At 65.7% G+C, this 48,483-nt stretch carries 44 protein-coding genes and 2 tRNA genes; 20 read left to right on the top strand and 26 right to left on the bottom strand.

What is annotated here, in order from left to right; all coding sequences use genetic code 11:
* Window positions 1-101: 101 nt before the first annotated feature.
* Both PVZ72_RS20465 and PVZ72_RS20460 read right to left on the bottom strand, forming a co-directional pair.
* Window positions 102-177, bottom strand: a tRNA-Gly gene (locus PVZ72_RS20465).
* A 6-nt stretch (window positions 178-183) separates the two neighbouring features.
* A tRNA-Glu gene (locus PVZ72_RS20460) sits at window positions 184-259 on the bottom strand.
* 171 nt (window positions 260-430) lie between these two features.
* On the opposite strand from PVZ72_RS20460, the gene PVZ72_RS20455 reads away from it, so the two are divergent.
* On the top strand, window positions 431-1,198 hold the full coding sequence (locus PVZ72_RS20455) for a hypothetical protein (RefSeq protein ID WP_273862878.1): 768 nt from the start codon (window positions 431-433) through the stop codon (window positions 1,196-1,198).
* Window positions 1,199-1,223: 25 nt separating this feature from the next.
* On the opposite strand, the gene PVZ72_RS20450 is transcribed toward PVZ72_RS20455, so the two are convergent.
* The 4 genes from PVZ72_RS20450 to msrB form a co-directional block, all read right to left on the bottom strand.
* On the bottom strand, window positions 1,224-1,712 hold the full coding sequence (locus tag PVZ72_RS20450) for a GAF domain-containing protein (RefSeq protein WP_273862877.1): 489 nt from the start codon (window positions 1,710-1,712) through the stop codon (window positions 1,224-1,226).
* Window positions 1,709-2,596, bottom strand: coding sequence for an ATP-binding protein (locus PVZ72_RS20445; protein WP_273862876.1), 888 nt, complete (start codon window positions 2,594-2,596; stop codon window positions 1,709-1,711). Before PVZ72_RS20445 ends, PVZ72_RS20450 begins: the two co-directional genes overlap by 4 nt.
* 105 nt (window positions 2,597-2,701) lie before the next feature.
* Window positions 2,702-3,187: a glutathione peroxidase gene (locus tag PVZ72_RS20440; protein WP_208690860.1), complete on the bottom strand. Its 486-nt coding sequence runs from the start codon at window positions 3,185-3,187 to the stop codon at window positions 2,702-2,704.
* Window positions 3,184-3,585: a peptide-methionine (R)-S-oxide reductase MsrB gene (msrB, locus tag PVZ72_RS20435; RefSeq protein ID WP_133859295.1), complete on the bottom strand. Its 402-nt coding sequence runs from the start codon at window positions 3,583-3,585 to the stop codon at window positions 3,184-3,186. Before msrB ends, PVZ72_RS20440 begins: the two co-directional genes overlap by 4 nt.
* 155 nt (window positions 3,586-3,740) lie before the next feature.
* Here msrB and PVZ72_RS20430 point away from each other — a divergent pair, with 155 nt between their 5' ends.
* Window positions 3,741-4,952 (top strand): pyridoxal phosphate-dependent aminotransferase, encoded by a 1,212-nt coding sequence (locus tag PVZ72_RS20430; protein WP_133859296.1) that lies wholly within the window; start codon window positions 3,741-3,743, stop codon window positions 4,950-4,952.
* A gap of 193 nt (window positions 4,953-5,145) precedes the next feature.
* Window positions 5,146-6,024 (top strand): protease HtpX, encoded by an 879-nt coding sequence (htpX, locus tag PVZ72_RS20425; protein WP_007162229.1) that lies wholly within the window; start codon window positions 5,146-5,148, stop codon window positions 6,022-6,024.
* Window positions 6,025-6,063: 39 nt separating this feature from the next.
* Here htpX and PVZ72_RS20420 read toward each other — a convergent pair whose 3' ends face one another.
* Both PVZ72_RS20420 and PVZ72_RS20415 read right to left on the bottom strand, forming a co-directional pair.
* Window positions 6,064-7,239: a vWA domain-containing protein gene (locus PVZ72_RS20420; protein ID WP_273862875.1), complete on the bottom strand. Its 1,176-nt coding sequence runs from the start codon at window positions 7,237-7,239 to the stop codon at window positions 6,064-6,066.
* 8 nt (window positions 7,240-7,247) lie between these two features.
* Window positions 7,248-8,081, bottom strand: coding sequence for an AAA family ATPase (locus PVZ72_RS20415; RefSeq protein WP_273862874.1), 834 nt, complete (start codon window positions 8,079-8,081; stop codon window positions 7,248-7,250).
* A 110-nt stretch (window positions 8,082-8,191) separates the two neighbouring features.
* Between PVZ72_RS20415 and cysK the strand changes: the two genes are divergently transcribed.
* Window positions 8,192-9,166, top strand: a complete 975-nt coding sequence (cysK, locus tag PVZ72_RS20410; protein WP_273862873.1) for a cysteine synthase A — start codon at window positions 8,192-8,194, stop codon at window positions 9,164-9,166.
* Between the two features lie 100 nt (window positions 9,167-9,266).
* Here cysK and PVZ72_RS20405 read toward each other — a convergent pair whose 3' ends face one another.
* The 5 genes from PVZ72_RS20405 to tig form a co-directional block, all read right to left on the bottom strand.
* The gene (locus PVZ72_RS20405; RefSeq protein ID WP_273862872.1) at window positions 9,267-11,123 is read right to left on the bottom strand and encodes a SurA N-terminal domain-containing protein; all 1,857 of its coding nucleotides are present in this window, start codon (window positions 11,121-11,123) and stop codon (window positions 9,267-9,269) included.
* A 174-nt stretch (window positions 11,124-11,297) separates the two neighbouring features.
* The gene (gene lon, locus PVZ72_RS20400; RefSeq protein ID WP_273862871.1) at window positions 11,298-13,694 is read right to left on the bottom strand and encodes an endopeptidase La; all 2,397 of its coding nucleotides are present in this window, start codon (window positions 13,692-13,694) and stop codon (window positions 11,298-11,300) included.
* Between the two features lie 126 nt (window positions 13,695-13,820).
* Entirely contained in the window at window positions 13,821-15,101 is a 1,281-nt protein-coding gene (gene clpX / locus PVZ72_RS20395) for an ATP-dependent Clp protease ATP-binding subunit ClpX (RefSeq protein WP_133859302.1), read from the bottom strand.
* Window positions 15,102-15,210: 109 nt separating this feature from the next.
* Complete coding sequence (gene clpP / locus PVZ72_RS20390; RefSeq protein WP_007162222.1) at window positions 15,211-15,852, bottom strand: ATP-dependent Clp endopeptidase proteolytic subunit ClpP; 642 nt, start codon at window positions 15,850-15,852, stop codon at window positions 15,211-15,213.
* 90 nt (window positions 15,853-15,942) lie between these two features.
* Complete coding sequence (gene tig / locus PVZ72_RS20385; protein ID WP_187979074.1) at window positions 15,943-17,253, bottom strand: trigger factor; 1,311 nt, start codon at window positions 17,251-17,253, stop codon at window positions 15,943-15,945.
* A 281-nt stretch (window positions 17,254-17,534) separates the two neighbouring features.
* Between tig and PVZ72_RS20380 the strand changes: the two genes are divergently transcribed.
* Window positions 17,535-18,842 carry an Nramp family divalent metal transporter gene (locus PVZ72_RS20380; RefSeq protein WP_273862870.1) on the top strand — a complete coding sequence of 436 codons (1,308 nt, stop codon included), beginning with the start codon at window positions 17,535-17,537 and terminating at the stop codon, window positions 18,840-18,842.
* A 53-nt stretch (window positions 18,843-18,895) separates the two neighbouring features.
* Window positions 18,896-19,846: a 2-hydroxyacid dehydrogenase gene (locus PVZ72_RS20375; protein ID WP_273862869.1), complete on the top strand. Its 951-nt coding sequence runs from the start codon at window positions 18,896-18,898 to the stop codon at window positions 19,844-19,846.
* A 25-nt stretch (window positions 19,847-19,871) separates the two neighbouring features.
* On the opposite strand, the gene PVZ72_RS20370 is transcribed toward PVZ72_RS20375, so the two are convergent.
* Complete coding sequence (locus PVZ72_RS20370) at window positions 19,872-20,318, bottom strand: hypothetical protein (RefSeq protein ID WP_208694852.1); 447 nt, start codon at window positions 20,316-20,318, stop codon at window positions 19,872-19,874.
* A gap of 98 nt (window positions 20,319-20,416) precedes the next feature.
* Window positions 20,417-21,373, bottom strand: coding sequence for a LysR family transcriptional regulator (locus tag PVZ72_RS20365; protein ID WP_208694851.1), 957 nt, complete (start codon window positions 21,371-21,373; stop codon window positions 20,417-20,419).
* Window positions 21,374-21,581: 208 nt separating this feature from the next.
* Between PVZ72_RS20365 and PVZ72_RS20360 the strand changes: the two genes are divergently transcribed.
* The 7 genes from PVZ72_RS20360 (at window position 21,582) to PVZ72_RS20330 (ending at window position 29,587) form a co-directional block, all read left to right on the top strand.
* The gene (locus tag PVZ72_RS20360) at window positions 21,582-23,315 is read left to right on the top strand and encodes an AMP-binding protein (RefSeq protein ID WP_273862868.1); all 1,734 of its coding nucleotides are present in this window, start codon (window positions 21,582-21,584) and stop codon (window positions 23,313-23,315) included.
* Complete coding sequence (locus PVZ72_RS20355; protein WP_133859308.1) at window positions 23,312-24,826, top strand: CoA-acylating methylmalonate-semialdehyde dehydrogenase; 1,515 nt, start codon at window positions 23,312-23,314, stop codon at window positions 24,824-24,826. The genes PVZ72_RS20360 and PVZ72_RS20355 overlap by 4 nt, the downstream gene beginning before the upstream one ends.
* 13 nt (window positions 24,827-24,839) lie before the next feature.
* Window positions 24,840-25,736 carry a 3-hydroxyisobutyrate dehydrogenase gene (gene mmsB / locus PVZ72_RS20350; RefSeq protein WP_273862867.1) on the top strand — a complete coding sequence of 299 codons (897 nt, stop codon included), beginning with the start codon at window positions 24,840-24,842 and terminating at the stop codon, window positions 25,734-25,736.
* Window positions 25,733-26,785 (top strand): enoyl-CoA hydratase/isomerase family protein, encoded by a 1,053-nt coding sequence (locus PVZ72_RS20345; RefSeq protein WP_273862866.1) that lies wholly within the window; start codon window positions 25,733-25,735, stop codon window positions 26,783-26,785. Before mmsB ends, PVZ72_RS20345 begins: the two co-directional genes overlap by 4 nt.
* 11 nt (window positions 26,786-26,796) lie before the next feature.
* Window positions 26,797-27,948, top strand: a complete 1,152-nt coding sequence (locus PVZ72_RS20340) for an acyl-CoA dehydrogenase family protein (protein WP_187979066.1) — start codon at window positions 26,797-26,799, stop codon at window positions 27,946-27,948.
* 138 nt (window positions 27,949-28,086) lie between these two features.
* Window positions 28,087-28,887 carry a universal stress protein gene (locus tag PVZ72_RS20335; protein WP_158891073.1) on the top strand — a complete coding sequence of 267 codons (801 nt, stop codon included), beginning with the start codon at window positions 28,087-28,089 and terminating at the stop codon, window positions 28,885-28,887.
* Window positions 28,888-29,035: 148 nt separating this feature from the next.
* A complete protein-coding gene (locus tag PVZ72_RS20330; protein ID WP_187979065.1) occupies window positions 29,036-29,587 on the top strand; it encodes an ATP-dependent Clp protease proteolytic subunit in 552 nt (183 codons plus the stop codon).
* 62 nt (window positions 29,588-29,649) lie between these two features.
* Here the strand turns inward: PVZ72_RS20330 and PVZ72_RS20325 are convergent, their stop codons facing one another.
* Window positions 29,650-31,410 (bottom strand): glycoside hydrolase family 5 protein, encoded by a 1,761-nt coding sequence (locus PVZ72_RS20325; protein ID WP_273862865.1) that lies wholly within the window; start codon window positions 31,408-31,410, stop codon window positions 29,650-29,652.
* Window positions 31,411-31,808: 398 nt separating this feature from the next.
* Here PVZ72_RS20325 and PVZ72_RS20320 point away from each other — a divergent pair, with 398 nt between their 5' ends.
* Both PVZ72_RS20320 and PVZ72_RS20315 read left to right on the top strand, forming a co-directional pair.
* The gene (locus tag PVZ72_RS20320) at window positions 31,809-32,216 is read left to right on the top strand and encodes a response regulator (RefSeq protein WP_158891078.1); all 408 of its coding nucleotides are present in this window, start codon (window positions 31,809-31,811) and stop codon (window positions 32,214-32,216) included.
* Window positions 32,217-32,281: 65 nt separating this feature from the next.
* Window positions 32,282-32,494 carry a hypothetical protein gene (locus PVZ72_RS20315; protein WP_273862864.1) on the top strand — a complete coding sequence of 71 codons (213 nt, stop codon included), beginning with the start codon at window positions 32,282-32,284 and terminating at the stop codon, window positions 32,492-32,494.
* Between the two features lie 15 nt (window positions 32,495-32,509).
* Here PVZ72_RS20315 and PVZ72_RS20310 read toward each other — a convergent pair whose 3' ends face one another.
* The gene (locus PVZ72_RS20310; protein WP_027597697.1) at window positions 32,510-32,971 is read right to left on the bottom strand and encodes an Lrp/AsnC family transcriptional regulator; all 462 of its coding nucleotides are present in this window, start codon (window positions 32,969-32,971) and stop codon (window positions 32,510-32,512) included.
* A gap of 223 nt (window positions 32,972-33,194) precedes the next feature.
* On the opposite strand from PVZ72_RS20310, the gene PVZ72_RS20305 reads away from it, so the two are divergent.
* Genes PVZ72_RS20305 through PVZ72_RS20285 form a run of 5 tightly spaced genes read left to right on the top strand, consistent with a single transcriptional unit; the run spans window position 33,195 to window position 39,179 of the window.
* On the top strand, window positions 33,195-34,427 hold the full coding sequence (locus PVZ72_RS20305; RefSeq protein ID WP_273862863.1) for a thiamine pyrophosphate-dependent enzyme: 1,233 nt from the start codon (window positions 33,195-33,197) through the stop codon (window positions 34,425-34,427).
* 4 nt (window positions 34,428-34,431) lie between these two features.
* Window positions 34,432-35,490, top strand: coding sequence for an alpha-ketoacid dehydrogenase subunit beta (locus tag PVZ72_RS20300; RefSeq protein WP_187979061.1), 1,059 nt, complete (start codon window positions 34,432-34,434; stop codon window positions 35,488-35,490).
* Window position 35,491: 1 nt separating this feature from the next.
* A complete protein-coding gene (locus tag PVZ72_RS20295) occupies window positions 35,492-36,778 on the top strand; it encodes a dihydrolipoamide acetyltransferase family protein (protein WP_273862862.1) in 1,287 nt (428 codons plus the stop codon).
* A 2-nt stretch (window positions 36,779-36,780) separates the two neighbouring features.
* The gene (lpdA, locus tag PVZ72_RS20290; protein ID WP_273862861.1) at window positions 36,781-38,163 is read left to right on the top strand and encodes a dihydrolipoyl dehydrogenase; all 1,383 of its coding nucleotides are present in this window, start codon (window positions 36,781-36,783) and stop codon (window positions 38,161-38,163) included.
* Window positions 38,160-39,179, top strand: a complete 1,020-nt coding sequence (locus tag PVZ72_RS20285) for an AraC family transcriptional regulator (protein WP_273862860.1) — start codon at window positions 38,160-38,162, stop codon at window positions 39,177-39,179. Before lpdA ends, PVZ72_RS20285 begins: the two co-directional genes overlap by 4 nt.
* On the opposite strand, the gene PVZ72_RS20280 is transcribed toward PVZ72_RS20285, so the two are convergent.
* The 9 genes from PVZ72_RS20280 to tyrS all read right to left on the bottom strand — a co-directional run bounded on the left by PVZ72_RS20280 (window position 39,176) and on the right by tyrS (window position 48,142).
* Window positions 39,176-39,577 (bottom strand): ester cyclase, encoded by a 402-nt coding sequence (locus PVZ72_RS20280; RefSeq protein WP_187979057.1) that lies wholly within the window; start codon window positions 39,575-39,577, stop codon window positions 39,176-39,178. The genes PVZ72_RS20285 and PVZ72_RS20280 overlap by 4 nt on opposite strands.
* Window positions 39,578-39,638: 61 nt before the next feature.
* Complete coding sequence (locus PVZ72_RS20275) at window positions 39,639-40,892, bottom strand: metal-dependent hydrolase family protein (RefSeq protein ID WP_273862859.1); 1,254 nt, start codon at window positions 40,890-40,892, stop codon at window positions 39,639-39,641.
* Entirely contained in the window at window positions 40,889-42,196 is a 1,308-nt protein-coding gene (locus tag PVZ72_RS20270) for an MFS transporter (protein ID WP_273862858.1), read from the bottom strand. The genes PVZ72_RS20275 and PVZ72_RS20270 overlap by 4 nt, the downstream gene beginning before the upstream one ends.
* 183 nt (window positions 42,197-42,379) lie before the next feature.
* Window positions 42,380-43,282 carry a LysR substrate-binding domain-containing protein gene (locus tag PVZ72_RS20265; RefSeq protein WP_273862857.1) on the bottom strand — a complete coding sequence of 301 codons (903 nt, stop codon included), beginning with the start codon at window positions 43,280-43,282 and terminating at the stop codon, window positions 42,380-42,382.
* A 66-nt stretch (window positions 43,283-43,348) separates the two neighbouring features.
* The gene (locus tag PVZ72_RS20260; protein WP_273862856.1) at window positions 43,349-44,134 is read right to left on the bottom strand and encodes an enoyl-CoA hydratase; all 786 of its coding nucleotides are present in this window, start codon (window positions 44,132-44,134) and stop codon (window positions 43,349-43,351) included.
* Window positions 44,135-44,148: 14 nt separating this feature from the next.
* Window positions 44,149-45,333, bottom strand: coding sequence for an acetyl-CoA C-acyltransferase (locus PVZ72_RS20255; RefSeq protein WP_273862855.1), 1,185 nt, complete (start codon window positions 45,331-45,333; stop codon window positions 44,149-44,151).
* Window positions 45,334-45,343: 10 nt separating this feature from the next.
* Entirely contained in the window at window positions 45,344-46,111 is a 768-nt protein-coding gene (locus tag PVZ72_RS20250) for an SDR family NAD(P)-dependent oxidoreductase (RefSeq protein ID WP_273862854.1), read from the bottom strand.
* A gap of 98 nt (window positions 46,112-46,209) precedes the next feature.
* A complete protein-coding gene (locus PVZ72_RS20245; RefSeq protein WP_187979050.1) occupies window positions 46,210-46,887 on the bottom strand; it encodes an SDR family oxidoreductase in 678 nt (225 codons plus the stop codon).
* A gap of 10 nt (window positions 46,888-46,897) precedes the next feature.
* Window positions 46,898-48,142, bottom strand: a complete 1,245-nt coding sequence (tyrS, locus tag PVZ72_RS20240) for a tyrosine--tRNA ligase (RefSeq protein WP_273862853.1) — start codon at window positions 48,140-48,142, stop codon at window positions 46,898-46,900.
* Between the last annotated feature and the right edge of the window lie 341 nt (window positions 48,143-48,483).

The following is a 48,483-nucleotide window of genomic DNA, read 5'->3' as shown; positions in this document are numbered from 1 at the left end:
GAAAGGGCGGTGTCCTAGGCCACTAGACGAAGGGGACGAAACCTCTTTCCGCAAGGCCTTTCACCTTGCATCCGCCTGCCCGAGGGCAACCGGATTGTATTTGGAGCGGGAAACGAGACTCGAACTCGCGACCCCGACCTTGGCAAGGTCGTGCTCTACCAACTGAGCTATTCCCGCAATTTTTGGCGTCCCCTAGGGGACTCGAACCCCTGTTACCGCCGTGAAAGGGCGGTGTCCTAGGCCACTAGACGAAGGGGACCAGGTAGAATCCCTCAGGACCCTGACCTACCACTCGGCTGACGCTTGCCGCCGTTGGGAGTGCGCGCATTCTAGGGAGCCTTACCCTGGGCGTCAATAGCTGATTAAATACTTTTCAAATCAACGACTTCGCTCGCACGACAAAAGGCGGGCAAGCACCATGGAGAAGGTCATGTCCTCAACGATGATTGCAGCGGTAGTGGGGCTTGGCATCCTCGTGTTGATCATGATCGCCTTCGTCAACCAGAAGCTCGAAGCGGGACGCCTGGAAAAGCAGCGCCTGGTCGCCGATCTCACCGACCGCATCAAGCGCTGCGCCCAGCTGGGCGGCAGCCTGCCCGGCCAGCTGATGACCCCGGCGCTCAAGCAGCTGTTTCACCGCATCGAGCTGGGGCTGATCGCCCGCCTCGCCGCCCTGCAGACGCCTTCCGCCAGCCTCACCGCACGCAAGACCGAACTGGAAGAAGCCCTGGCCAAGGGCGACGACATCGAAGTCGCTAACGCTGCCCGGCCGGTGCATACCGAGGCGCGGGTCAAGGAAGTCCGCGGTTATCTGGAAATGCTCCATGCGCTCGTCGCCCATGCCAGCCAGATCGGCATTCTCGACGGCCAGGAAGCGCAGCGCTGGGTCGGCGAGATGCGCTATCTGCTCACGGCGACCTATGTGGAATTCTTCCGCTATCAGGCCGAACAGCAGATCAAGAGCGAGCACTACATCCAGGCGCGGCAGTCATACGAGCGGGCGATCATGCAGATTCGCAAGCAGCAGCAACCCGAGCGCTACAGCGAATTGCTGGCCCATCTGGAAGAGCAGATCACCCAGGTGAAACGCCAGCAGAGCGAAATGGTCGAGCAGGCCAGCAGCAGCTCCAACGAGCTGTCGGACAGCGTGGACACGCTCAAGGACGACAGTTGGCGCAAGAAGAACGACTACGAGTGAGGGCTTCCCTGCCCTCCTCCGGCGATCAGCAGTCGGTCGCGACCAGAAAGGCCGCTACCAGCGCTTCGATACCGGCCTGATCCGCTGCGCTGAAGCGCCCCGGATGCGGACTGTCCAGATCCAGTACGCCGATCAGGCGACCGCCATGGACCAGCGGCACCACCAGCTCGCTGCGCGAAGCGGCGTCACAGGCGATATGTCCGGGAAAGGCATGGACATCCTCGACGCGCTGGGTACGCCGCTCGCGGGCGGCGGCCCCGCACACGCCCTTGCTGAAGGGAATGCGCATGCAGGCCACCTTGCCCTGGAAAGGCCCGAGCAGCAGCTGGTCCTCACCCTCGACGAAATAGAAGCCGGCCCAGTTCAGGTCCGGCACCTCCTGATAGATGAAGGCCGACAGCTGGGCGGCATTGGCCACCAGATTGCGCTCACCGGCCAGCAGGGCTTCCACCTGGGCGGCCAGCATGGCGTAGCCTTCGAGTCCCGCCCCTACGCCCGTCAGTTCTACGGTCATGCTTTCTCCAACAGTTTGAGCCCGACCCATTGCCGGGCGAATTGATAGGCACAGCGGCCATTGCGGTTGCCGCGACCGGAAGCCCAGCGGATGGCCTCGCGATCGGCTTCTTCGGACCACTCCAGTTGCAGGCCGGACTTGCCGGCCAGGGTCGCGCACCAGTGGCGCACCACGGCGAGATAGTGCTCCTGGGTGAAGGGATAGAAGGACAGCCACAGACCGAAGCGATCCGACAGCGCGATCTTGTCTTCGGCCGCCTCGCTCGGATGCAATTCGCCGTCGACGTGCTCCCAGTTGGCATTGTCGCTCTGTCGTTCGGCCACCAGATGACGCCGGTTGGAGGTGGCATAGAGCACCACGTTGTCCGGCGCCTGCTCCAAGGAGCCATCCAGCACGCTCTTGAGCACCCGGTAGTCGTCGCTGCCGGAATCGAAGGAAAGGTCGTCACAGAACACCACGAAGCGCTGCGGCTGACCGGCGAGCTGCTCCACGGCGCGGGGCAGATCGGCGAGATCGTCACGCTCGATTTCGATCAGCCGCAGACCCTCACCGGCATATTCCGCCAGCAACGCCCGGATCAGCGACGACTTGCCGGTGCCCCGCGCGCCCCACAGCAAACTGTGGTTGGCTGGCAGTCCAGCCACGAATTGCCGGGTGTTGCGGGCGAGCTGGTCGCGCTGGCGATCGATACCCAGCAGATCGGCCAGGCGCAGTTCCAGATTGACCTCGAGCGGCTGCAGATAGCCGCCATGGCCCTCCCGGCGCCAGCGCGCGGCATAGCAGCGCTGCCAGTCCAGCGGTTCGCGACGATGGGGCAACAGGGGTTCGAGACGCTCCAGCACCTGCCGCGCATGGAGCAGAAAGTCTTCTAGGGAGGCATTCACAGGGATGATCCTTGACGACAAGAAGAGAAGCGGGCCAGCCGCCAGCCAGGCTGCGCATTATCGTATGACCTTTATCTTCCAGACAAAGGCCGGACGAACCAGGTGCTAGGACGCCAGCGCCTGGCGGACATGCTTTTCCAGCTGCGACGGCCGGGTGATGGGCGCGAAGCGCTGCACGCGCCCCTGCGCCGGCGTGACCAGGAACTTGGTGAAATTCCAGCGGATCGCGCCGCCCAGGAGGCCCGGAGCCGCCTGTTTGAGGGCGACGAACAGCGGATGGGCGCCGTCGCCGTTGACGTCGAGCTTGGCCATTACTGGAAAGCTGACGTTGAAGCGGGTCAGGCAGAAGGTCTGGATCTCGGCATTGCTGCCGGGCTCCTGGCCGCCAAACTGGTTGCAGGGAAAGACGATCACCCGCAGCCCTTGGGCCAGATAGCGCTGCTGCAACAGCTCGAGGCCGTCGTACTGGCGGGTGAAGCCGCAACGACTGGCGGTATTGACCACCAGATAGGCCCGCGCCGGCCAGTCGGCCAGGCAGGCCCGCTGGCCGTCAGCCGTTTCGAACGGCAGGCTGAGGAGGTCCTTGATCACGCGGAGGCCCTGGGTTGCAGCTGCAAGGCCACCGAATTGATGCAATAGCGCAGGCCGGTCGGTGGCGGACCGTCGGGAAAGACGTGTCCCAGGTGCGCATCGCAACGGGCGCAGAGCACCTCGACGCGGTGCATGCCGTGACTGAAGTCCTCCTTTTCCCTTACCGCCTCGGCAGCGATGGGCGCGTAATAGCTGGGCCAGCCGCAGCCGGAATCGAACTTGGTGCTGGAGTCGAACAGTGCCAGCTCGCAGCAGGCGCAGTGATAGACGCCGGGCGTCTTGGTGTTGCAGTAGGCGCCGGTGTAGGGTCTTTCGGTCGCGGCCAGGCGACAGACGCGAAACTGATCGTCGGTCAGGCGCTCACGCCAGTCTTCCGGGCTACGCTGTACTTTTTCCATGATGACCTCGCTGGATGCCGGCGCATCTTTTGTAACAGGCGATGCAGCCGTATGATTCCCGTTCAGTCTGGCATCCGCCCCCGGATGCTGCCAAGCGCCGGTCGGCGTCCGTTCCCGCCGAGTCTTTCTCGCCCTTTTCCAGGATTCATTTCCCCATGCAGGTCTCCAAGTCGAACAAGCTCGCCAATGTCTGCTACGACATCCGCGGCCCGGTCCTCAAGCATGCCAAGCGCCTCGAAGAGGAAGGCCACCGCATCCTGAAGCTCAACATCGGCAACCCGGCACCCTTCGGCTTCGAGGCGCCCGAGGAGATCCTGCAGGACGTCATCCGCAATCTGCCGACCGCCCAGGGCTACAGCGACTCCAAGGGTCTGTTCAGCGCGCGCAAGGCGGTGATGCAGTACTGCCAGCAGAAGCGCATTGAGGGTGTCGGCATCGAGGACATCTACCTCGGCAATGGCGTCTCCGAGCTGATCGTCATGGCCATGCAGGCGCTGCTCAACAACAACGACGAGGTGCTGATCCCGGCGCCGGACTACCCGCTATGGACCGCCGCGGTCAGCCTGGCCGGCGGCAAGCCGGTGCACTACCTGTGCGACGAGCAGGCGGGCTGGTTCCCCGACCTGGCGGACATGGAAGCCAAGATCACCAGCAACACCAAGGCGCTGGTGCTGATCAATCCGAACAACCCCACCGGCGCGGTCTACTCCAAGGAGGTGCTGGAAGGCATCGTCGAACTGGCACGGCGGCACAACCTGGTGCTGTTCTCCGACGAGATCTACGACAAGATCCTCTACGACGAAGCCCAGCACATCTCCACCGCCTCCCTGGCACCGGACGTCCTGTGCCTGACCTTCAACGGGCTGTCCAAGTCCTATCGCGTCGCCGGTTTCCGCTCGGGCTGGCTGATCGTCTCGGGCCCCAAGCATCGCGCCCACAGCTATATCGAAGGCCTCGACATCCTCGCCAACATGCGCCTGTGCGCCAACGTGCCGGCGCAGCATGCGATCCAGACCGCGCTGGGCGGCTACCAGAGCATCAACGACCTGGTGCTGCCGCACGGACGCCTACTGGAACAGCGCAATCGCACCTGGGAGCTGCTCAACGACATTCCCGGGGTCAGCTGCGTGAAGCCGATGGGCGCGCTCTACGCCTTCCCGCGCATCGACCCCAAGGTCTGTCCCATCCACAACGACGAGAAATTCGTCCTCGACCTGCTGCTTTCGGAAAAGCTGCTGGTGGTCCAGGGCACGGCCTTCAACTGGCCCTGGCCCGACCACTTCCGCGTCGTCACCCTGCCCCGCGTCGATGACCTGGAGCAGGCCATCGGCCGCATCGGCAACTTCCTCGGTGGCTACTCCCAGTAGCGGTAAAGCATTTCCGGGTCTTTCATCGGTTGGCGCCACCCGCGGCGTCAACCAGCGCCGGCCCTTGCGTGACCGCCATCGCCTGAACGGCCAGACCATCGACGACACAGTTTGCAATAGAGGAAACGTTGAATGGATCGGGGCCGAACCTTATATAGCCGGCAGATAAACCTGTGAGGAGCTGTACCCCACCATGATGCGCATTCTGTTATTTCTGGCTACCAACCTGGCGGTGCTGATCGTTGCCAGCATCACCTTGAAGGTGCTTGGCGTGGATCGCTACACCGGTCAGAACTATGGCAGTCTGCTGGTGTTCTGTGCCGTGTTCGGTTTCGCCGGCTCGCTGGTCTCGCTGTTCATCTCCAAGTGGATGGCGAAGATGAGCACCCGCACCGAGGTCATCAGCCAGCCGCGGACCCGCCATGAGCAGTGGCTGCTGCAGACCGTCGAGGAGCTGGCCCGCGAAGCCGGCATCAAGACCCCCGAGGTCGGCATCTTCCCGGCCTACGAGGCCAACGCCTTCGCCACCGGCTGGAACCGCAACGACGCTCTCGTCGCGGTCAGCCAGGGCCTGCTGGAGCGCTTCTCGCCCGAAGAGGTGCGTGCGGTGCTGGCCCACGAGATCGGCCACGTCGCCAATGGCGATATGGTGACCCTGGCGCTGATCCAGGGCGTGGTGAACACCTTCGTGATGTTCTTCGCGCGGATCTTCGGCAACTTCGTCGACAAGGCCATCTTCAAGAACGAGGAAGGCCACGGCATCGCCTACTTCGTGACCACCATCGTCGCCGAACTGGTGCTGGGCATCCTGGCCAGCATCATCGTCATGTGGTTCTCGCGAAAACGCGAATTCCGCGCCGACGAAGCCGGTGCGCGCCTGGCCGGTCCCAATGCCATGATCGGCGCCCTGCAGCGCCTGCGTGCCGAGCAGGGTATCCCGGTGCAGATGCCCGACACCCTGAACGCCTTTGGCATCAACGGCTCGCTGAAGAACGGCCTGGCCGGTCTGCTGATGAGCCACCCGCCGCTGGAAGACCGCATCGAGGCCCTGCGCCGCTACGGTCAGCGCTAAGCGCGAGCGATGAAAAAACCCGGCTTCGGCCGGGTTTTTTCATGGGCGGGTCAAGGATCGAATGGCCTCGCCTAGGCCCTCGCCGGTCAGGGGAAACATGCGCTGGGCCATGAGTTCACGCAGCAGCTGGATCGAGGTACTGCTGCCCCAGCCCTCCTGGGGATAGGGGTTGAGCCAGGCCGCCCGTGGGAAGTGCTGGCAGAGTCGCTGGATCCACAGGGCTCCGGGCTCTTCGTTCCAGTGCTCGACGCTGCCACCTGGATGGGTGATCTCGTAGGGCCCCATGCTGGCGTCGCCGACGATCACCAGGCGGTAGTCCGCGCCATAGCGGCGCAGCAGGTCGGCGGTGTTCAGCCCCTCCTCATGGCGCCGGGCATTGTCACGCCAGACGCGTTCATAGACGCAATTGTGGAAGTAGTAGTACTCCAGGTGGCGAAACTCCAGGCGACAGGCGCTGAACAACTCGCTGCACAGGCGCACATGCAGATCCATGGAGCCGCCGACATCGAGTAGCAGCAGCACCTTGGTCGCATTGTGCCGTTCCGGTCGATAGCGCACGTCCAGCAGACCACCCTCGCGTGCCGTGGCCGCGACGGTGCCCTCCAGATCGAATTCCGCCGCCGCGCCCTGGCGGGCGAAGCGCCTGAGCCGGCGCAGGGCCAGTTGCAGGTTGCGGCGGTCCAGCGGCGCGCGATCGTCCAGGTTACGGTAGTCGCGCCGCTCCCAGACCTTGGCCGCTTGCCCCTGCCGAGTACCAGCCTCGCCGATGCGCACGCCGAAGGGATTGTAGCCACCGCTGCCGAAGGGACTGGTGCCTCCCGTGCCTATCCACTTGTTGCCACCGGCATGCCGCTCGCGCTGTTCGGCGAGGCGCTGCTGCAGGGTGGCGAGCAATTCATTGAGGCCACCCAGCGCCTGAAGCCGCTGGCGATCCTCCTCGGACAGCCGCCGCTGCAACTCCAGTCGCAGCCAGTCCGCAGGAATCGCCTGCGTATCCGCCGATCGCTCCGACCTGGCCACCTCACCGGCATAGACCTGATCGAAACGGTCGAAGAAGCGCTCGTCCTTGACCAGCACCGCACGGGCCAGCAGATAGAAGGCGTCGGGATCGGCCACCACCAGGCCCGCATCCAGGGCAGCATGCAGATCCAGCAGTTCGCCCAGGGACACCGGGATGCCCGCCGCCCTGAGTCGGGTGAAGAAATCGAGGAACATGCCTCTCCTCAGCTCCGCCGACGACGCATGAACGCCTGGCGCTCGAGCAACTGCAGATCCTGCTCGTTCTTCAACAGGGCGCCCGCCAGCGGCGGCAGGCCACTCTCGCCATGCAGTGCCCGCTGCGCCGCCTCATCGCCCAGCAGAAGCGCTAGCCAGTCCACCAGCTCCGAAGTGGACGGCTTCTTCTTCAGCCCCGGCATGCTGCGCAGGTCGAGGAAGAGATCCAGGGCCTCCTGGACCAGACGCTGCTGGAGATCGGGATAGTGCACCTGGACGATGCGTTCGAGGGTTTCGCGCTCGGGAAAGCGGATGAAGTGGAAGAAGCAGCGGCGCAGGAAGGCGTCCGGCAACTCCTTTTCGTTGTTGGAGGTGATGATGATGATCGGGCGCCGCTGGGCGCGGATGGTCTCGCCGGTCTCGTAGACGTGGAACTCCATGCGATCGAGTTCCAGCAGCAGATCGTTGGGAAATTCGATGTCGGCCTTGTCGATCTCGTCGATCAGCAGCACCACCGGATCCTCGGCGGTAAAGGCATCCCACAGCTTGCCCGGCTTGATGTAGTTCGCCACCTCCTGCACCCGGGGATCGCCGAGTTGGGAATCGCGCAGGCGGCTCACGGCGTCGTATTCATAGAGGCCCTGCTGCGCCTTGGTGGTGGACTTCACATGCCAGGTGATCAGCCGCGCGCCCTGGCTCTGGGCCACCTGCTCGGCCAGCAGCGTCTTGCCGGTGCCCGGCTCGCCCTTCACCAGCAACGGACGCCCCAGCCGGATGGCCGCATTCACCGCCAGACTGAGTTCGGCCGTGGCCACATAACGCTCGGTACCCTGAAAGGCCATCACTGATCCTCGGCAGCTGTTTCGCCTGACGATAGCATGCCGCGCCCGGACTGGACGTCATCGGACGCAAGGCCTAGGCTGCGAGTTTTCCGTGCCGTACAGGATCCGTCATGAGCCGCATCTTCGCTGACAATGCCCAGTCTATCGGCAATACGCCGCTGGTCTACATCAATCGTCTCGGTCCCAAGGGCGTCACCCTGCTCGCCAAGATCGAGGGACGCAATCCGGGCTATTCGGTCAAGTGCCGCATCGGTGCCAACCTGATCTGGGACGCGGAAGCCAAGGGGCTGCTCAAGCCGGGCATGAGCCTGGTGGAGCCGACGTCGGGCAATACGGGGATCGGTCTGGCCTATGTCGCCGCCGCCCGGGGTTACCGCCTGGTACTGACCATGCCCGCCTCCATGAGTCTGGAGCGACGCAAGGTGCTCAAGGCGCTGGGTGCGGAGCTGGTGCTGACCGAGCCGGCCAAGGGCATGAAGGGCGCCATCGAAAAGGCCCGGGAAATCGCCGAGAGCGAACCCGATCGCTATTTCATGCCGCAGCAATTCGACAACCCGGCCAATCCGGCCATCCACGAGAAGACCACCGGCCCCGAGATCTGGAACGACACCGATGGCGCCATCGATGTACTGGTGGCTGGCGTGGGTACCGGCGGCACCCTGACCGGCATCTCGCGCTTCATCAAGAACACCAAGGGCAAGCCGATCCTGTCGGTGGCCGTCGAGCCGGAGACCTCGCCGGTCATCAGCCAGACCCTCGCCGGTGCCGAGGTGAAACCCAGCCCGCACAAGATCCAGGGCATCGGCGCCGGCTTCGTGCCCGGCAATCTGGACCTTGCCATGGTCGATCGCGTCGAGCAGGTGAGCGATGAGCAGGCCAAGCTGATGGCCCAGCGGCTGATGCGCGAGGAAGGCATTCTCTGTGGCATTTCCTGCGGCGCCGCCATGGCCGCGGCGATCCGACTGGCCGAGACGCCGGAGATGCAGGGCAAGACCATCGTGGTCATCCTGCCGGATTCCGGTGAGCGCTATCTGTCGACCATGTTGTTCGATGACCTGTTCGACGAGCAGGAGCTGGTCCAGTAGGACTTTGCCGGCCACAGCCCTCTTCCATTGCGGGGTTGACCGCCATTGAGCCCCTTACCGCCACTCAAGAAAAAGCCCGGTTTCCCGGGCTTTTTTCGTATCAGAGATGCTTGATCTCGGCCTTGGCGTCCAGGGCCCGACGGTAGGCGGCGAAATCGACCTGTCCGGCGCGCGAGGCGAGGTAGCGGCGGTACAACGCCTTGTCCTCGGCGCTCAGGGCTTCCTTGGGTACCCCTACGCCCTGCAGGCGGATCAGCACGAAATCTCCATTCTGCAGGCTGATGCCGGCATAGGACGGCTTGTCGGCTTCCGGCTTGGCCATGCGGAAGGCCGCCTGCAGCACCTGGGGATCGACGCCCTCCTGGTTGCGGGTGGCGGCTTCGACGGTACGCCATTCACCCGCGGCGGCCTTGCCACCTGCCTGCAGGGTCTTGAGCTGTTCTTCGCCAGCCTGCTTGGCTGCGGCTGCGGCCTTTTCCTGGGTTAGGCGGGTTACGATCTCCTTCCTGACCGCATCCAGGGGTTGCAGCTGCGGCGTACGATGCTCCTTGTCGCGGATCACCACCAGGGTCTCCGGATCGAGCTGCAGCGCGGTGCTGTTGGCGCCGTTGCGCAGGACGTCCTCGCTGAAGGCCGCCTCGATCACCTGACGGTTGGCGGTCAGCCCCTCGCCTCCTTCACGACCGAAGGGAGCGCTGGTCCTGACCTGCAGACCCAGTTCCTGGGCCGGCTGGCTCAGGTCGGAGGATTCATAGGCGGAGCTTTCCAGCTTGCGGCCCGCTTCCACGAACAGGCGGTCGGCGTCTTCCGCCTTGAGCTGCTGCTCCAGACGCGGCCGGACACTGGCCAGGGTGGGTATTTCCGGTGCCTGCACGCCCTGCAGCTTGATCAGGTGCCAGCCAAAGCTGGTGCGCACCGGGGCCGACACCTGCTGGGGTGCCAGGGCATACAAGGCCTCTTCGAAGGCCGGGTCATAGACGCCGCGACCGGCGAAGCCGAGGTCACCGCCGTTGGCCGCCGAACCGGGATCCTGGGAGAACTCCTTGGCCAGCTTGGCGAAGTCCTCACCCTTCTTCAGGCGTTCCTGGATCTGCTGGATCTTGGCCTTGGCCTGGTCGTCGTTCTGCTTGTCGTTGACCTCGATGAGGATATGGGCGGCGTCACGCTGCTCCGACAGGTTGGCGATCTCGGACTTGTAGGCGGCCTGCAGGCGGCTTTCGTCGACCTTGGCCTTGGCCAGGAAGGCACCCTTCTTCAGCTCGACATATTCGATGACCACCTGTTCGGGCGTCATGAAGGCGTTCTTGTGGCCGTCATAATAGGCCTGGACTTCGTCCTGGGTCGGCGTGATGCCGGCCGGCGAGGCCTTGACGGTGCGCATGGCGAAATCACGAGTCTGGCGTTCGAGTGCGGCGAAAGCCTCGATATCGGCGTCGGTGACGAAGTTGCTGCCAACGATGCCGGCGCGCAGCTGACCGATCAGCATCTCGTCACGCAGCAGATCGCGGAATTGCAGGCGGTTGTAGTTCATCTGGCGAACGGCCTGATCGAAGCGCTGGGGATCGAAACGCCCTTCGGTCTGGAATTCGGGGGTATTGAGGATCAGCTGATCCAGCGCCTGTTCGGAAAAGGCGAAGCGATCGGCCTTGGCGCTCTGCAGCAGCAGTTGCTTGTCGATCAGTGCCTTGAGCGCGGACTCGCGCAGCAGACGATCATCCAGGCTGGACGGATCGAAGCCCTGACCCAATTGCTGCTGCAGCTGGCGACGCTGCATCTCCACGGCCTGAGCCAGCTCCGTCTGCTTGATCTCGTCGCCGTTGACCAGGGCGACGGCGCCCTGGTGACCCGTGGCGCGGATGATCGCTTCGAAGCCGGTCAGTGCCATCAGCAGGATGATGAATCCGATGATGACTTTGGCAATCCATCCCTGCGAACGGTCCCTGATGTTTTGTAGCATGTTCCCCCCACGAGCTGTGGCCGGACCGGCCATGGCGAAATCGTCGAATAGCAAATAGCGAAAAGGCGCATCTCGAGATGCGCCTTTTCATCGATCAAGGACCTTGCATCCAGCAGGACGGCGGAGCACCAGCAACCTCGTCTGGCAGCCCGCCCATCAAGCCCAGGTGCGCCGTCAGTGGGTACTGACGCGCTCCTTGCCTTCCTGATCCCGCTTCTCGTCCTTGCTGACGAGCTCCGGACCATCGTCCGGAAGCGGCTCCGGCGTGTATTGCAGCGCAACCTCCAAGACCTCGTCAATCCATTTGACTGGCTTGATCTGCAAGTCGGCCTTGATGTTGTCCGGAATGTCCCGCAGATCCCGGACGTTTTCTTCCGGAATGATCACGGTACGGATGCCGCCGCGGTGGGCTGCGAGCAGCTTTTCCTTGAGGCCACCAATGGCCAGAACCTGACCACGCAGGGTGATCTCGCCGGTCATGGCCACGTCGGCCCGTACCGGAATGCGGGTAGCAGCCGAGACCAGCGCCGTGCACATGCCGATACCGGCACTCGGACCGTCCTTGGGCGTCGCGCCTTCGGGTACGTGGATATGGATGTCGTGCTTCTCGTGGAAGTCCTTGGGAATACCCAGGCTGCGGCCACGGCTGCGCACTACGGTCAGGGCCGCGGTAATGGACTCGGCCATCACATCGCCCAGCGAGCCGGTCTTGATCATCTGGCCCTTGCCGGGAACGACCGCGGACTCGATGGTCAGCAATTCGCCACCCACCTGGGTCCAGGCCAGGCCGGTCACCTGACCGATCTGATCCTGCTGCTCGGCGAGACCGTAGCGGAACTTGCGCACGCCCAGCCAGTGCTCCAGGGTGTCCACGGTGACGCTGGCGGTACGCTCCTTGCTCAGGGCGTGCTGCTTGACCACCTTGCGGCAGACCTTGGCGACCTGCCGTTCCAGGTTCCGAACGCCCGCTTCGCGGGTGTAGTAGCGGATGATGTCGCGCAGGGCGTCTTCATCGAACTCCACCTCGCCCTTCTTCAGGCCATTGGCCTTGACCTGCTTGGGAATCAGGTAGCGGATGGCGATGTTGACCTTTTCCGCCTCGGTATAGCCCGGCAGGCGAATGACTTCCATGCGGTCCAGCAGCGGCGCCGGAATGTTCATGGAGTTGGCAGTGCAGACGAACATCACGTCGGAGAGGTCATAGTCCACTTCGAGGTAATGGTCGTTGAAGGTGTGGTTCTGCTCCGGATCCAGGACCTCGAGCAGTGCGGAGGCAGGATCGCCACGCATGTCGTTGCCCATCTTGTCGATTTCGTCGAGCAGGAACAGCGGATTGCGCACCCCGACCTTGGTCATCTTCTGGATGAGGCGACCCGGCATGGAGCCGATGTAGGTGCGACGGTGACCGCGGATCTCGGCTTCGTCACGCACGCCACCCAGGGCCATGCGCACGAACTTGCGACCGGTGGAGCGAGCGATGGACTCGGCCAGGGAAGTCTTGCCCACGCCGGGCGGGCCGACCAGGCACAGCACCGGGCCGCGTACCTTCTTCACGCGCTTCTGCACGGCGAGGTATTCGAGGATGCGTTCCTTCACCTCTTCAAGACCGTAGTGATCCTTGTCGAGGACCTCCTCGGCGCGTCCCAGATCCAGGCGGACCTTGCTCTCGGCCTGCCACGGTACGTTCACCAGCCAGTCGATGTAGGAGCGCACTACGGTGGCTTCCGCCGACATCGGCGACATCTGCTTGAGCTTGTTCAGCTCGGCATTGGCCTTGGTCAGGGCATCCTTGGGCAGACCGGCCGCTTCGATACGACGCTTGAGATCATCGACCTCGTTGTGTCCTTCATCGATGTCACCCAGTTCTTTCTGGATGGCCTTCATCTGTTCGTTGAGATAGTACTCGCGCTGGCTGCGCTCCATCTGCTTCTTGACGCGGCCGCGGATGCGCTTCTCCACCTGCAGGAGGTCGATTTCGGCATCCAGCAGGGCCAGCACGTGCTCGACGCGCGCGCCCAGCTCGGTGATCTCGAGGATCTCCTGCTTCTGCTCGATCTTCAGCGCCATGTGGGCGGCCATGGTATCGACCAGGCGGCTGGGATCCTCGATGCTGTTGAGCGAGGACAGCACTTCGGCGGGGACCTTCTTGCCAAGCTGCACATACTGCTCGAACTGACTCATCAGGCTGCGCGAAAAAACCTCGGATTCACGATCCGGGGCTTCGCTGTCCTCGATCAACGTGACCAGCGCACGGGCATAGACCTGGCTTTCGACGAAGGACTCGATACGGCCACGCTGCTCGCCTTCGACCAGGACCTTGACGGTGCCATCGGGCAGCTTGAGCAGCTGGAGAACGGTTGCCACCGTACCCATGTGATACATGTCATCCGCGGCGGGATCGTCATCGCCGGGATTCTTCTGCGCGACCAGCAGGATCTGCTTGTCGCCAGCCATGGCGGCTTCGAGGGCCTCGACGGACTTTTCCCTTCCGACGAACAATGGGATGACCATGTGGGGATAGACCACTACGTCACGTAGGGGCAGCAGGGGAAGTTCTATCGTCGTAGTCATGGGATACGGGTCTCGGCAAATAATCGGCCGCAGATGCGGTTAAGGCCTCGGTTTTTCCTAACATGAGGTTGGCCGCCGCAAAATACAACCGTCGCTGAAATGAAAAAGGGGCCGAAGCCCCTTTTGTCACGCGTCCGGCGCCGCCTTGGCGGGCTCGCTGTTCTCGTAGATGAGCAGCGGCTGGGAACTCCCGTCGATGACGCTCTCGTCGATGACCACCTTGCTGACTTCCTTCTGCGAAGGAATCTCGTACATGGTCTCGAGCAGGATGCCTTCGAGGATGGATCTCAGACCCCGGGCACCGGTCTTGCGCTCCAGCGCCTTGCGGGCAACCGCCTTGAGCGCGTCGGGACGGAACTCCAGATCCACGTCTTCCATCTCGAACAGCTTGGCGTACTGCTTGGTCAGGGCGTTCTTCGGCTCGGTCAGGATCTGCATGAGCGCCGGCTCGTCCAGCTCGTCCAGGGTCGCGATGACCGGCAGACGACCGACGAACTCCGGAATCAGACCGAACTTGACCAGATCCTCGGGCTCGGCGTCACGCAAGGATTCGCCGATCTTCTTGCCCAGCTCCACGCTGCGCACCTCGGCGTTGAAGCCGATACCGCCGCCCTTGGTGGAACGATTCTGGATGACCTTTTCCAGGCCAGCGAAGGCGCCACCGCAGATGAACAGGATGTTGCGGGTATCGACCTGCAGGAATTCCTGCTGGGGATGCTTGCGGCCACCCTGGGGCGGAACCGACGCCACGGTACCTTCGATCAGCTTCAGCAGGGCCTGCTGCACACCCTCGCCCGAGACATCACGGGTGATGGAGGGGTTGTCGGACTTGCGCGAGATCTTGTCGATCTCGTCGATGTAGACGATACCCATCTGGGCCTTTTCCACATCGTAGTCGCACTTCTGCAGCAACTTCTGAATGATGTTCTCGACGTCCTCACCCACATAACCGGCTTCGGTCAGCGTGGTGGCATCGGCGATGGTGAAAGGTACGTTGAGCAGGCGCGCCAGCGTTTCCGCCAGCAGGGTCTTGCCCGAACCGGTCGGACCGATGAGCAGGATGTTACTCTTGCCCAGCTCGACGTCGTCTTTCTTCTCGCGCTGATTCAGACGCTTGTAGTGGTTGTAGACGGCAACGGCGAGGACCCGCTTGGCACGCTGCTGACCAATGACATACTGGTCGAGGATAGCGCTGATTTCCTTCGGCGCTGGCAGCTTGTGCGCATTGCTTTCGGCCTGAGCTTCCTGGACTTCCTCGCGGATGATGTCATTGCACAGGTCGACGCATTCGTCGCAGATGAAGACGGAGGGTCCAGCGATCAATTTACGTACTTCGTGCTGACTCTTGCCGCAGAAGGAGCAGTAAAGCAGCTTGCCGTTATCGTCGCTATTGCGCGTATCTGTCATTCGATCGATCCAATGGAATGTGCTTACATCAACAAGATGGAGCCTATTGCACGGTTTTTCAAGCCTACCTGCCCAAACGACGGCGCCTGGGCAGGTGGTCGAGGCGGGGTCAGGCGGGGATGTTGCGCTTCTCGAGGACCTTGTCGATCAGGCCGTAGGCAACGGCTTCGGGGCCACTCATGAAGTTGTCACGGTCGGTATCGCGGGCGATCACGTCCATGGGCTGACCGGTGTGATGCGCCAGTACCTTGTTCAGACGCTCACGGATGGTCAGAATTTCACGGGCGTGAATTTCGATGTCCGACGCCTGACCCTGGAAGCCGCCCAGGGGCTGGTGAATCATCATCCGCGAGTGCGGCAGGCAGAAGCGCTTCTCGGCGGCGCCACCTGCCAGCAGCAGGGCGCCCATGCTGCAGGCCTGGCCGATGCAGATCGTGGAAACGTCGGGCTTGATGAACTGCATGGTGTCGTAGATCGACATGCCAGCGGTCACCGAACCACCCGGGCTGTTGATATAGAGGTGGATGTCCTTGTCAGGATTCTCCGCTTCCAGGAACAGCAGCTGGGCGACGACCAGGTTGGCCATGTAGTCCTCGACCTGACCCACCAGGAAGATGACCCGCTCCTTGAGCAGCCGGGAGTAGATGTCGTAGGCGCGCTCGCCCCGGGCGGATTGCTCCACCACCATGGGTACCAGACCGCCAGCGGCTTGAATATCGGGCATGGATTGCATGTATGAATTGCGGGACATGTCCTGCACTAGCTCCCTATCTGGATGACCTGTCAAAAACACATAAGCCAGCACGAGGCTGGCTTAGGTGAACTAGCAACTGGAGGCAGATCAGGCTGCTTGCGGAGCCTCGGCCGGTTTGACCGCGTCCTCGTAGGAGACCTGCTTGTCGGTGACTTTTGCCTGCTTGAGGACAGTATCCACGACTTGTTCTTCCAGTACAACCGAACGCACTTCGTTCAGCTGCTGCTCGTTCTGGTAGTACCACTTCACTACCTGCTCGGGTTCCTGATAGGCCGCAGCCATTTCCTCGATCAGCTCGCGGACGCGGGCGTCATCGGGCTTGAGCTCGAACTGCTTGACCATCTCGGCGATGATCAGACCCAGCAGCACGCGGCGCTTGGCCTGCTCGCTGAACAGCTCGGCCGGCAGTTGCTCGGGCTGGATGTTGCCACCGAACTGCTGGACGGCCTGAACGCGCAGACGATCCACTTCGTTGCTGATCAGGGCGGCCGGGACGTCGATCTGGTTGGCGGCCAGCAGACCGTCCATGACCTGGTTCTTGACCTTGGTCTTGAGGGCCTGGCGCAGCTCGCGATCCATGTTCTTGCGCACTTCGGCGCGGAAACCTTCGACGGTGGTCTCTTCCACACCGAACTGCTTGAAGAAGGCTTCGTTCAGTTCGGGCAGCTCGGGAGCGGCCACTTCCTTGACGGTGACCTTGAACTGGGCGGCCTTGCCGGCCAGATCCAGGTTCTGGTAGTCCTCGGGGAAGGTCAGGTCGAGCACGCGCTCGTCACCGGCCTTGGCGCCGACCAGGCCGTCTTCGAAACCGGGAATCATGCGACCCGAGCCCAGCACCAGCTTGGTGCCTTCGGCGGAACCACCGGCGAAGGCTTCGCCGTCCTGGGTACCGACGAAGTCCAGGGTGAGCTGGTCATCGTTGGCGGCAGCGCGGTCAACGGCTTCATAACGGGTGCCCTGCTTGCGCAGCACGTCGAGCATCTTGTCGATGTCGGCGTCTTCAACGCTTGCGTCCTGACGCTCGATCTCGATGCCGTCCAGGCCCTTGACTTCGAACTCGGGGAAGACTTCGAAGGTGGCAACGTATTCCAGGTCCTTGCCCTTTTCGAACACCTTGGGTTCGACGGCGGGTGCGCCGGCCGGGTTGAGCTTCTGCTCGACAACGGCTTCGTAGAAGGTTTCCTGAATGAGATCACCCAAGGCTTCCTGACGAGCCGAGGCTTCGTAGCGCTGGCGGATGACGCTCATGGGTACCTTGCCCGGGCGGAAACCGGGAACCTTGGCACGCCGTGCAGTCTGCTGCAGACGCTTGTTCACTTCGGTTTCAATACGCTCGGCCGGCACGCCAATGGTCATGCGACGCTCGAGAGCAGAGGTGTTTTCAACGGAAACTTGCATGGATATTCCTCGTGGCACAGAAACAGGCCGGCACTCCGACCCCCCAGAATCAAGGGCGACCATTCTAGAGACAGTCTCAGGCGAAGTCACCTGGCTTGATCCAGCGGTGCGTACGGGCACTGCCGAAGGAAGCCTGAACGAGCGCGTCGAGAGCAACATTTTGTTGCCCGCATATAGTTGTACGACGTCGTATGTAGTGCTAAACCCTGAAGGGCAAGCTAACGAAGAGGCCGCCTCCGGCCCTATTCACAACAACAACAATCGTTAGGAGAACCGCCCTAATGGACCAATCTGGTTCCGTCGAGAAATCCATACCCGAGAGCAAGGAGCAGAGCTCCGGCCTGCGCCGCCTGGCGAAGCTGCTGGGGCCTGGCATCATTGCGGTGCTGTCCTGGCTGGGCGCCGGGGACCTCATCACCTCCTCGGTGGCAGGGGCCAACTACGGCTACGCCATGATGTGGGTGCTGGCGGTGTCCCTGCTGCTGCGCTTTCTCATCGTCAACATCATCGCCCGTTTCCAGCTGTGCAATAACCGCGGCATGTCGATCCTCGAAGGCTATGCCCAGCTGCACCCGGTGTTCGCCTGGTTCATGCTCGGCTATGCGCTGATCATGGGGCACCTGACCAACGCCTACATGCTCAAGGGCGCCGGCGAAGCCCTGGCCACCCTGCTCCACCTCGACCAGCCGCTGCTCTGCTCGGTGGCGGTGGTGATCGCGGTCTGGCTGCTGGTGGGCCGCAACTTCTATGCGCTGATCGAGGGGGTGATGAAGGTGTTGCTGGCCGTCATGACTCTGGCCTTCATCACCCTGGCGGTGATGTCGGGTCCGGACCTGGGCGGAATCCTGCGCGGCACCATCGGCTTCAGCATCCCGGCGGACGAAGGCGTGCATGGCGCCCTGCTGGTGGCGGTTTCGGTTATAGGCGCCGTGGCCGGCTCCATCGCCAACTTCGTGCATCCCTATGTGATGAAGGAAAAGGGCTGGACCGGCCCGGAACACAAGCGCATGCAGCGCAACGACCTGCTCTTCGCGGTGGTGGTCGGCATCATCATCAATCTGGCCATCTGGGTGGTCGGGGTGGAGATCCTCAGACCCAATGGCCTGCAGGTGAATACCCTGAGCGACCTGGGCGCGGCCCTGGAGCTGTTCTTCGGCACCGGCGGCTGGCTGATCTTCTTCACCGGGGTCTTCGCCACCCTGTTCGCCAGCGTGGTGGGCAAGACCACGGCCTTCCCCATGCTGATCACCGATGCCCTGCAGCACATCCGTCCGGAACGCCGTGAACGCTATGGCAAGACCTTTCACAAGGACCCGGCGCACAGGTGGTTCCTGCTCTTCATCCTGGTGACGCCGCTGGTATGGTCGCTGCCGGGCATGCCCGACTTCGTGACCCTGACCATCGGCGTGAATGCCCTCAACATCGTCGGCCTGCCGGTGATCTCCCTGGGGCTACTGATCATGTCCAACCAGAAGTCGCTACTGGGCGACAAGTACCGCAACAACTGGTTCGAAAATCTGGCGCTGGGCTTCGCCACCCTGCTGGCGATCTGGGTCGCGATCCAGTTGGGCCTGCAGTTGCTCGGCTGAGCCGCCGTTTCGGGGCGGATTCGCCGCCCCCGCTTTCCTCAAGGAGTCTAGAGATGCCTGAACAGAACGAACGTCAATTGCTGCTGCAGGTGGGTCCGCTGCTGCCTGCCCTGCAGGACGCCCTCACTTCACGCCATGAGGTGCTGCGGCTCTGGGAAGCACCCGACCCGTCCGCCCTGCTCGCCGCGCGTGGTCAGGACGTGGTGGCTTTGGTCACCTCCGGGGTGCATGGCGCGACGCGCGAGCTGATGAGCGCCCTGCCTGGCCTGAAGGCGGTGTTCAGTTTCGGGGTGGGCTACGACAGCATCGACATCGCCGCCGCCCGGGATCTGGGCGTGGTCGTGAGCAATACCCCGGGCGTGCTGGACGACTGCGTCGCCGACACCGCCTTCGCCCTGCTGATCGATGTGGCGCGGGGCATCAGCGCCGCGGATCGCTTCGTGCGTCGCGGCGACTGGCAGCAGGGCAAGTTTCCGCTGACCTCGCGCCTGGCCGGCAAGACCTGCGGCATCGTCGGCCTGGGCAATATCGGCAAGAGCGTCGCCCGCCGGGTCGAGGCCTTCGGCATGGAGGTGGCCTACTACGGTCGCCAGCAGCAAGCGGACATCCCCTATCGCTATCACGCCGAGCTGGAAGACCTGGCCAAGGCAGCGGATTTCCTGGTCCTGTCGCTGCCCGGCGGACCGGCCACCGATGGACTGATCGATGCGCGAATCCTGGCCGCCCTGGGACCGCGTGGCTATCTCATCAACATCGCCCGCGGCAGCGTGGTGGATGAACCCGCCCTGGTGGCCGCCTTGCAGGCCGGCAGCCTGGGTGGCGCCGGCCTGGATGTCTTCGCCGAGGAGCCGGCGGTGCCCGCCGAGTTGCTGACACTGGACAACGTGGTCCTCACCCCGCACCTCGGCAGCGGTACCCACGAGACCCGCCAGGCCATGGCCGACCTGGTGCTGGCCAACGTGGAGCGCTATTTCGCCGAGGGTCGCCTGGTCACGCCGGTCTGACCGCAATCACCTGCCGGCCGGCATGCTACTCGATGGCCGGCAGGGTCTTGCCGCGGATGCGTCGGGCCAGGGAGTCGTAGATCTCGCGGCAGCCTTCGGCCCAGAAGCGATCGGGATCGTCCTGGGGTTCGAGGGTGACGGAGAACTCGCCATCGCGCTCCTTCAGCACGAAATGGTCGTTGGTATAGAAGAGGGACAGGCCGATGGCGAAGGTCTGGGGAGTGCCGGCGAGGTCATCGATGATCACCGTGAGGTCATAGCGGGCATAGACCTCCAATTCGCGCACGATATTGCCATCGACGCGCTTTTCCAGGCCCAGGCCGGCATCCACCTGATCGGCCGGGGTGAGCCCCAGGTAGCGGGTGAAGCAGTCCGGCAATTCATGCAGGCGGCGCTCCAGTCCCTGCCAATAGGCTTCTTCCCGCTCGGCCGCCTTGCTCAGCGCCTGACTCAATGCCTGATATCGTTCCATTGCCGTTCCCATCTGTTCACTGGAGGCCGTCGACGGACGACCGACAGCTCTGAGACCCCAGCCGGGTCCCGGGGTGCCGCAGCGATTGGCGACGGGCTTCAGGATGCCGGCCAGCCCAGCACCGGGGCGCGGGTTTCACCGAGCAGGAAGCCCCGATTGGCGTCGGTGCAGGCGCGCAGATAGTCGGTCACCAGGGTGATGCGTCGCAGGCGGCGCAGGTCTTCGCGGTAATAGAGCCAGAATTGCCGGGTGATCTGGATCTGCTCCGGCAACAGCGCCACCAGCCGCGGATCGGGCTCGGCGACGAAGCACGGCAGGATGGCCAGGGCGTGCCCGCACAGGGCCGCCTGGTACTGGGCGATCACGCTGGTACTGCGCAGGCCGCTGCTGGCCTCGGGCAGGATCCGCTCCAGATAGAGCAGTTCAGGGCTGAAGGCGAGATCCTCGACATAGGTGATGAATCTGTGGCGCTGCAGGTCCGCCAGCTGCGTGACGGGCGGATGGCTGGCCAGGTAGTCGGCGGTGGCATAGAGCCGCAGGCGGTAGTCGCACAGCTTGCGGCAGACATAGGGCCCGCGCTCGGGGCGCTCCAGGGTGATGGCGATGTCGGCTTCGCGACGCGACAGGTTGACGAAGTGCGGCACCGGCAGCACCTCCAGGGTGATGCCGGGATAGCGATCCTGGAAGAAACTCAGCTGGGGCGCGACGAAGTAGCTGCCGAAGCCCTCGGTGGCGCCGATGCGCACCTGGCCGGACGGCGCCAGTCGGGTGTCGGAGATCTGCTCGCAGGCGGTCTGCAGGGTGCTTTCCAGGGTTTCCGCGTGCACCAGCAGGCGCTGTCCCTCCATGGTGAGGCTGAAACCGGTGCTGCGCGACTTCTCGAACAGCAGCGCTCCCAGCGCCTTTTCCAGGGCGGCGATCCGCCGCGAGACGGTGGTGTAGTCCACCCCCAGCCGCCGGGCCGCGGCGCTGGCCTTCTGCGTGCGCGCCACTTCGAGGAAGAATCTGAGATCGTCCCAGTCGAGACGTCCCGCCGGGTTATTGGATTTTTGCATATCGGTCGGGCGTTTTTGTCGGAAGCCAGGGGACTTTTGCCGGAACTATACTGCTTACCAGGTCGCGTCACGAGCGGTGACGACGCGAATCTCTGCCAGCCAACAACAATAAAGAGCAGACCACCATGACCCACCCGCACGCCCCATCCCGGCGCCAGGCCGGACGCTGCCCTTCCTTCCCGCCCCTGCCGGCTGCGGGGGATCGCCCATGACCGCCGGCGACGCCTTCCGTGAAGCACGCGACTTCCTGCTGCGCCATCGCACCGACTACGCCACGGCCGTCCGCGATTTCCGCTGGCCGGAGCTGGAACACTTCAACTGGGCGCTGGACCATTTCGATCGCCTGGCCGAGGAGCATTCCGGTCCGGCGCTGTGGCGGCTGGATGCCGAAGGCCGGGAGGAGCGCTACAGCTTCGCCGAGCTGCGCCAGGCGTCGAATCGCACCGCCAATTTCCTGCGCGCCCAGGGTGTTCGTCGCGGCGAACGCATCCTGGTGATGCTGGGCAACGAGGTGGCGCTGTGGGAGACGCTGCTCGGTGCCTTCAAGCTGGGCGCCGTGGTGGTGCCCGCCACCACCCTGCTCAGCGATGCCGATCTGCAGGATCGCGTGCAGCGCGGGCGTATCGCCCACCTGGTGGTGGGCAGCGCCCATACGGAGCGTTGCGCCAGTCTGGATCCTGGCCTCACCCGCATCTGCGTCGGGGCGTCAGTGGCCGGCTGGCAGCCCTATGCGCCGGGCGCCTGTGCCAGCGATTTCCTGCCGGACGGCCCTACCCTCGCCACGGATCCGCTGCTGCTCTATTTCACCTCGGGGACCACCTCGCGGCCCAAGCTGGTCCTGCACAGCCACAGCAGCTATCCGGTCGGGCACCTGTCCACGCTCTACTGGATCGGTCTGCAACCCGGCGATGTGCACCTCAACATCTCCTCCCCCGGCTGGGCCAAGCATGCCTGGAGTTGCGTCTTCGCGCCCTGGAACGCCGGAGCCTGCGTGTTCATCCATGACGTGCCGCGCTTCAAGCCCCAGGCGCTGCTGGAGGTGCTCGCGCACTATCCGGTCACCAGCCTCTGCGCGCCGCCCACGGTATGGCGGATGCTGATCCAGGAGGACCTCGCCGCCTATCGCGATCGACTCGACCTGCGCGAGCTGGTCGGCGCGGGCGAGCCGCTCAATCCCGAGATCATCGACAGCCTGCAGGCGGCCTGGGGGCTGACCCTGAGAGACGGCTTCGGCCAGTCGGAAACCACCGCGCTGGTGGGCAACACCCCCGGACAGTCGCTCAAGCCGGGCTCCATGGGTCGTCCGCTGCCCGGGTGCCACGTCGAATTGCTGGATGCCGATGGCCGACCGGGCGACGACGGCGAGGTGGCCCTGTCCCTGCAACCGCGGCCGGCCGGGCTGATGCTGGGCTACGAAGACAGTCCGGAAAAGACCGCCGAGGTGATGCGCGACGGTCACTACCGCACCGGCGATACCGCGGTGCGCGACGCCGATGGCTACATCACCTTCGTTGGCCGCGCCGATGACGTCTTCAAGTCGGCGGACTACCGCATCAGCCCCTTCGAACTGGAGAGCGCCCTGATCGAGCATCCGGCGGTGATGGAGGTGGCGGTGGTACCGAGCCCCGATCCCCTGCGCCTCAATGTACCCAAGGCCTTCGTCATCCTCGCCGCCGACCAGGCGCCTTCGCCCGCGCTCGCGCGGGAGCTGCTCGGTTTCGCCCGTGGCTGCCTGTCGCCCTACAAGCGGGTGCGGCGCCTGCAATTCGTCAGCGAACTGCCCAAGACCTTGTCCGGCAAGATCCGCCGCATCGAATTGCGCCTCGGCGAGGCCCAGCGCCGCGCCAGCGGCACTCCCGATGTCCACGACTACGCCGAAGAAGACTTCGCTGCTCAACCTGCCCCGGCCACCCCGGCCACCGCTCAGGAATCCCTGTCATGACCCAGACCGCCATCAAAGACGTGCCGCTGCTGATCGACGGCCAATTCGTCACCTCCACCAGCCGCGAAGGCCGCGAGGTGATCAATCCGGCGACCCAGGAGGTGCTGGCGCGGGTGCCCTTCGCCACCGCCGAGGAGGTGCAGCGCGCCGTGGCCAGTGCCAAGGCGGCCTTCGCCACCTGGCGCAAGACGCCCATCGGCGCCCGGGCGCGCATCTTCCTGCGCTACCAGCAGCTGATCCGCGAGCACATGAGCGAATTGGCCGCGTTGCTCACCGCCGAACAGGGCAAGACCCTGGCCGACGCCGAGGGCGATGTCTTCCGTGGCCTGGAGGTGGTGGAGCACGCCGCGGCCATTGGCAACCTGCAGCTGGGCGAGCTGGCCAACAACGTCGCCAGCGGAGTGGACACCTATACCCTGCTGCAACCCCTGGGCGTCTGCGCCGGCATCACCCCCTTCAACTTCCCGGCGATGATTCCGTTGTGGATGTTTCCCATGGCCATCGCCTGCGGCAACACCTTCGTCCTCAAGCCTTCGGAGCAGGATCCGCTGGTGACCATGCGCCTGGCCGAGCTGGCGCTGGAAGCCGGGGTGCCGCCCGGGGTGCTCAACGTAGTCCATGGCGGACCGGCGGTGGTGGACGCCCTCTGCGATCACCCGGACATCAAGGCGCTGTCCTTTGTCGGCTCGACCCGTGTCGGCACCCACGTCTATCGCCGCGCCAGCGAAGCCGGCAAACGCGTGCAGTGCATGATGGGCGCCAAGAACCATGCGGTGGTGATGCCCGACGCGCCCCGCGAGCAGACCCTGGCCAATCTGGTGGGCGCCGCCTTCGGGGCGGCGGGTCAGCGCTGCATGGCGGTCTCGGTGGTGGTGCTGGTGGGCGAGGCCAACAGCTGGGTGCCGGACCTGGTGGCCAAGGCGCGCAGCCTCAAGGTGGGTGCGGGTCACGAGCACGGCACCGACGTCGGCCCGCTGATCTCCTGCCAGGCCCTGGACCGGGTCAGCGGCCTGATCGAGCGCGGGCTGAGCGAAGGCGCGACCCTGGAGCTGGACGGCCGCAACATCCAGGTCGAGCGCTACGAGAAGGGCAACTTCGTCGGCCCGACGCTGTTTTCCGGGGTGACCACCGACATGACCCTGTACCGCGAAGAACTGTTCGGACCGGTGCTCTGCGTGATGCACGCCGCCACCCTCGACGAGGCCATCGCCCTGATCAACGCCAACCCCAACGGCAACGGCGTTGCCCTCTTCACGCGCTCCGGCGCCGCGGCACGGCGCTTCCAGGAAGACATCGACGTCGGCCAGGTCGGCATCAACGTGCCCATTCCGGTACCGGTGCCGCTGTTCTCCTTCAGCGGTTCGCGCGCCTCCAAGCTGGGTGACCTGGGGCCCTACGGCAAGCAGGCGGTACTCTTCTATACCCAGACCAAGACCATCACCACGCGCTGGCCCGACGAGCAGGACGTCGGCAGCGCCGGGGTCGTCAACACCACCATCACCCTCAAGTAAGGGAGACGCCAGCATGCATCTGGGATTTCTGGGACTGGGCAACATGGGCGCGCCCATGGCCCGCAACCTGCTCAAGGCCGGCCATCAGCTGACCGTCTTCGACCTCTCCACCGCCGCGCTGGAAGCGCTGCGCGCCGAAGGGGCCGAGGTTGCCGCTTCGCCCACCGCTGTGGCGGAAAGTGGCGCGGAAGTGATCATCACCATGCTGCCCGCGGCCGCCCATGTAAAGACGGTCTATCTCGGTGAAGACGGGCTGATCGCCCGGGCCCGCCCGGGCACCCTGCTGATCGATTCCTCCACCATCGATCCGCTCAGCGCCCGGACGGTGGCCAGCGCCGCCGCCGAGCGCGGCCTGGAATTGCTGGACGCGCCGGTCTCCGGCGGCACCGGCGGCGCCGCGGCCGGCACCCTGACCTTCATGGTCGGCGGCAGCGAGGCGGGCTTCCAGCGTGCCCAGCCGCTGCTGGCCGCCATGGGTCGCAACCTGGTGCACTGCGGCGCCAGTGGCAACGGCCAGGTGGCCAAGGTCGCCAACAACCTGTTGCTGGGCATCTCCATGATCGGGGTGGCCGAGGCCATGGCCCTGGGTACCCGCCTGGGCATGGACGCCAAGACCCTGGCCGGGGTGATCAATACCAGCAGCGGGCGCTGCTGGAGTTCGGAGGTCAACAACCCCTATCCGGACGTGCTGCCCCAGGCGCCGGCCTCGCGCGGCTACCAGGGCGGCTTCGCCGCCGAGCTCATGCTCAAGGACCTGGGCCTGGCCACCGAGGCGGCGCGTGCCGTGCGCCAGCCGGTGATCCTTGGGGCGGTCGCGCAGCAGCTCTATCAGAGATTCAGCCGCGCGGGTGGCGGCGGCCTGGATTTCTCGGCCATCATCCAGGACTACCTAGACGAGGACGGTGCATGAGCGACGCCAAGGTGCTGTTGGAAAGACGCGGCGGGGTCGGCTATCTGACCCTTGATCGCCCGACCGGGCTCAATGCCCTGGATCTGCAGATGGTGCGCGCCCTGCACGGGGCGCTGCGCGACTGGGAGCAGGACCCGGCCGTGCGGGTGATCGTGCTGCGCGGCAACGGACCCAAGGCCTTCTGCGCCGGCGGCGATGTCCGGGCGCTGTACGACAGCTACCAGCGCGGCGACGACCTGCACCTGAGCTTCTTCACCGAGGAATACGCCCTCGACCTGGCACTGCACCGCTATCCCAAGCCCATCCTGGCGCTGGCCCATGGGCTGGTGCTGGGCGGCGGCATGGGCCTGGTGCAGGCGGCGCGGCTGCGGATCGTCAGCGAGCGCACCCGGATGGCCATGCCGGAAACCGCCATCGGCTATTTCCCCGACGTCGGCGCCAGTCATTTCCTGCCACGCCTGCCCGACCAGCTGGGTCTCTATCTGGGCCTGACCGGGGTGCAGATCGGCCCAGCCGACGCCCTGGCCGCCGGCCTGGCCGATGTCTTCATTCCGGAAGCGGCCAACGCCGACCTGCTGCAGCGCCTGGAGGCAGCCACCGCCCAGGGCCCGACCGATCTGGCCGCGCTGCTGCAGGCGTTCGCCGCAGCGCCGGCCGAAGCCGCGCGCCTGACCGAACTGCGCCCGGCCATCGCCGAGCACTTCGCGGCGGCCACCGTTGAGGAGTTGCGCGCCGGCCTGCAGGCGGAGCAGCGCCCCGCCTATGGCGACTGGGCGCAGGAGACCCTCGCCACCCTGGACGCCCGTTCACCGCTGGCGGTCGCCACCGCCCTGGAGCTGTTGCGCCAGGGCGGTGGGCTGTCCCTGGAGCAGTGCTTCGCCCTGGAGCTGCACCTGGATCGCCGCTGGTTCGAGAAGGGCGAGATCATCGAAGGGGTGCGCGCCATGCTGGTGGACAAGGACCGCACGCCGCACTGGAATCCGGCCCGCTGGCAGGATCTGGACCCCCGTCGCGTCGCGGTCTTTTTCTCCGACTTTCGCCATTCCTGAGGGAGGCTCCCATGCACGACATCGAACTCACCGAAGAACAACGCATGATCCGCGACCTGGCACGCGACTTCGCCCGCCGCGAGGTCGCGCCCCACGCCCGCGCCTGGGAAAAGGCCGAGTGGATCGACGACGCCGTGGTCGCCCAGCTGGGTGAGCTGGGCCTGCTGGGCATGGTGGTGCCCGAGCAATGGGGCGGCACCTACCTGGATTACGTCGCCTATGCCCTGGCCGTGGAAGAGATCTCCGCCGGCGACGGCAGCCTTGGCGCCCTGATGAGCATCCACAGTTCGGTGGGCTGCGGCCCGCTGCTGCGCTACGGCAGCGCCGCGCAGCAGGATCACTGGTTGCCCGACCTGGCCGCCGGCAAGGTGATCGGCTGCTTCTGCCTAACCGAACCCCAGGCCGGTTCCGAGGCGCACAATCTGCGCACCCGCGCGGTACTCGACGGCGACAGCTGGGTGCTCAATGGCAGCAAGCAATTCGTCAGCAACGGGCGCCGCGCCGGCCTGGCCATCGTTTTCGCGGTGACCGATCCGGAACTGGGCAAGAAGGGCCTGTCGGCCTTCCTGGTACCCACCGACACCCCCGGCTTTCGCGTCGAACGCACCGAGCACAAGATGGGCCTGCGCGCCTCCGATACCTGCGCCGTCACCCTGGACAACTGCCGCATCCCGGCGGCCAACTTGCTGGGCGAACGCGGCAAGGGCCTGGCCATCGCGCTCTCCAATCTGGAGGGCGGTCGCATCGGCATCGCCGCCCAGGCCCTGGGCATCGCCCGCGCGGCCTTTGAGGCGGCGCTGGGCTATGCCCGCGAGCGCATCCAGTTCGACAAGGCCATCATCCAGCACCAGAGCATCGCCAACATGCTGGCCGACATGCATACGCGCCTGAACGCCGCGCGACTGCTGATCCTGCACGCCGCGCGACTGCGCACGGCTGGCCAGCCCTGCCTGAGCGAAGCCTCGCAGGCCAAGCTGTTCGCCACCGAGACGGGCGAATGGGTGTGCTCCAAGGCCATCCAGATCCATGGCGGCTATGGCTACCTGGAGGACTATCCGGTGGAGCAGTATTACCGCGATATCCGCATCACCCAGATCTACGAAGGCTCCAGTGAAATCCAGCGCCTGCTGATCACCCGGGAACTCGATCGCTACGAAATGTGAGGGCGTACGGGATGACGGCCGTGACCTGTCCAGCAAAAGCCGAAGATGACATCCAGGCGTCATCTGGACAGCGCCGGGCGGGTGCTACGCTCCGGACAGGGATCGTGTCTGGTCCCGGTCTTGCCAAGGAATACCGTTATGGCCTCCCTGCTCGCCTGCATCGATGGATCCCCCCACGCCGAAAGCGTCTGCGACCACACCGCCTGGTTGTCGCGACGCCTGGATGCGCCCGTCACCCTGCTGCATGTGCAGGAGTCGGCCAGTAGCGGCAAGAAGGTCGCCAACGGTACCCCGGTCTATCTGGACGATGACGTCGGTGCCGGCATGGCCAAGGCGCTGCTGCTCAATGCCCGCCAGCGCCTCCTCCAGCAGGGCCTGACCTCGGCACCGCAGATCCTGCGCCGCCCCGAGGGACTGGTGGATACCCTCAAGACCCTCGAAGGGGATACCCGCCTGCTGGTGATCGGCAAGCGCGGCGAGCGCTCCGGGGACAGCGGCATCGGCAGCCAGCTGGAAGCCGTGGTACGCGCCGTGCACCGGCCGATCCTGATCTGCTCGGGCCCCTTCAAGCCCCCGCGCCAGTTCACCATCGCCTATGACGGTCGGGAAGCCACCCACCAGGGCATCCTGGCGCTGGCGCGCAGTCCGCTGCTGACCGGCATGAGCGGCACGCTGCTGCGGGTCGGCGAAGACGATCCGATCCTGCGCAAGCGCCTGGAAGACCTGGCGCTGCTGCTGCGCAGCGCCGGGTGCCGGGTCGACACCACCGTCGCCCATGGCGACGTGGAGCGCATCGTCCCTCGCCACCTCGACGAACGCCGGGCCGACCTGCTGATCATGGGTGCCTACAGCCATTCCTCGGTCTGGCGCTTCCTGCGCGGCAGTCGCACCACCCAGCTGCTGCACAAGACCGAAGTACCGATGCTGCTGCTGCGCTGATCCTGGTTGCGTCACGGCACAGTCCATCCGTCTGGGACGCGCTTCGTCGGCCAGCCGACCTTCACGCTCAAGCCCGTCCGAAAGTCGCCGAAGCAACTCTTATAGAGCCCCGCCCTCCGCCGGGCTCCCCGGCGCGTCGGTAGGCACCATGAGCACCCATGTCATCCATTTCACCGGTCCCATCAATTCCACCAGTTGCGGCCAGCTGATCGCCCACTGCTCCCAGGCGGTCCAGCAGGATGCCTCGCGGATTCTGCTGAAGATCGCCACCATGGGCGGTGACTGCAGCTACGGCTTCACGATGTACAACTTCCTGCTGTCCCTGCCGCTGCCGGTGCACACCCACAACCTGGGTACCGTCGAATCCATGGGCAACATCCTGTTCCTGGCCGGCGAACACCGCACCGCCAGTCGCCACAGCAAGTTCCTCTACCATTCCTTCTACTGGAACCTGAACAACTCGGTGGACCATGCGCGCATGGCCGAATACGCCATGTGCCTGGACTACGACCTGGACCTCTACGCCGGCATCGTCGCCGAACGTACGGCCGGTGCCGCCGAAGCCCTGGACATCTACAGCTGCCTCAAGGCCAACGCCCGGCTGCTGAGTCCGGAAGCGGCCCTGACCACCGGGGTGATCCATGCCGTGGACGAATGCCGGGTACAGCCGGGTGAGGTCACCACTTTCATCCACCTTTAAGCGGGCAATAAAAAACCCGGTGGCCAAAGGTCACCGGGTTTTTTATTGCCCGCTGCTGAAGATCAGCGGCTGAAGGACACCAGGGTGTTCGGGTAGCCGACGCTGGCATCCAGGCGGCTGGCGTCGAAGAATACCCCCAGGTTGCTCGCGCCCTCCTGCACATAGCTGATCTTGAGGATCTGGCCATTGACGAGGCGTACCGAGCCACCCAGCTTGAAGGCCGAACGATTGGCCGCGGTGGCCGGGATGGAGATGGCCGCGCCGCGACGGTAGACACCGCGATTCCAATCGGCGTTGGTGAAGTCGTTGATGGCGCTGCTGACGCTGGCGGCGCTGGTCACGCCGGTGGGCGACACGGTCACCGTCTTGGGATAGCCCACGGCGTTGCCGTTGAAGGGCGTGCCCTCGGTGAAGACGCCCAGGCTGTTGCCGACCTGCACCGCGGAAATCCGCCGCACCTGGCCATCCGCGGTGGTGAGATAGGCACCGGCCTTGAAGGCGGCGCGGTTCACCGCGGTACCGGGTACCGAGATCGCGGCCTTCTTGAGGAACACCCCCTTGTGCCAGTCCGGGTTGGTGAAGTCGTTGATCACCGAGGTCACGGTACCGGCGGTCGCCCCGGTGCTCGGCGGAATCTGCACACCGGCATTGCTACCGGTGTTGCCTGCGTTGCCGGTGTTGCTGCCGCTGCCGGAATTGCCGCCGGCGCTGCCGCCTGCCGAACCGCTGTTGCCGGTGGCGCTACCGCCGGTGGCCGGCGCGGTGCTGCCACTGGCGACCGGACCGATGGCAGTGCAGCTGCTGTCGTCCAGGTACTTGCGCAGGGTCGGCCACTGCGGCCGCTCCTGGCCATTGATCGGCTCCACCGACATGAAGTAGCTGCCCCAGCCGGGACCGGCGGCCCAGTAGGAGGCCGGGATGCAGTTCTGCTTGAGGTAGGCCAGCATGTTGTCCATCAGCAGATTCCAGCGCGGATTATTGTCCGGGACACCGAATTCACCGATGTAGCCGCGCTTGTTGTTCTTCTTCAGCCAGTCGACGAAGGGCTTGACCCGGGTCACGCCATAGTTGGCGTCGAGCTTGTTGACATCGGTCTTGTCGTAGCTGCCGCCGGCGTTCTCGTCGAAGTAGGAATGCGCCGAGAAGATGATGTTGTTGGCCGGATCCTTCAGCCCCAGCAGGGCGTCGTTGAATTCGGCCCAGCGGGTCGCGCTCGACCAGCCGTTGCCTTCGACGATGAGCGGGCGGGTGCTGTCCACCGCGCGCACGCCATTGATGCCGTACTGGGCCGCGGTCGGCCAGTAGGCCATGGCATCGTGGGGCTCGTTCATGATGTCGTAGGCGTACAGCGAGGACTGGCCGCTCCACTGCCGCGCGATGTGGGTCATGATCTCCTGATAGCGGGCATAGGGTACGCCGCTGGTGCCGATCACCTGGCCGCGATAGCGGGCGTAGTTGTGCAGGTCGAGGATGATCTTGATGCCGTGCTTCTGCGCATAGCCGAAGGTCTGGTTCACCAGGGCGACGTAGGCGCTGTCCAGTGGTCCGCCCAGCTTGGGTTGCAGGCGCTCCCAGATGATGGGGAAACGAATCAGCTTGACGCCCCGCGCGCTCCACTGCTGGAAGTAGGCCTCCACCGGGAAGATGTAGTTGGTGCCATTGATGCCGGGCAGCACCTGGGGCGCGAAGCCCGCACCCGACAGATTCAGACCGACCAGGCTGACAGGCTCGGCCTGGGCAACGCCAGCGGACAGCGCGAGAACAGTGGCGGCCGCGGCGAGCGGACGACGAAGGGCGGTAGCGAAGGAGCGGATAGGCGTCATGGTCGGATACTGCTCAGGGAGGCGTGGCGTCGATATCCTTTGTGTACGAGCAAAGCCTGGGTTTAGGTAAGGCCACTGGGACGTGACAAAAAAAGCACTCTGCGTCCTGCAGTTGCCTTACCCAATACAAGTCATATGCCAGGTGGCTGAAACCTTTCACCCCAAAAGTAGTCACTCTGCTTCACTTTCACGCTGAAACCCCTGACCTAGAGCCTTTACGGCAAACGTAACCAAATGTGCGCGGCATGGGGTCGCAGTGTCGAAACGCTGCGTCTGACAAGATAATCGCGCCCTAAAGACAGAAATCTGACGCCAAATTCATTGACGCTCAGACTGGGGAATTTTCCTGGGTCGCGGCTATCCAAGGCTCAGCAACGTCTTGTATATAAGGTCCAGTCATGCGCGCAGAACAGCCGGGAACCCCTGTCTTCCGACCCACTCTCCTGGTGGTGGACGACGAGCCACTGGTCGCGGATTTCGTCCGCGAGATCCTCGAACCCGAAGGCTTCAACATCATCGCCGCTGACTCCGCCGACACCGCGTTGACGCTGTTGGAAAAGGAAGACGCCAACATCGACCTGCTGCTCACGGATATCCGTATGCCGGGTTCGATGGACGGGGCGCAGCTGGCCAACATGGTCTGCCAGCGCTGGCCAGATATGCCGATTATTGTCATGTCCGGCTACGAAACGCCGTCCACCGCAAGCATCAAATGCCAGGTGCGCTTCCTGCCCAAGCCCTGGTCCATCGGTCAGCTGATCGATGCAGTGAACGGCGTCGCCTATTCGGTTACGCCCAGCGCCTGAAGACTTGGGAACCTTGGCGATGTGAATAGTGTCACATCGCCACCCTGGTACTTAGGACAATAACAATGCTCGCCCTCACCCATCAGTTCGTCGCTCAATTGCCCAACATCGATTGCCTGTTTGGCCCGTTGACCCCGGATGGCGGTCTGCCCGTGCAGCTCGGTCGTTCCTGCGACGAGCGCCGGCTGACCCTGATGCTGGATATGGCGCGCCTGCGTGATAGCGCCTATTGTGCCGCTCAGGCGCAGCAGGTCCGCAGCTCGCTCGGCATTCGCTAACGGCTTCTCCTGCGCTCAGAGCGGTGGCGCCGGCCTGAGTAGCACCGCCTTCAGCGAAAAGGCCGAGGTCACACTGGCCACCCCGGGAATGCAGGTCAGGGTCTCGGCCAGAAAGTGCTGATAGGCCGCGAGATCCTGCACCACCACTCGCAACACATAGTCGGCATCCCCGGTCATCTGGAAACAGCTCATCACCTGAGGTGCCTTGACGATCTCCCGTTCGAAGGCGCGCAGGTAGTCGGTGGACTGCTTTTCCAGGCGCACCGAGACGAAGACGCTGACACTGCCGGCCAGCCGGGTCTCGTCGAGTTGGGCGTGATACCCCTGGATGTAGCGCTCCTCCTCCAGACGCTTGACCCGCCGTAGCGTCGGGGTCAGCGACAGCCCGATCTTCTGCGCCAGATCGCGCCAGCTCAGCCGCCCATCGGCGGACAGGGCATTGAGGATGCGCAGGTCGATACGATCCAGACCAGCCATGGTGCAAAACCCCTACTGTTGTTCTTGTACTGAGTTCAATAGCACCAAAAGCCCGAGCTGCCCACCCCGAAATTGCGGCAAAACGGCTAGTGGAGCCGGCCTATACTCAGGTGACCAATAACAAGAATGCCGAGGCCTCCACCATGTGGCACCCTGCATCGCATCCGGACGGCCAACCCGTCCTGCGACCCGCCCGCACCCTCATCCAGCTGGAGGGGCGGCCATGAGCGACTACCCTCCCCTGCGCCTGCACGTCCCCGAGCCCAGCGGCCGACCGGGACGTCCCACGGATTTCAGCTACCTGCAACTCTGCCCCGCCGGTCGTGCGGAAAGGCCGCCGGCGGACGTGGCACCGGTGGATACCCGGGAACTGGCCACCCAGCTGATCCGCATCCTCGACGAAGAGGGTCGCGCCGTCGGCCCTTGGGCCAGCGAAGAAGCGCCCGAACTGCTGCTGCAGGGCCTCAGGGCCATGCTCAAGACGCGGCTGTTCGATGCGCGGATGCTCAAGGCCCAGCGGCAGAAGAAGCTCTCCTTCTATATGCAGTGCCTCGGTGAGGAAGCCATTGCCGTCGGCCAGACCCTGGCGCTGCGCCCGGACGACATGCATTTCCCCACCTATCGCCAGCAGGGCATCCTCATCGCCCGCGAGGCGCCGCTGGACGAGATGATCTGCCAACTGTTGTCCAATGCCCGGGATCCGCTCAAGGGTCGCCAGCTGCCGGTGATGTACTCCTACCGCGACCTCGGCTTCTTTTCCATCTCCGGCAACCTGGGCACCCAGTACATCCAGGCGGTGGGCTGGGCCATGGCTTCGGCGATCAAGGGCGATACCCGCATCGCCGCCGGCTGGATCGGCGACGGCGCCACCGCCGAAGGCGACTTCCATGCCGCCCTCACCTTCGCCCACGTCTACCGGGCGCCGGTGATCCTCAACATCGTCAACAACCAGTGGGCCATCTCCACCTTCCAGGCCATCGCCGGCGGCGAGGGCATCACCCTGGCCACCCGTGGCCTCGGCTATGGCATCGCCGCCCTGCGGGTGGATGGCAACGACTTCCTCGCCGTGCTGGCCGCCTCGCGCTGGGCCGCCGAACGTGCCCGACGCAACCTGGGGCCGACCCTGATCGAATGGGTGACCTACCGCGCCGGTCCCCACTCCACCTCGGACGATCCGTCCAAGTACCGTCCCGCCGATGACTGGACGCACTTCCCCCTGGGCGATCCCATCGACCGGCTCAAGGCGCACCTGATCGGTCGCGGGCTCTGGTCGGACGAACAGCACCAGGCGCTGACCGCCGAGCTGGAAGCCGAGGTGGTGACCGCGCAGAAGGCCGCCGAAGCCCATGGCACCTTTGCCAGCGATCTCGCCCCCAGCGCCGCCGACATGTTCGAGGAGGTCTACCAGGACCTGCCGCCGCACCTGCGTCGCCAACGCCAACAGCTCGGGAAGTGACGCCATGACCGTACAACAGGAAACCGACCTGCCGACCCAGGCCGGCAGCCGCAGCACCCTGACCATGATCCAGGCCATCCGCTCGGCGATGGACGTGATGCTCGAACGCGACGACAACGTGGTGGTGTTCGGCGAGGACGTCGGCTACTTCGGCGGCGTCTTTCGCTGCACAGAGGGCCTGCAGGCCAAATATGGCGCCTCGCGGGTGTTCGATGCGCCCATCTCGGAGAACGGCATTGCCGGCGCCGCGGTGGGCATGGGCGCCTACGGCCTGCGCCCGGTGGCGGAGATCCAGTTCGCCGACTATGTCTACCCGGCCATCGACCAGATCGTCTCCGAGGCGGCGCGGCTGCGCTATCGCTCGGTCGGCCAGTTCACCTCGCCGCTGGTGTTCCGCATGCCTTGTGGCGGCGGCATCTATGGCGGCCAGACCCACAGCCAGAGTCCCGAGGCCATGTTCACCCAGGTGTGCGGCCTGCGCACGGTGATGCCCTCCAATCCCTACGACGCCAAGGGCCTGCTGATCGCCTCCATCGAGAGCGACGACCCGGTGATCTTTCTCGAACCCAAGCGCCTCTACAACGGCCCCTTCGACGGCCATCATGATCGTCCGGTAACGCCCTGGTCGGGCCACCCGGCCAGCGCAGTGCCGGACGGCTATTACCGTGTGGAGCTGGAACGGGCCGCCGTGGTCCGCCCTGGCAAGCAGGTCACGGTGCTGACCTATGGCACCACCGTCTGGGTCGCCCTGGCGGCCGCCGCCGAGACCGGCATCGATGCCGAGGTGATCGACATCCGCAGCCTCTGGCCGCTGGACCTGCAGACCCTCACCGATTCGGTGAACAAGACCGGCCGCTGCGTGGTGGTCCATGAAGCCACCCGCACCTGCGGCTATGGCGCCGAGCTGGTGTCCCTCATGCAGGAGCACTGCTTCCATCGCCTGGAGGCGCCCATCGAGCGCGTGACCGGCTGGGACACCCCCTATCCGCATGCCCAGGAATGGGACTACTTCCCGGGTCCGTCCCGGGTCGGCGCCGCGCTCAAGCGCGTCATGGAGGTCTGAGATGGGTACCCATGTCATCAAGATGCCCGACATCGGCGAAGGCATCGCCGAGGTGGAACTGGTCAAGTGGTACGTGGCGGTAGGGGATGAAGTCGGCGAAGACCAGACCCTGGCCGACGTCATGACCGACAAGGCCATGGTGGAGATCCCCTCCCCGGTGGTGGGCCGGGTGGTCGCCCTGGGCGGCGAGCCCGGCCAGGTGCTGGCCGTGGGCGCCGAGCTGATCCGCCTGGAGGTGGCCGGTGACGGCAATCTGCGCGAGGCCAGTCGCCCCGTGCCGATGGAAGCCGCGCCGGCGCCAGCACCCAAGGCGGAAGCGCCCAGGCCCGAAGCGGCCCCTGCTCCGCGACGCCCGGAAGCGGAGCTCCCGCGCGACGACGAGCGACCGGCTTCCCGTCCGGCCCCCGGCAGTCCGCCGCTGGCGTCTCCCGCGGTGCGCCAGCACGCCTGGGACCTGGGCATCGAATTGCGCTTCCTCACCGGCAGCGGACAGGGCGGGCGCATCCTGCATGGCGATCTGGAAGCCTATGTGCAGCAACGCGACGCCGGACTGCCACCGGCCACTGGCGGCGGTGGCCTGGCGAAACGCAGTGGCGAGGAGCGCATCCCGCTGATCGGCCTGAGACGCAAGATCGCCGAGAAGATGCAGGCCGCCAAGCGGCATATCCCCCACTTCACCTATGTGGAAGAGGTGGATGTCACCGAGCTGGAGGCCTTGCGAGCCACCCTCAACCAGCGCTGGCAGGGGCGTCGTGCCCATCTCACCCTGCTGCCCTTCCTGGCGCGCGCCCTGGTAGTGGCGGTGCGGGACTTTCCGCAGATGAATGCGCGCTTCGACGAAGACAGCAGTACCGTGACCCGCTATGGCGCCGTGCACCTGGGCATCGCCACCCAGGGCGAACAGGGTCTCGCGGTGCCGGTGGTACGGCACGCCGAGACCCTGGATCTCTGGGGCTGCGCCCAGGAGGTGGCACGGCTGGCCACCGCGGTGCGCGGCGGCAAGGCCGGTCGCGACGAACTGTCCGGCTCGACCCTGACCATCAGCAGCCTCGGTCCGCTGGGAGGAATCGCCTCCACGCCCATCATCAACCATCCCGAGGTGGCCATCATCGGCGTCAATCGCATCGTCGAGCGCCCGGCCTTCCGCAACGGCCTGGTGGTGCCACGCAAGCTGATGAATCTGTCCGCCTCCTTCGACCACCGGCTGATCGATGGCCAGGACGCCGCCAGCTTCATGCAGGCCGTGCGCCAGCTGCTCGAACAACCCGCCACCCTTTTCCTGGAGTAGCCATGGACACCCGACTCCTCATCATCGGCGGCGGCCCCGGCGGTTATGTCGCCGCCTTGCGCGCCGCCCAGCTGGGCATCGCCACCACCCTGGTGGAGGGCGCTGCCCTCGGCGGTACCTGCCTCAACGTCGGCTGCATTCCCTCCAAGGCGATGATCCATGTCGCTGAGGAATATCATCGCGCCAGCGGTCGCGCTGCGCATGGCAGCCTGGGCATCCGCCACGGCCGCCCGGAGCTGGATCTTGGCCAGGCCGTGGCCTGGAAGAACGGCATCGTCGATCGTCTCTCCACCGGCGTCGCCGCGCTGCTCAAGAAGCAGGGCGTGACGGTAATCGAGGGCTGGGCCGAAATCCTCGATGGCAAGACCGTCGAGGTGCAGCGCGCCGGCGGCGAGCGGCTGCGCATCCGCACCGAGCACCTGGTGCTGGCGATGGGCTCCACCTCGGTGGAATTGCCCAGCCTGCCCTTCGGTGGTCCGGTGATATCGGCCACTGAGGCCTTGTCACCCACGGAAATCCCCGACCACCTGGTGGTGGTGGGCGCCGGCTATATCGGTTTGGAACTGGGCATCGCCTATCGCAAGCTGGGCGCCCGGGTCGCGGTGGTGGAAGCCCAGTCGCGTCTGCTGCCCGGCTACGACGCCGAGCTCACGGCGCCCCTACGGCAGCGCCTGGAACGCCTGGGCATCGAGCTGCACTTGGGCTGCACCGTCGCCGGTCTGGCCGCGGACGGCGCGGGTCTGCGGATGACCCGTGGCGACGGTCGGGAAGAGCTTCTGCCGGCCCAGCGCATCCTGGTCGCCGCCGGCCGCCGCCCCCGCACCGAAGGCCTGGAGCGCCTGCCGCTGGACTACGACGGTCGCTACATCCGCGTCGACGACGGCTGTCGTACCAGCATGACCGACGTCTGGGCCATTGGTGATCTTACCGGCGAACCCCTGCTGGCCCATCGCGCCATGGCCCAGGGCGAGGTAGTGGCCGAGCTGATCGCCGGCAAGCGGCGGCGTTTCGCCCCGGTGGCCATCCCGGCGGTCTGCTACACCGATCCGGAGATCGTGGTGGTCGGCCTCACCCCCGAGCAGGCCAAGGCCCAGGGGCTGGAGACCAAGGTCGTCAGCTTCCCCTTCGCCGCCAATGGCCGTGCCCTCACCCTGGAGGCGCCGGAAGGCTTCGTGCGGGTGGTGGCCCGCGCGGACGACCACCGTATCCTCGGCTGGCAGGCCACCGGGCAGCAGGTGGCGGAACTGGCCACGGCCTTTTCCCACAGTCTGGAAATGGGCATGCAGCTGGAAGACGTCGCCGCCACCCTGCATCCCCACCCCACCCTGGGCGAAGCGGTGCAGGAAGCGGCGCTGCGGGCCGTGGGCCGGGCCCTGCATCTGTGACCGGCCTGCCGCGCGACAGCCTGGCGCGGGGCATCCTCGACGAGGCCCTGCCCGGGCTGTGCCGGCGCAGTGGTCTGGCGCCAGACGCCCTGCTAGCCGCCGAAGGCGTCCAGCTAGCCGACCTGCTGCTTGGCCGCGAGCGCCTTTCGGCGCCGCTATTCGGCCAGCTGTGGTATCGCCTGGCGCGGCGTTTCGATGATGAATTCTTCGCTCTCGGTCCGCGCCCGCTGCCGGCGGGCAGCTTTGCCTTTCTCTGCCAGAGCACCCGCCTGCAACCGACCCTCGGCGATGCCCTGCGGCAAAGCCTCGACTTCCTGCGGCTGACCCTCGGCGTCGACCTGCGCCTGCAGCGCAATGGCGAGCAGGTGACCCTGCGGCTGGCCCTGGGCAGTCTGCCGGGCAGCTTCGCCGTCTTCACCCTCTGGCTGATCCTGCACGGCCTGGCCTGCTGGCTGGTGGGCCGTCGCTTGCCGCTGGAGGAAATCCGCCAGACTGCCGAGGAGCCGCCAGCGGAACTGCTGGCCGACTATCGGCAGCGCTTCGGCTCCAAGCTGAGCTTCGCTCGCGGCGAAGACTGCCTGGTGCTAAACGCTGCCGTGCTGGGCCTGCCGATCCGCCGTACTGCCGCGGACGCGCGCCGCTTCATAGCCGCCGCACCGGGCAATCTGCTGGTGCATTATCGCGACGACGCCAGCCTGATCACCCGCATCCGCACCCTGTTGCGTACTTGTGCACCAGAGGACTGGCCGGACGCCGTCAGCCTGGCCGAGGCCCTGGGCCTGGCCCCCGCCACCCTGAGGCGCCAGCTGGCCGCGAGCGGCCAGACCTACCAGGGCCTCAAGGACGAACGCCGGTGCCGGCTAGCCTGTCGCCAGCTGGACCAGGGCGCCTTGCCCCTGGACGAGCTGGCCCTGCGCCTGGGTTTCGCCGACCCCCGTTCCTTCCAGCGCGCCTTTCGCAAGTGGACGGGCCTCAGTCCCCTCGGCTATCGCCAACGCCAGACCCGGGCGGGTTAGCCGTCGGCCAGCTGGGCAGCGATGGCGGCGGTATCGATCACCGAGCGCACCTCGCGGATGCGTCCGTTCTCGAAACGATAGAAGACATGTTCGCTGAAGCGTACGCGCCGTCCGTTCACTGCCAGCCCGAACAGCTCGCCGCGCGGCGTGCAATCGAAATCCAGCTGCGCGGCCAGCCAAGGCGCCTCGACCACCAGCAGATGGACGGTGAAGTGCAGATCGGGAATGGCGGCATGATCGCCTTCAAGCATGGCCTGGTAGCCCGCCAATCCCAGGGGCCGGCCGTTGTGCTCGACGGCGTCGTCGACATAACGGCCAAGCGCCGTCCAGGCCTGGCGGTTGAGGCAGTCGAGGTAGGCCTGGTAGTGGCTGCCGAGTTCGGTTGCGGCAAGGGGCATGACACGTTCTCCATGGGCGTTGACTGCTACAGGGGACCGCGCCAGTCCGGCAAGACTCCCGTTACCCGAGGCGATTCTTCACCAGACGGCCACCTTGCAGGATGACGTCGAGGCTTTCGCCCTGCCCCACCAGACAGGAGATATCAGCCAGCGGATCGCCATCCACGACCAGCAGATCGGCCAGGGCTCCGGTCGCGATACAACCCAGTTCGCCCTCGCGTTCAAGGATGCGTGCCGCGACACTGGTGGCGCTGCGCAAGGCCTCCAGATTGCCCAGCACCTCGGCGCGGATGCGCAGTTCCTGGGTCTGGTATTCGTGCATCTCGCCCAGCAGGTCGGAGCCGTAGCCCATGGGCACGCCCGCCTCGGCGAAGAATTCCAGGGCGCGACGGCCCGCCAGACGGACATCTTCGATCTTGGCCACGGAATCCGCCGGCAGGCCATAGCGCGCGCCGTGCTCGGCGAGCATCTCGTAGGTCACCTGGGTGGGCACGGCGAAGGCGCCCCGCTCGCGCATCAGCTGCGCCGTATCCCGGTCGACCAGATTGCCGTGTTCGATGGTGCGTACCCCGCACGCCACGGCGCGGCGAATGGCGCGGGCAGTATAGGCATGGGCCATCACATAGGTGTTGGCCGCCTCGGCTTCCTCGACGATGGCGCAGATCTCGGCTTCGCTGTACTGGGTATTGGCGATGGGATCAGTAGGTGAGGAAACACCGCCGGAGGCCATGATCTTGATCTGGCTGGCGCCCTGCTGCAGTTCTTCGCGCACCGCCTTGCGCACGTTGTCCACCCCATCCACCACCCGGGCGATGGCACCGGCGCGGAAACAGCAACTGCACGGCTCGTTCAGCAGGAGCTCCCCACGCGCCCGCATGTCCCCGTGGCCGCCGGTCTGCGACAGCGCCTTGCCGGAGGCGAAGATCCGCGGGCCCGGCACCAGTCCCAGGGCAATGGAGCGCGCCAGCGCCCAGTCCGCACCGCCGGCATCGCGGACGGTGGTGAAACCGCGCTCGAGCATCGCGCCCAGGATCGGCAAGGCGCGGTACATGATGATGGCGTTGGGCTGCAGGGCGTTGAAACCCAGGTTGGCACTGGACGCCAGTACATGCACATGGCAATCGATGAGGCCCGGCATCAGGGTGCGGCCGCCCAGATCGATGACGGTGACACCTGCCGGCGGCGCAGCGCTCTGGTCGCGTACGGCGGTAATGCGCTCACCGTCCACCAGGACTTCTTTACCGCTGATCAGGGTGCCGGTGGTCAGATCGAGCAGCTTGCCGTTGCGCAGTAGTAGAGAGGTGTTTTGAGTCATGCGGATTCTCCCGAGGGTTGGCCGCTGGCGCCGTCGCGGAACAGCGCGGCGCCCCCGGCACTGATGGCCGCGGCGAACATGATGTAGAAGGCTGGCGCCAGGTGGCTGCCGGTAGCAGCGATCAGCCAGGTCACGGTAAAGGTGGCGAAGCCGCCGAACAGGGTCACGGCGAAGTTGTAGGCCACCGACAGTCCGGTGGAGAGCACCCGCGTCGGCAACAATTCGCCGAAGGCCGCCAGCAGACCGCCCAGATAGCCGGAGATCAGCAGCCCCAGCACGGCCTGGAACACCAGCAGGGAAGGCAGGCCCGGCCAGCGATTGAGCATCCAGAACAGCGGCCAGGCGGCGCAGAAGATGGCCACGGCCGACCCCAGCAGCCAGGGTCGCTTGCCATGGCGATCTGCCAGGCGCCCTACCAGGGGCGTTGCCACCAGCAGCACCACACCACCGAGTACACCGGCGGTGAAGCCCAGGCCGCTGGGCAGGCCCAGCACCCGAGTAGAGTAGGACGGCAGGTAGAACAGCACGGAGTAGGTGCAGACCGTCCAGAGCACGACCATGGAAAAGGTAATGGCGGTCTGGCGGGGATAGATGCGCACTACCTCCCGCAGCGGCGACTGGGCACGCTCGACGGAGGCATAGGCAGGGGTTTCGTCGATGCGGCTACGGATGTAGAAACCGACGGGGCCGATCAGGGAGCCGAACAGGAACGGCAGGCGCCAACCCCAGCTCTCAAGTTGCTCCGGGGTCAGCAACGCCGACAGCAGCGCGCCGGCGCCTGCACCCAGGGCGACCGCCACCCCGATGCTGGCCTGGATCCAGCTGGAGTAGTAGGCCTTTTGCCCAGCGGGCGCGTGTTCGGTGAGAAAGGCGGTCGCGCTGCCCATCTCGCCACCCGCGGAAAAGCCTTGCAGCAAGCGCGCGAAGACGATGAGCGCCGGGGCGAACAGCCCCCACTGGGCATAGCCCGGGGTCACGGCGATGATCAGGGTACCGGCGGCCATCAAGAGGATGGTCAGCGACAGCGCCGCCTTGCGACCGCGGCGATCGGAGTAGATGCCGAGCAGGATGCCACCGACCGGCCGCATGAAGAAACCGACGCCAAAGGTGGCCAGGGCCAGGAGGTAGGAGGTGAGTTCGCTGGCGGTCGGAAAGAACACCTTGGCGATGATCACGGAGAAGAAGCTGTAGACGGTGAAGTCGAACCACTCCAGACCGTTGCCGATCACGGTTGCGACCACCGCCTTGTTGGCCTGGCGGCGGTGGGCGGCGGACGGCTGCGGAAAGGTCGTAGCGCTCTGCATTGTTGGCTCCCTGAATGCAAGTCGCGCAGGAAACTCGGGAGTCCCTGCACCGGCGACGGCAGTTTCGATAAAGGAAACAGGACGAGGATCTCCGCCCTCTGCCGCCGAGCTTAAGGGGCTACCGGGGACGCAGGAAAACGCTGATTGCAGGGGTTTGCATGCGCCTGACGCATGCAAGAGCGATCAGTGCGACGCGCTCAGGCTGTCGTTCAGCCAGGTCTCGAAACGGCGCGCCGCCAGGCCCGGCTGGCGATCGCCCGGCCACAGCAGGTAGTACCCCCCCTGCCCCTGCACGCATTCACTACAGGCTGCCACCAGCGCACCCGACTGCAGGTGGGCATCGATCATGGGGCGCCAACCCAGGACGATACCGTGGCCGGCAATCGCCAGATCGACCAGGATGGGGTACTGACTCACGGTGAGCCGCTGGCGGATCCGCGGGGCGGGATAGCCCAGCCGCGCGAACCATTCCGCCCAGGAGAGCCAGCGCCGCTGACCGTCCTCGATCATCAGCAGGCACCGGTCGAGCAGCTCCGGGGGTGACAGCTGACGCCCGCCCAGGTAGTCCGGCGCGCAATAGGCGCCTACCCACTCGGGAAACAACTGGCGGCCAGCCAACCCTGGGGGCGGCGGTTCACGCAGGAAATAGAGCGCCAGATCGAATTCGGGCTTGAGCAGGGTATCGAGGTTGTCCAGCACCCGCAGGCGCACGTCGATGCCGGGAAAGGCACTGGCGAAGCGGCCGATCAGCGGGCCCAGCCACAGTGCGGCCACGCCCGAGGAACAGGCCAGCACCAGCTGCTGCTCGCCACTGATATCCATGACGTCCGCGGTGGTTTCCGCGAGACCCGCGAGCAGCTGCTGAACCCGCTCGGCATAGCGCTGCCCGGAGACAGTCAGGTGCAGCCGCTTGTGCTCTCGACGAAACAGCGCGCGACCGAGAAAGGCCTCCAGCTGCGCCACCTGACGGCTGATGGCGCTCTGCGTGAGGTTGAGTTCCAGCGCCGCCCGGGTAAAGCTGCCGAGCCTGACCGTTGCCTCGAAGGCAATCAGATTGGTCAGGGGTGGCAAGGGCTCGATACGCATCCGGAGGCTCTGCAACACTGGGGCTGAAACGGCCAGTCTAGCGCCTCTGACGGGCGCGGGGCGTGCTCAACGATGCTCGAACTTCGCCGGCCGCTTCTCGACGAAGGCCGCCATGCCTTCCTTCTGGTCGGCGCTGGCGAACAGCGAATGGAAGACCCGGCGCTCGAAGCGGATGCCCTCGGCCAGGCTGGTCTCGAAGGCGCGATTGACGCTTTCCTTGAGCAGCAGGGTCGCCGGCAGCGAACGACTGGCGATGCCGCGAGCGGCTTCCAGGGTGCGCTCCAGCAACTCGTCGGCGGGAAACACCTGGGCGACCAGCCCGGCACGCTCGGCTTCGGCGGCGTGCAGCTGCCGCCCGGTCAGGCACAGTTCCATGGCCTTGGCCTTACCCAGGGCGCGGGTCAGCCGCTGGGTACCGCCGATGCCGGGAATCACGCCCAGGGTGACCTCCGGCAGGCCGAAGCGTGCGGTGTCGGCGGCATAGATGAAGTCGCACAGCAGCGCCAGTTCGCAACCACCGCCCAGGGCATAGCCGGCGACGGCGGCGATCAGCGGTTTGCGCCGCTCGGCGATGCGGTCGGCGACGCGGAAGTAGTCGTCCAGGTAGATCTGCGGATAGCCCTGCCCGGCCATTTCCTTGATGTCGGCGCCCGCGGCGAAGGCCTTGGCCGAGCCGGTGAGCACCACGCAACCGACCTCGGGATCGGCGTCCAGGCGCGCCAGCATGGCATCCAGCTCATGGAGCAGCTGGGCATTGAGGGCGTTGAGCGCCTTGGGGCGATTGAGGGTGATGAGGGCGACGCGCGCCTCGATCTCCAGCAGCAGGGTCGATTCGGTAGAGGCTTCGCTCATGGTCTTGTCCTTGTCTAGTCGTTGAGTTCCAGCGCCATGGCCGTGGCCTCGCCGCCGCCGATGCAGATGGCGGCCACGCCCCGGCGCAGACCGCGCTGGCGCAGCGCCTGGATCAGGGTGACCAGGATGCGCGCACCGGAAGCACCGATGGGATGGCCCAGGGCACAGGCGCCACCGTGCACGTTCAGGCGTTCCGGGTCCAGCCCCAAGGCATCCTGAGCGGCCAGGGCCACCACGGCGAAGGCTTCGTTGATCTCGAACAGGTCGACGTCGCTCAGCTGCCAGTCGATGCGCGCGAGCAAGGTACGGATGGCGCCGATGGGCGCGGTGGGAAAGTCGCCCGGCGCGCCGGCATGGGCGGCATGGCCACGGATCGTCGCCAGCGGCCTCAGCCCTTCGCGCGCTGCCGTGCTGGCCCGCATCAGCAGCAGCGCTGCGGCGCCATCCGAGATGGAACTGGCGTTGGCCGCAGTGACGGTACCGCCTTCACGAAAGGCCGGCTTGAGGGTGGGAATGCGTGCCGGATCGGCACGGCGGGGTTGCTCATCGGTGTCGATGCTCAGGGTTTCCCTGCGTCCCGCCACCTCCACCGCCACGATCTCGCTGGCGAAGGCACCGCTGGCCTGCGCCTGGCGCGCCCAGGCGAGGGACTGCTGGGCATAGGCATCCTGGCGTTCGCGGCCGATGCCCAGGCGCGCGGCGCAATCCTCGGCGAAGGTGCCCATCAGGCGCCCGGGTTCATAGGCGTCTTCCAGGCCGTCGAGAAACATGCTGTCGATCAGGGCGCCATGGCCGAGGCGGTAGCCGCTGCGGGCCTTTTCCAGCAGATAGGGCGCGCGACTCATGCTCTCCATGCCGCCCGCCACCACCACCTCGCCACTGCCGGCGCGCAACAGGTCATGGCCGAGGATGGCCGCCTGCATCCCCGAACCGCACATCTTGTTCAGGGTGGTGCAGCGCGTGCTCTGGGCCAGACCGGCGCCAAGCGCCGCCTGGCGTGCCGGTGCCTGGCCGAGGCCGGCGGGCAGCACGCAGCCCAGCAGCACCTCGTCGACCCGTTCCGGCGCCCAGCCCGCCCGTTCCAGTACGGCGCGGACCACGGCGCTACCAAGCTGCGGCGCCGACAGCGCGGCCAGTTCGCCACCCAGGGCCGCCATGGGCGTACGGGCGGCGGCGACGATGACAATGGGGTCGTTCATGACGATTCTCCTAGCGCGGGGCCATGCGCAGCGCGCCGTCGAGGCGGATCACCTCGCCGTTGAGCATGGGATTCTCGATGATGTGGCGGACCAGGGCGGCGAATTCCTCGCCGCGGCCGAGGCGCGGCGGAAAGGGCACATTGGTGGCCAGGGCGTCGCGTACCTCGGGGGTCATGCCGGCCATCATGGGCGTCTCGAAGACGCCCGGCGCTATGGTCATGACCCGGATGCCCTGCCCGGCCAGTTCGCGCGCCGCCGGCAGGGTAAGCGCGGCAACGCCGCCCTTGGAGGCGGCATAGGCGGCCTGGCCGATCTGGCCATCGAAGGCAGCGATGGAGGCGGTGTTGATGATCACGCCGCGCTCACCGCCGACATTGGCCTCACCCTGGGCCATGGCCGCCGCGGCCAGGCGCAGGACATTGAAGCTGCCCACCAGGTTGACGTTGATGATGCGCGCGAAGGCGGCGAGATCGTGGGGACCATTGCGCCCGAGGATGCGTGCGCCGCCGACGATGCCGGCGCAGTTGATCGCCCCCTGCAGACTGCCCCAGCGGGCCAGCACGGCATCCAAGGCGGCGCTCAGGGCCTCGGCATCGGTCACGTCCACGGCCAGCGCCAGAGCCTGGTCGCCGAGCCGTTCGGCCTGGGCCTGCACGGCCTCGGCCTGGAGATCCAGCATTGCCACTCGGGCGCCTGCCGCGATCAGTCCCTCAGCGGTGGCGGCGCCCAGGCCGGAACCGGCGCCGGTTACCAGAAAGGTTTGCTCGTCGATGCGCATGGTGGCACTCCCCAGGATGATGGACTCATCTTCGATCCTCGGCCGGGGTCGGACAAGGGCCGGAGCGCTCAGTCGCAGCGAGCGATCCGGCCCCTCGTTCACCAGGGCAGGACCTGCCCCTGGTAGTCGAGAAAGGCGCAGCCAGGCTGGCCGGCCCGCGCCTCGATCGTCGCCACCAGACCGGCGACGCTATCGGCCACCTCGACCGGCGCGCTGGACCCGCCCAGTTCGGTGCGCACCCAGCCCGGGTGCAGTGCCAGCACGGCGAACGCCGGCTGCTGCCCGGCGACCCAGCTCTGCAGCAGGCTGTTGAGCGCTGCCTTGCTGGCGCCATAAAGTGGCATTTCGGCGGCTCGTGCCAGACTGACGCTGCCCATCTGCGAACTCAGGCAGGCCGCCACCCCGGCAGCGGCCATCCGCGGTGCCAGGGCCTCCAGCAACCGCAGGGGCGCCACGGCATTGGTGAGGAACAACTCGCCCAGCTCCGCGACGCTCGCCCGCTGCCCGTCCTCTTCCATCGGCCCCATGATGCCGGCATTGACGATCAGCCGCTCCAGCGAGCCATCACCCAGCTCGTCCAGCAGTCGCGTGCCCAGGTCGGGATCGCGCAGATCGCCGGTCACTACCCGCAACCGCCCCTTGGCGGCCGCGACCATCGTATCCAACGCCGCATTCGGCGTTCGCACCACCGCCAAAACCTGAGCCCCTTGCGTCAGATAGCGCTCCACCAGCCCCAACCCTATGCCCCGCGAGGCACCTATCACCCAGACATTCATAGCCTTCTCCTCAGTCGGTCAACGTGATGCGCAGATGCCGTTTCTTGCCCAGACTCACCCGCCGACCCGCGTCGCTCAGCGCCAGACGGATATCGGGATCCATCACCGGTTGCTCGTCCAGGCGCAGGCCGCCGCCTTCCGCCAGTCGACGTACCGCACTGCGCGACGGTTGCACTCCCGCCTCGACCAGCAACTCGACCAGGGTGACGCCCGCGTCCAGTTGCCTGCGGCTTAGGGCGACCTCCGGCAACTGCCCGGCGCCGTCGCGATCGGCGAATACCTCGGCGGCGGCTGCCTCAGCCTCGCGTTGCGCCCGCTCGCCATGGGCCAGCCGGGTCGCCTCATTGGCCAGCACGCTCTTCGCCAGATTGATTTCCGCACCGCCGAGCGCGCCGAGCCGCCGCACCTCGTCCAGCGGCAACTCGGTGAACAGGGCGAGGAAGCGCTCGACGTCGGCATCGTCGCAATTGCGCCAGAATTGCCAGAAGTCGAAGGCCGACAGCCGCTCCTCGTTGAGCCAGACCGCGCCCTGGGCCGACTTGCCCATCTTGCGGCCGTCGCGGGTGGCCAGCAGCGGCATGGTCAGGCCATGGAGCTGGGGACCGCCCTGCCGGCGTGACAGCTCCACGCCGTTGATGATGTTGGCCCACTGGTCGGCACCGCCCAGTTGCAGGGTGCAGCCGTAGCGCCGCGACAGCTCGACGAAGTCGTAGGCCTGCAGCAGGGTGTAGCCGAATTCCTCGAAGGACAGCGAGTGCTCGCGGTCGAGACGATTCCTGATGGCATCGAAGGTCAGCAGCCGGTTGATGGAAAAGTGCCGGCCGACGGCGCCGAGAAAATCCAGGTAGCCCAGGCCGTCGAGCCACTCGGCGTTGTCCACCACCTGGGCGCGGCCGTGGCCATCGCCCACTTCAAGATAGCGGTGAAAAGCCTTGGCGATGCCGGCCATGTTCAGGGCGATCTGGCCGTCGGTCAGCACCGGGCGGCTACTGTCACGAAAGCTGGGATCACCGATGCGGGTGGTGGCGCCACCGATCAGCAGGAGGATGGGATGGCCGGCGCGCTGCAGCCAGCGCATCAGCATCAGGCCCTGCAGGTGGCCGACGTGGAGGCTGTCGGCGGTGGCGTCGAAGCCAAGATAGCCGGTCACCGGTCCACTGGCAAAGGCACGGGCGAGGCCGTCACGATCGGTGGTCTGGTGCACGAAGCCGCGGGCTTCGAGGGTGGCGAGCAGGTCTTGCTGGGTGCTGTCCATGGGGTCTCCTGTGGCTGGACGGTGCCAGGGAGACCGGGAGAAGTTGCCTTGACCGAGCCGCCCTAGGCGGTTCGGTCATGCAGCGCAGTACCTACCACCCGATCTTGATCAGGTAGTAGTAATAGGCGCTGATTGGGCAAAGGAAGGTTCGCATGGGGCGTCACGCTACCGGCTTGCCCAGCGGTTGGCAACTGCGAACCGCTCGCACTGCCGCTTCGACCAGATGTCGCACCTCCCCTGGCAGGCGCTGAACGAACGGCGACAGTGGCGTTCCGACACCTGTCCTTTGCCAGCAGTATCGAGACGCAGAGATGAACGTACCCGCTCCACCCCTAGCGATC

This window comes from Pseudomonas sp. LA5 (assembly GCF_028640825.1).
Taxonomy (GTDB): domain Bacteria; phylum Pseudomonadota; class Gammaproteobacteria; order Pseudomonadales; family Pseudomonadaceae; genus Chryseomonas; species Chryseomonas aestiva.
The sequence above is the reverse complement of the archived record's forward strand: the minus strand, read 5'-3'. Positions and strand labels throughout refer to the sequence as shown.

Coding starts and splice junctions, on each gene's coding strand:
- PVZ72_RS20330 (WP_187979065.1), top strand. CDS start 29,036: ATGAGCACCCATGTCATCCATTTCACCGGTCCCATCAATTCCACCAGT.
- PVZ72_RS20310 (WP_027597697.1), bottom strand. CDS start 32,971: ATGGCTGGTCTGGATCGTATCGACCTGCGCATCCTCAATGCCCTGTCC.
- PVZ72_RS20360 (WP_273862868.1), top strand. CDS start 21,582: ATGACCGCCGGCGACGCCTTCCGTGAAGCACGCGACTTCCTGCTGCGC.
- PVZ72_RS20315 (WP_273862864.1), top strand. CDS start 32,282: ATGCTCGCCCTCACCCATCAGTTCGTCGCTCAATTGCCCAACATCGAT.
- cysK (WP_273862873.1), top strand. CDS start 8,192: ATGAGCCGCATCTTCGCTGACAATGCCCAGTCTATCGGCAATACGCCG.
- mmsB (WP_273862867.1), top strand. CDS start 24,840: ATGCATCTGGGATTTCTGGGACTGGGCAACATGGGCGCGCCCATGGCC.
- clpP (WP_007162222.1), bottom strand. CDS start 15,852: ATGTCCCGCAATTCATACATGCAATCCATGCCCGATATTCAAGCCGCT.
- PVZ72_RS20455 (WP_273862878.1), top strand. CDS start 431: ATGTCCTCAACGATGATTGCAGCGGTAGTGGGGCTTGGCATCCTCGTG.
- PVZ72_RS20420 (WP_273862875.1), bottom strand. CDS start 7,239: ATGTTCCTCGATTTCTTCACCCGACTCAGGGCGGCGGGCATCCCGGTG.
- PVZ72_RS20380 (WP_273862870.1), top strand. CDS start 17,535: ATGGACCAATCTGGTTCCGTCGAGAAATCCATACCCGAGAGCAAGGAG.
- PVZ72_RS20375 (WP_273862869.1), top strand. CDS start 18,896: ATGCCTGAACAGAACGAACGTCAATTGCTGCTGCAGGTGGGTCCGCTG.
- PVZ72_RS20250 (WP_273862854.1), bottom strand. CDS start 46,111: ATGCGCATCGACGAGCAAACCTTTCTGGTAACCGGCGCCGGTTCCGGC.
- PVZ72_RS20355 (WP_133859308.1), top strand. CDS start 23,312: ATGACCCAGACCGCCATCAAAGACGTGCCGCTGCTGATCGACGGCCAA.
- PVZ72_RS20325 (WP_273862865.1), bottom strand. CDS start 31,410: ATGACGCCTATCCGCTCCTTCGCTACCGCCCTTCGTCGTCCGCTCGCC.
- PVZ72_RS20415 (WP_273862874.1), bottom strand. CDS start 8,081: ATGGCCTTTCAGGGTACCGAGCGTTATGTGGCCACGGCCGAACTCAGT.
- PVZ72_RS20275 (WP_273862859.1), bottom strand. CDS start 40,892: ATGACTCAAAACACCTCTCTACTACTGCGCAACGGCAAGCTGCTCGAT.
- PVZ72_RS20345 (WP_273862866.1), top strand. CDS start 25,733: ATGAGCGACGCCAAGGTGCTGTTGGAAAGACGCGGCGGGGTCGGCTAT.
- clpX (WP_133859302.1), bottom strand. CDS start 15,101: ATGACAGATACGCGCAATAGCGACGATAACGGCAAGCTGCTTTACTGC.
- PVZ72_RS20320 (WP_158891078.1), top strand. CDS start 31,809: ATGCGCGCAGAACAGCCGGGAACCCCTGTCTTCCGACCCACTCTCCTG.
- PVZ72_RS20270 (WP_273862858.1), bottom strand. CDS start 42,196: ATGCAGAGCGCTACGACCTTTCCGCAGCCGTCCGCCGCCCACCGCCGC.
- PVZ72_RS20260 (WP_273862856.1), bottom strand. CDS start 44,134: ATGAGCGAAGCCTCTACCGAATCGACCCTGCTGCTGGAGATCGAGGCG.
- PVZ72_RS20265 (WP_273862857.1), bottom strand. CDS start 43,282: ATGCGTATCGAGCCCTTGCCACCCCTGACCAATCTGATTGCCTTCGAG.
- PVZ72_RS20305 (WP_273862863.1), top strand. CDS start 33,195: ATGAGCGACTACCCTCCCCTGCGCCTGCACGTCCCCGAGCCCAGCGGC.
- PVZ72_RS20300 (WP_187979061.1), top strand. CDS start 34,432: ATGACCGTACAACAGGAAACCGACCTGCCGACCCAGGCCGGCAGCCGC.
- PVZ72_RS20340 (WP_187979066.1), top strand. CDS start 26,797: ATGCACGACATCGAACTCACCGAAGAACAACGCATGATCCGCGACCTG.
- tyrS (WP_273862853.1), bottom strand. CDS start 48,142: ATGGACAGCACCCAGCAAGACCTGCTCGCCACCCTCGAAGCCCGCGGC.
- htpX (WP_007162229.1), top strand. CDS start 5,146: ATGATGCGCATTCTGTTATTTCTGGCTACCAACCTGGCGGTGCTGATC.
- PVZ72_RS20255 (WP_273862855.1), bottom strand. CDS start 45,333: ATGAACGACCCCATTGTCATCGTCGCCGCCGCCCGTACGCCCATGGCG.
- PVZ72_RS20335 (WP_158891073.1), top strand. CDS start 28,087: ATGGCCTCCCTGCTCGCCTGCATCGATGGATCCCCCCACGCCGAAAGC.
- PVZ72_RS20295 (WP_273862862.1), top strand. CDS start 35,492: ATGGGTACCCATGTCATCAAGATGCCCGACATCGGCGAAGGCATCGCC.
- lon (WP_273862871.1), bottom strand. CDS start 13,694: ATGACTACGACGATAGAACTTCCCCTGCTGCCCCTACGTGACGTAGTG.
- PVZ72_RS20370 (WP_208694852.1), bottom strand. CDS start 20,318: ATGGAACGATATCAGGCATTGAGTCAGGCGCTGAGCAAGGCGGCCGAG.
- PVZ72_RS20405 (WP_273862872.1), bottom strand. CDS start 11,123: ATGCTACAAAACATCAGGGACCGTTCGCAGGGATGGATTGCCAAAGTC.
- msrB (WP_133859295.1), bottom strand. CDS start 3,585: ATGGAAAAAGTACAGCGTAGCCCGGAAGACTGGCGTGAGCGCCTGACC.
- PVZ72_RS20365 (WP_208694851.1), bottom strand. CDS start 21,373: ATGCAAAAATCCAATAACCCGGCGGGACGTCTCGACTGGGACGATCTC.
- PVZ72_RS20280 (WP_187979057.1), bottom strand. CDS start 39,577: ATGCCCCTTGCCGCAACCGAACTCGGCAGCCACTACCAGGCCTACCTC.
- PVZ72_RS20430 (WP_133859296.1), top strand. CDS start 3,741: ATGCAGGTCTCCAAGTCGAACAAGCTCGCCAATGTCTGCTACGACATC.
- tig (WP_187979074.1), bottom strand. CDS start 17,253: ATGCAAGTTTCCGTTGAAAACACCTCTGCTCTCGAGCGTCGCATGACC.
- lpdA (WP_273862861.1), top strand. CDS start 36,781: ATGGACACCCGACTCCTCATCATCGGCGGCGGCCCCGGCGGTTATGTC.
- PVZ72_RS20450 (WP_273862877.1), bottom strand. CDS start 1,712: ATGACCGTAGAACTGACGGGCGTAGGGGCGGGACTCGAAGGCTACGCC.
- PVZ72_RS20245 (WP_187979050.1), bottom strand. CDS start 46,887: ATGAATGTCTGGGTGATAGGTGCCTCGCGGGGCATAGGGTTGGGGCTG.